A 51851-nucleotide genomic window follows, 5' to 3' on the forward strand; every position below is an offset into this window, starting at 1 on the left:
AGTAAGTGATATGGTTTAGTCGCCAAACAAAAACCATACACAAACGACCGTTTTCATGCCGAATCATACTTTCCTACCTTCATTCTGGGAAGGTTTTCAAATAATAAAGTCTCATCAGACAGCATCACTTATTACCCTGATTCTTAAACCNNGAGTATCAATGGCGTCATGTAAAAGAGACCATGTTGCTCGGTGTTCTTGTTGAACTTTCTGTTTAAACACGAAGAATTAAGTGTCGTAACTGCGGCATAAAAACAGAATCTCTATCTTGGTTAGAGCTTTAAGCTCGTATAACGGAGTGCCTAAAAAGATATATAGAACAAATGCTTACTGAAGATAAAAGCGGCTTTCCCCGGAAAGCCGCGATGAACCATAAAAAAGGCTTAGAAATTTATAAGCCTTTTTAAAGAATGGATAGTCACCATGTTTAAAATGAGTATGTAACACCAACGCGTGTTTTCAACTGACGTTCATTCTCTTCCGCTGAGCCGTAATCTGATGTCCAAAATTCAACATAAGGTCTTAGGTTATCGAATTTATAGCCGATTTTTACACCTAAATCCCATTCCCAATCTTCACCATTCGCTTTGACTTGATCTTCGTAGCTTTTGACGTAGTTCGCCTCATAACTTAATTGAAGGTTTTTTAAATCTTCGTCTTGGAATTTATAAGCGCCAGTCAATGTAAATTTACCTTGCTGAACAGTCTCACCAGCTAATGCTATTTTGTCGCCGTTAACTTTTGTGAGAGAACTGCTTGAACTGTCTGTGTAGTTTTGGAATTCATGACGGTAACGAAGAGCCGTTGTTAGACCGAAGTCAGCTTTATACCCAACACGAAACTGTGGTTTAAATGTTGTTTTTTCATCGCCGAACGTAATAGGCATACCTGGCTGCAAATACCACTTTTCATCTAACGCATAACGAACACCCCAATCAAACTCAGAATCTCCGCGTTCCAATTGGTTATATATATCGCCTTCTGCATTTGGAGCGAACTTTTGTTCAACGCTAAAATATAGCTTTGTCTCGTCTGCTATTTTCGTACTTCCGCCAATTTTAATACGATGCGCGTATTTATCGTCTTCATGCTTATGTTCTGCACGGTAATCAAGAGTTGCGCCAGTCGCTGTGCCTGCAAGAAGAGTTGTAGCAACAATTGCAGCAATTTTTGTAACAGAGTTCATACCTTTGTCTCACTATTATTTTTTATTTTGGATACATCCAATATACCCATGGCTCACAATTTAACACTATAAATGGTATTAAATTAATGTATGACAAATATGGTATTTATTACCGCTTAGTATTTCTGTGATATCTATCAAGAAGTTCTGAATAATGGAGTGAATATATAGTTAAATGTAATGAATGTCCCAGTTTTGCGCCTATTTATTAGGTTGAGCATGACTCGCTTCTCATATTTATAATGCTTGAGAATATACGAAATTAAAAATGTTAAAATAAGACAAATATTCGATTTATCTTTGGGGTTTGGTGGTGATGGCAACCTTGGTTGTTACGAGTGGCTGCTTTATCCAAGAGATCTTGTTCGAAAAGATAAGAGCTGTATTTGAGTGTGTTTAACAAGCTGTTAACCCTAATTTTTGTGGTTGGACTATTTAAATTGAAGAAAATAGTTATTGCGAATCAGTGTTCAAAGTATTTTCTGTGCTGAGAGAACTTGGTACTTATTTAACAATAAAGGATGAGTCATGTTTAAGAAAAACATATTAGCAGTGGCGCTATTAGCGACTGTACCAATGGTTACTTTCGCAAATAACGGTGTTTCTTACCCCGTACCTGCCGATAAATTCGATATGCATAATTGGAAAATAACCATACCTTCAGATATTAATGAAGATGGTCGTGTTGATGAAATAGAAGGGGTAGCCATGATGAGCTACTCACATAGTGATTTCTTCCATCTTGATAAAGACGGCAACCTTGTATTTGAAGTGCAGAACCAAGCGATTACGACGAAAAACTCGAAGAATGCGCGTTCTGAATTACGACAAATGCCAAGAGGCGCAGATTTCTCTATCGATACGGCTGATAAAGGAAACCAGTGGGCACTGTCGAGTCACCCAGCGGCTAGTGAATACAGTGCTGTTGGCGGAACATTAGAAGCGACATTAAAAGTTAATCACGTCTCAGTTAACGCTAAGTTCCCAGAAAAGTACCCAGCTCACTCGGTGGTTGTTGGTCAGATTCACGCTAAAAAACATAATGAGCTAATCAAAGCTGGAACTGGTTACGGGCATGGTAATGAACCACTAAAGATCTTCTATAAGAAGTTTCCTGGCCAAGAAATGGGTTCAGTATTCTGGAACTATGAACGTAACCTAGAGAAAAAAGATCCTAACCGTGCCGATATAGCTTACCCTGTTTGGGGTAACACGTGGGAAAACCCTGCAGAGCCGGGTGAAGCGGGTATTGCTCTTGGTGAAGAGTTTAGTTACAAAGTGGAAGTGAAAGGCACCATGATGTACCTAACGTTTGAAACCGAGCGTCACGATACCGTTAAGTATGAAATCGACCTGAGTAAGGGCATCGATGAACTTGATTCACCAACGGGTTATGCTGAAGATGATTTTTACTACAAAGCGGGCGCATACGGCCAATGTAGCGTGAGCGATTCTCACCCTGTATGGGGACCTGGTTGTGGCGGTACTGGCGATTTCGCTATCGATAAAAAGAATGGCGATTACAACAGTGTGACTTTCTCAGCGCTTAAGTTGAACGGTAAATAGCACATAGCATAACCAATAGGCTAGCTAGACGCAGTCCTTAAGGAATATTTTCGAAGACCACTTAACCGAATGTTGAGTGGTCTTTTTGTTTTATATGAGTTTTAAGATGACCTTGGTATTAATGTGACCTTGGTATCAATGAGGGTGTGCTGAAGCCTACCAATGAATGGTACAGCTAAAACAATACAACCTTGTCAAAAGACAAGGTTGTATTCAGAACGCGTGGGAAGATTTTAGGACGGCAACTCGATACGGAGTTTAGTCATACATCAACTCTTTAGCTTTGTCGGCATCAAACTCTTTAAGAGACTTTCGAGCCAAATGACGGAATGGGAAAGCTTTAACGACTTCTTCGAATGGTTGGATAGCGAAAGCCCAAAAGATAGAACCGTCTAATCCAAAGATGATCAATGCACACAATGGAATTGAAATTACCCATTGACCAGTAAAGTTGATTTTGAAGACTGCGGTCGTTTTTCCTAGTGCTCTTAATACATTCCCATGAACCGTGTTGTAGCCACGGACAATCGGCAAGAAGATGTAGAGTGGGGCGATAACGGCCAATGCTTGATAGGTAGACTCATCCAAGTTCGGGTAAATGTCACCAATAACCAGACTTAATCCTGCGAACAAGATTGCACACACAAAAGAAATGACGACCGCAATATCAATACTGGTATCGACGTTTTTGACTAGGTCATCCATCTTTTTAGAGCCAATCGCTTGGCTGATAGTAATTGCGGAAGAGTGAGCCCAAGCAGTAATAAATTGAGAGACAGCCCTGATCCAAGGCATCACCAAAGTAATCGCAACATACGCGTTGATGTTAAGTTGCGAATACAGTAACTGATAAATCGTTGCGCCAATCAATAGCATGGTTACATTTGCTGCGACAGGGAATATCTCGATAAAGTGACGACGAACGTTTGTCATGAACTCAGATCGCTGGGCGTCTAATTTGAGTGAAATTGCTGAGCTCAAATACACGCAAAGAACCAGATACACAAGGCGAAGGGTGATAGCAATAACACTGCCTAGCGCGGCGCCTTGAACACCAATACCTTCGAAATTTGAAAAGCCGTGAATGAGTCCATAAGAAAGTACAGCGTTGATCGGCAATTCAATCAAATACCCTTTAAACGGTATCTTGGTTCTTCCTAATGCATTAAATAGGGCGATAATTACTTGCGTTAATGCTGTGAAAATGACGAGATACTTTGAGATATCAAGGTAGTGGCTGATTTCTAAGTAAAGGGCTTTATCGTCGGTTAAGGCTTGAATTAAAGGCTGTTCTAAAAAGGTGAGCAGAAACCAAAATATTGTCGCGATACCTAAGTTGATGAACAGACCTGCCCAAAACGCTTTGGATAATGAAGCGGTAATGCCAGAACCCACGGCGCGGCTTAATACTAGCTGAGTGCCGTTTGCCAGCGCCATTTGAATACCGAGTACAAAAGCAACCATAGTGGTCGCAATTCCCATGGCAGCCAAAGGTATTTCACCAAGAGGAGAGACAAGCAGTGTGTCGATCATCAACATCGACTGCATCAAGATACCGTTTAAGGCGAGGGGCCAGGCGAGAGAGAAATTTTTCCTTACGTACGATTGTGAAGACACAAACAACACCTTATGTGTATAACCGTAAGCTTTCTCTGAGGTGGCGGAGTAGAGCGTTTAAAGAAGAAAACACTACGGTAGTTGATGGTTAAAAAATGGGTGCTAAAACAAGACTGACTTGTGTCTTTGAAAAACAAGTCAGTTTGGTTAATCTCGGTTATGCGATGGCTAATTCAACCCTAGAGAGCTTTTGGTTCTCATCGTCTAGCAGGACTTGAGAAGCAATTCGAGCTTGCTTGGCATCGCCAGACATTATTGCGTCGTAAATCGCTTTGTGTTCTTCTAAACAGAAGCGACCGCCTTCAGCGGAGTGGTCGATAAACTGCTTGAAGATAGTCGACAGAATGTTCGCGAATGGAATGTAAAATTGATTACCTGTCGATAAGAAAATCGTTTGGTGAAACAGGTGATCGTTGGTCGTCCACTCTTCATAATCGAAGCTATTTGCTGCGATGGTCATTTTCTGGAAAAGAATCGAAAGCTCTTTGCGTTGCTCTACAGTTGCATTGGTTGCAGCGAGTGCACACGCTTCCGGGTCAATCGCTTTTCTTAAGCCTAAAAATTGAGACAAGAAGGGTTTAGTATCTTCTAAATCTTGGATCCAGTACAGCAATTGCGGGTCCAAGAAGTGCCACTGTGTTCTCGGTTTGATACGAGTGCCCACTTTTGGCTTCGACTCGATTAAACCTTTTGCCGAAAGTAGCTTAGTTGATTCTCGAAGGGCAGTTCTGCTCACTCCAAAGATTTCGCACAGCTCCATTTCGCTGGGTAACTTTTGATTTTCTTCTAACTCGCCTGACAAGATCTTGCGAGCAATTTGTCTCGCCACTTGAACATGAATTCGGCGGCTTGAATCTTCCACCAATGTAAATATTGACATTTAAACCACCTGAAATTGAAACTTTGAAAACACTAAAAGCCAGACGAATCTGGTGTTTAGTGTCAGTGTATACGTCGAATTTAGTGTGAGGTTTTCCCTCATCTACTCGGGTCTGTTAACCTTATATAGTGTGGCGAACTTAAATCGCTGAGTGAGCTTATATAAACCAGCTAACTAGGGCGTTATTTGTCCGCCGTTAACATCTAGGATTTGACCTGTGATGTAACCGCTGCAAGCGTGCGATGCAAAGAAAGCGAATGAAGGGGCAACTTCATCAATATGGCCAAAGCGTCCCATTGGAATGTTGTTAGCAATGGTCGCTTTCAAATCGTCGCTCTTGCCATCGTGAAATGCGGTGTCGATAGTGCCCGGTGAAACAATGTTGAAACGGATATTGTCTTGCGCGAACTCTTTCACCCAATTGCGGTGAATGTCGTGTAACCAAGCCTTAGACGCGGCATAGATGCCTGCACCAACACCACCGCCTTCGCGAGCGGCGATAGATCCTGTGCTAATCACACAAGATGTTTGCCCGGACTCAGCAGCAGAGGCGCGTAAGTGCGGGATAGAGAACTTGGTTGTCATCAGCGCAGAGCGAACATTAAGGTTCATTACGCGCTCATAAAACTCATCATCGATATTTTCTAGATTGGCGCGACCACCAAGGCCACCGGCGTTGTTAATCAACACGTCCATGCCACCAAAATGATCAGTGAACTCTTTGACTAACCTTTCGCACTCTAATGTGTCCATTAGGTTTGCAGGAAAAAAGGCAACATCGCCACCCAGTGCGGTAAGTTCAGATAGAACGTCATCGACTTTTGGGCTGAAAGCACGACTATTGATGCCGATTTTTGCGCCGTATTTTGCAAAGACACGTGCGGTAGCTAAACCCATACCAGCAGTAGAGCCAGTAATTAGAATGCGTTTGCCTTTTAAATCGTTAAACATCAGAGCCGCCTATATTGTAGATTATTCACGCCAATAAATCATACAATAACACTTGCTATATTCAAGGGTGTTTATCTAAAAACGGGTTATTACCGACATAAATAGTGAGAGTAAGGGTGGTTTTGTGAGTTCACGCATACATTGAAATAGTAAATGAGAACTATTTGTATGAATTAATAGGTTGAATTGGTTTTATAAACCTAAAGATGAGCAGGTTTGTGAAATATTGCTCCAACCTTTACTGGTAGTGACCTCACGTTATTCTGATGCTGTGTTGGTGAAGATATAAATCAGTGCTATAGTCCGAGTTAAATAATACATATCTAATCGGTAAGTAGACACATGGCTGGCTCTTTCAATTCTATTTCAGGCTCTAAGCGAAGCCTTCATGTGCAAGTTGCACGTGAAATCGCCCGTGGTATTTTGTCGGGCAATTTGCCTCAAGGTTCTATTATCCCTGGTGAGATGGCTCTGTGTGAGCAATTTGGTATCAGTAGAACAGCATTAAGAGAAGCGGTTAAGCTTCTGACTTCAAAAGGCCTATTAGAATCTCGTCCTAAGATCGGTACTCGCGTTGTTGACCGTGCATTCTGGAACTTCTTAGATCCACAATTGATCGAATGGATGGACGGTTTGGCCGATACAGACCAATTCTGTCATCAGTTTTTGGGTTTACGCCGCGCGATTGAACCAGAAGCGTGTGCTTTAGCTGCTCAGTTCGCGAGTGCAGAACAACGCATTGAGCTGTCTGGTATTTTCCAACAAATGGTAGAAATTTCTAGCGAAGAAACGCTTGATCAAGAGCGTTGGCTAGATATCGACATGAAGTTCCATAGCCTGATCTTCAATGCAACAGGTAACGACTTCTATCTTCCATTTGGTAACATCTTAACGACCATGTTTGTTAACTTTATTTCTCACTCTTCTGAAGAGGGAAGTACTTGTATTAACGAACACCGCCAGATTTATGAAGCAATCATGGCAGGTAATAGTGACAAAGCACGCCACGCGTCAGCAAGTCACCTGTTAGAAACAAACCACAGATTACCAGCCGCTAGTTAATTGTTTTCACTGTTATTTTAGCTTTGATCGTTTTGCATTATCGACGAGAGGGCATTCTCGTAAAACTAGGGTAGTCAAAGTTAAAATTACGGTTATTCAAAAGCTAATTTCAGCAGTGACCTCTAAAAAGCACGTTTGATACGTGCTTTTTTTGCATCCAAATTTGATGAAAACCTGACTGGTGTCCAATATTTAATCTATTATTTGCTGTTTCGTTAAAAGCACTAGTAACCAGTATTTTAAGTTATATAATAATACTAATTAAATTATTGTGAGTGTGATTATGCCTCAGTCTCTACTGCCAAATATTCTTCAATTCATAGGTCAAATCGACCCATTCGATAAGATCCCTAAACAAGCACTTCGCGAACTTGCCTCTAACGTGCAAATTACTTATCTCGGCAAGGGAGATGTGGTCGATTTGTGTGAGTCTGGGAAGGAAAAATCGCTCTATATCATTCGAACGGGCTCTATGGAGCAACGAAAATCGGATGGTGTGCTTCGTGCCCGTCTAGGCAGTGAAGATTTGTTTGGCTTTACGTTCTTAGATTCTGAAGTCAACGACGAAAAAGGCTATAGAGCTGTCGCAATCGAAAACACCTTACTTTATGTGATTCCACACTCGGCACTTCAAACGCTTTTCAAAGCCTTTCCAAGTTGCGCAGAACACTTTGCTTCACAGGCGCAGGTTCGCTTGAAGTCGGCACTGGATGTGGTCTGGTCGAATAAAGAGAAAGGCCTGTTCATTCGTAAAGTTGAGGAAGTGGCAAGCGGGCAGGTGGCAATTGTTAAGTCTGAGCAAACCATCCAGTCGGTTGCGGTTGAAATGCTTCATCAACGCTCACCGTGTGCCGTGATCTATGAAGGTGAAACCATTGTTGGTTTGATCACCGACCGAGACATGACTAAGCGAGTGATTGCCCACGGCGTGAGTACTGATAGCCTGATCTCAGAGGTAATGACGCACTCTCCACTTACTGTAAAACCGGATGATCTGGTGCTGCATGCGGCCTCTATCATGATGCAATTTAATATCCGTAACTTGCCCGTTGTGAAAGAGAATAAGGTCGTTGGTCTTCTTACTACGTCTCATTTGGTTCAAAACCACCGTGTTCAAGCGATATTCTTGATCGAGAAAATCAAATACGCGGGCAGCGTGAAAACCATGTCTTCGTTCACCTCAGAGCGACAAGCTATTTTTGAAGCGCTGGTGGAAGGTAAAGTGGCGCCTGAAACCGTCGGCAAGGTAATGACCATGATTATGGACGCCTACACCCGTCGATTGATTCAAATAGCGATTGATAAGTTAGGCCCACCACCGTGTGATTTCTCTTGGATCGTAGCCGGATCGCACGCACGTAATGAAGTGCACATGTTGTCGGACCAAGACAGCGCGATTGTTCTTGCTGACGATGCAACCGACAGTGACCGTATTTACTTCAAACACTTAGCGATGATGGTGACCAACGGCTTAGCAAGCTGTCACTACCCATTATGTCCAGGTAAATTCATGGCTGCGACGCCAAAATGGTGTCAGCCACTCAGTGTATGGAAGCACTACTACAAGAAGTGGGTGGCTAACCCAGAGTACGAACGCTTGCTTAATATCAGTGTGTTCCTAGAAATTCGTACTATCTACGGCAACAGTGAGTTTGAAGGTATTCTGCGCGATGAGCTGCATAGCAATATTCGCGGTAACCGTGAGTTTTTAAGCACGCTAGTGAAAGACGCGGTCAATACCAACCCGCCACTTGGCATCTTCAATAGCTTAGTGCTAGAGAAGTCAGGTGAGAATAAGAAAACGTTGAACGTGAAGAAGTACGCGATCAACTTGATTATCGACTTAGCGCGTATTTATGGCCTTGCTGTGGAGTGCGATTTGTCGGCGACTGACGAACGTTTCGCTGCTGCCAATGAAAAAGGCATGCTGAGCGACGATGCATTCAAGAACATTCTGGGTGCTTACCAGTTCATTCTCTCTTTCCGTTTTGGCCATCAACTTGAAGCGCTGAAGAACGGGGATGTGCCTGACAACAACATCAACCCAGATAGCTTTGGTAGCTTTGAGCGTAAACACTTGAAAGATGCCTTTAGGATCATTGCTGACCTTCAAGAAGCGGCGAAAATTCGTTTCGGAGCACGTTAATGAAGCTATGTTCAACTAATAAATGTTTAAAACGAATGCTAAACTATTTTCACCCGCTTGAACGAATTAAACGCAAGCGTAAGCAATATTTGGGTACGGTTAAGCTGCCAGAAGCGTTACATGATCTGGTAGAACAGCCTTGTCCTGAAATGACGGATTTGGCCAAAGACAGCGACTATATCGTGTTGGATCTCGAAACCACAGGCTTAGACAGCGAACAAGATCTTATCTTGTCTATGGGATGGGTCGATGTGGTGAAAGGACGAATCGATTTGGCTTCTGCCAAGCATATCTACCTGAACAATGATTCTCAGATTAACGCTGAAACTGCGGTGATTAACCACATCACACCACAGATGCTGGAAGAGGGCGCATCTATTCATGATGCGATGCTCGCTTTCTTCGAAGCAGCGAAAGGCAAGATTATCGTCGCGCACGCGTGTGTAGTCGAAGAGAAGTTCATTAGCCAATACCTTCTTCGCTGCTACGGTTTAAGAGCGATTCCTCTGCTTTGGCTTGATACCTTGTGTATTGAGAAAAGCATGGAGAAAGCGATCAGCAATCATGAAGAAGTCGATTTAACCTTGGCAGGGACTCGCGAAAGGTACGGGCTTCCTGAGTACAACAGCCACAATGCATTAGCCGATGCCGTTTCGACAGCGGAATTGTTTTTGGCTCAGCAGAAGCGAGTTGTGCCTAACGATAATGTGACCGTTGCCTTTCTCTATCGGATTAGTCACTAGGAAAAAGAGCTGCAAGTGCGCGGCTCTTATTTTACTGATTTTAAAGGAAAAAAAGCCAGCGATTAAGCTGGCTTTTGTTTAGGTCTTAGAAAATTAGGACAGTAATTATCTTAGATTATTCATGTAGCTATCGATTAGAAGCTGTAAGTTAGACCAACACGGCTACGCAGTTCACGAGTCGCTTTAGTTGATGAAGTGCTCACATCACCAAACTCTACATATGGTGCCCATTGACCCATAATATGGCGAATGCTTGCGTTCAACTCGTAGTTGGTATCGTCGTTGTCGTAGATGTCATAGCCATCCGCTTTGTAGTAGTTACCTTCTAGACCAAAGCGCCAGTTTTCCATTGAGTAGTTAACGTTTGCCGTTAGACGGTGACGACGTTGATTAGAAACGTTTTTATCAACCGTGATTGGAACACCGTCACTATCAACAATAACATCACCATTGTCATCGAATTGATACTCTGAGCTGCTAGTGTTCTGTCTCATATCGTAACGGTAACGAGCACTTAGGCTTAGACCATCAACGCTATCCACTTTGTATGTTGCACGAACTTGAGGCTTGTATGTAACGCCAGATTCACGACCTTCAATTGGCATACCGTAAGTCATTGTCCAGTTATCGTTTAGTACATGACGGTAGTTTAGACCAAGCTCCCAACCATTGTTCTTCAAATCTTCCATGAATTTACCGTCTTCTCCCTTGAATTTCGCTTCGATATCTACAAGGAAGTTGCCAATGCTATCGCCAAGTTTTACACGAGTAGCGTGTTGATCTGTATGACTCTTGTATTCGTGTCTCATATCGAAAGACGCAGCAGATACAGAGCCAGCAGCGAGTACAGATGCCACAGCAATCACGATTTTAGTTTTATTCATGGTATTAATTCCATATTTATAGGTTGAGTATTGGCCATAATTACAAGCCAAATAGAGTAGTTCTTGTCTTAAATGCATTTTGTTTTTGAAATTATTTCTTGGTTATTTCAAATTTATTTTGCATTTAAATAATACAAATATGGTAGCGATCCGAGGCGTGATGATCTGTGAACTTGATCGTGTTGTTAGGACAAAACCACTATTTACAAAGGGTTACAAAATCGAGTTGTTTTGTTAAGTTGATGTTTTTTAGTGATTTGTTTGGCTGTTGATAATGGTTTTGAAGAGTTTTGTTCATCAATAAATGTGCGCTACAGCAAAAAATTGAACCTTTAGATATCATTTTTATTTGTAATACATTATTATTTACTAACTTTCTTTAGCAACACATAACTTTGCTGTGTTGATTGCATGAACAGACGGTGTGAAGCCGAATAAGTAAGAGTGGTCTTGAAGCTAAATGGATTAAATCCACCGCTTTAAGAACATGAGACATTTACTTGAGGTGATTTAAAGCTCAATCAGAGAAGGTTTGAAATGTAGTAGGCAAGGTAGTGACATAGCCTGCTATATAAGTATGAACTTGATAGGAATGAACTGGGTTCGAATCGTTACCCGTTGTCCTCATCAGCGACAAAGAAGAAATCGTTGAAGTGCTTGCGAAAGCATTTTGATTATTGCTCCCAACTATTCTAATTATAACTTCTGCTTTCATCTAGAAAGGTAGGAGATGGTAGTCGAAGATCTACCCTTGCGCTCATGTTGATACAGGCAACATGAGCGTTTTTTTATTTTAAATTTGAGTAGAGAGTCGTGTGCGGCTCAATAAGCGTGTAAACCGCGGCTTAAGAATAGGCTTTTAGGTTGATGACAACACGCTCAAGTGAGTCTGTTACAGCATCAAAGCCACGAACATTCACGCTTAATCACATGAATGTTCGTTTCCCTTCTCTTCTCTTCTCTTCTCTTGTCTCTTAGTTGCAGACGTGTAGCTGCAAACTTTAACAGCAGGCGTTTAGTTATATCAAAGAGCTCCGTGAGAGCTGTTCTTGAGGCTTAGCTTTCTGTAGGCATCCACACCTGTTTAGAGGTGACTTTGTGATCTTTAAAGGTCAGTTCTTCAACTTTGTCACCGTTAGTATTCCAGCGAGTAAGTTTTCCGTTCGCGACTTCACCTTCATCAAACTTCGCTTGGCTGGCCTTATTACCGTTCGGGTAGTAGTCCGTTACCAATCCATCTTTTTGTCCGTCGCTGTATTCAGCTGTCAGGCTTTGTTCCCCATTGGGATACCAGCGAGAGGCGGTGCCTGATAATTCATTGTCTTTATAATTGAGTTCTGCTTTTTTCTGTCCGTTTGGATACCAGGTTTCAGCTTTGCCTTGCAGTTCACCTTTTACGTAATTCACTTTAGAAGCGACTTGGCCATTCGGATACCAGTTAGTTTCTAGCCCAAGTTCTAAGCCATCGGCAAACTGAGCTTGGGTCGCGACTTGGCCGTTATCGAACTTCTCTTCAAATTGACCAGTGAAAGGTTTTGAATGGTTTACTTGGTAAGCCACGCCTTTACGCATCTGTAAGTAGTCAACAGCATCTTCACGCGGTGTTGCTGCATAGCTCATAGAAGATACCGTACTAAGAGCAATTAAGATTGGAACGTATTTCTTCATAATGACACCTTTTTATTGGACGGGGAAAGTGTAACGGGTGTGTTAAAAGCATTTCACTTCCGTGTATCCCTGTCAGTATCTAATAGTGGTTTTCAAGTTTTCATTATTGGCTGCCTAATATAGGGAACTTTTAAAAGCAAATTATCGATCTTATTTGTACTACAAATATATTGGTTTAATTCATTTTTATAAATTATATCTAACGATATTTTTGCTGCTCTTCTTTAAGCTTTGATCGTCAAGAATAATAGTTTTTAACGATGAATCTTCGATTTTTAGAGACTTTGTTCATGTTTTTCGGGGTTTTGGTCGAAATTTAGTGCGGATAACTGCACTGACTTGAGGAATTGCGCTCCTAGGTGGTGCAACTTTGAACTCGATCACTTGTATGATTAATTGAGTGTCAGACTGTAAGATCATTGTCACGCATTTGGATTATTGTAGTACAAATATACTTGCCATTTATTTATAGTGACCTCAACAAAAAAACATAAATAAAAGGTCTAACGATGGAACTCAATACCCTGATAGTTGGCATCTACTTCCTATTCTTAATTGCGATAGGGTGGATGTTTCGAACGTTTACAAGTACGACAAGTGATTACTTCCGTGGGGGAGGTAATATGCTGTGGTGGATGGTAGGTGCAACCGCATTTATGACCCAGTTCAGTGCTTGGACATTTACTGGTGCAGCAGGTAAAGCCTTTACCGATGGCTTTGCCGTAGCGATTATCTTCATCGCGAACGCATTCGGTTACCTAATGAACTACCTTTACTTCGCTCCGAAGTTCCGTCAACTGCGTGTTGTGACGGTAATTGAAGCGATTCGTATGCGTTTTGGTAAGGTGAATGAGCAAGTATTTACTTGGTCTGGTATGCCAAACAGCGTTATCTCTGCAGGTATTTGGTTGAATGGTCTAGCAATCATCGCATCGGGTATCTTCGGCTTTGATATGACAACGACGATTGTCCTAACGGGTCTGGTTGTACTAGTAATGTCAGTAACAGGCGGCTCTTGGGCGGTAATCGCATCTGACTTTATGCAGATGGTTATCATCATGGCGGTAACGGTGACGTGTGCTGTGGTTGCGATTTACCACGGTGGCGGCGTTACGCAGATCGTTAACGACTTCCCAACGGATTCGTTCATTACGGGTGATAACCTGAACTACATGAGCATCTTCAGCATCTGGGCTGTGTTCATCTTCTTAAAGCAGTTCAGCATCACCAACAACATGCTTAACTCTTACCGCTACCTTGCTGCGAAAGATTCAAATAACGCACGTAAAGCAGCTCTACTTGCTTGTGTACTAATGACGCTTGGTCCAATCATCTGGTTCATGCCTTCTTGGTTCATGGCAGGTCAAGGTGTTGATTTAGCAGCAGCTTACCCAGAAGCTGGCAGCAAAGCCGCTGACTTCGCTTACCTTTACTTCGTTCAAGAATACATGCCTGCAGGTATGGTTGGCCTTCTGATTGCCGCTATGTTCGCAGCAACAATGTCTTCAATGGACTCAGGTCTAAACCGTAACTCAGGTATCTTCGTTAAGAACTTCTACGAGCCGATTCTTCGTCCTAAAGCGACAGAGAAAGAGCTAATGGTTGTTTCTAAACTAACGTCTACCTTCTTCGGTATCGCGATCATCTTGGTTGCTCTGTTCATCAACTCTCTTAAAGGTCTGAGCCTTTTCGACACCATGATGTACGTGGGCGCATTGATCGGCTTCCCAATGACAATTCCAGCATTCTGTGGCTTCTTCATCCGTAAAACACCGGATTGGGCAGGTTGGGGCACGCTAGTTGTAGGTGGTGTGGTTTCTTACTTCGTTGGTTTCGTTATCACTGCGGACATGATTCAAAACTGGTTCGGTCTAAATGAACTAACTGGCCGTGAGTGGGCTGACCTGAAAGTGGCTATCGGCCTTATCGGTCACATCATATTTACTGCTGGCTTCTTTGTTCTTTCAACACTGTTCTACAAGCCTCTTGCTGAGCACCGTGAGAAAGACGTAGACAAGTTCTTCAACAACCTAGCGACGCCACTAGTTGCTGAAAGTAATGAACAGAAGAAACTGGATAACAAGCAACGTCGTATGTTGGGTTCACTTATCGCGGTAGCGGGTGTGGGCGTAATGACTATGTTCGTACTGCCAAACCCAATGTGGGGACGCATGGTATTCGTTCTGTGTGGCTTGATTGTGTTCTCTGTTGGTCTGTTACTTGTTAAAGCAGTCGATGACAAAGTCGAGCAACAAGACGAAGTGACTCCAGCCGAAGGCTAATTTAATACGCATCCTAAATAACATCACGGCCACCTGAACGGGTGGTCGTCATTTTTATAATCCAAACTTTAATGTGAGATGTACGATGAACAAAAAACTATTATCGGTAAGCATTATTAGCGCGTTCACACTCGCTTTTGCAACAGGCTGTACAACACAAGAAAAAACAGCACCCGTAGTCAGTGTCGCTGAACAAGCTACGCCTGCTGTTAGCGAAATTGACCGTAGTCACCTATTGAGCAGTGACCGCTTAACAGAGGTAGATGGCGACACTTTAGCCGTTGCTTCGGAAGAGCAAGTGGCTGCGCTTAAAGCACAATTTGAAAACCTAAAAGATGGCGACGAAGTGGTTATCCCTGCCGGTAAATACGCGAACTTAGGTCAAGTGACGATCACGGCGAATGACATCACTATCAAGGCAGAGCAAGCAGGTTCTGCGTGGATCACGGGGTTGATTCAGTTTGAACTGAAAGGCGATGACATCACGCTTGATGGCTTGGTATTTACTGAAGGCGGCCCTAAAGAACGCTTTGGTGCAGTTCGTATGATGGGTAATGGCAATACGCTTCAAAACTCAACATTCTACTACTTCAACCACGATTACACGTACGAGCCAGACGAGCGTCGTTCTGAGTATCCAAAGTACCTTTGGGTATCTCTATGGGGTAAAGACGGCAAAGTCATCAACAACCGTTTCGAAGGTAAACAAAAACGCGGCACTTTGATTGGTGTACAAAAAGATGACACAGCTGACAACCACCTGATCGCAAATAACATCTTCATGGATCAAAAGCCTAACCAGTTCAACGAATTCGACATCAAAGAAGCGATTCGTTACAACGGCAACAGCTGGGAAGCGATCCGTATTGGTGATTCTAAATCTTCACAGTGGGATTCAAGTTCTAAGTTCGTGAACAACCTAATGATCGATATGGATGGTGAGCGTGAGCTTATCTCGATTAAGTCGGGCGACAACACGATCTCAGGCAACACGATCTTCCAAAGTGCAGCTCTTATTTCACTGCGCCACGGTAAAGGCAACACAGTTGAGAACAACATGATTCTTGGCAATGGAAAGCGCCTAACGGGCGGCATTCGTATCTACGATGAAGATCATGTGATTCGCAATAACTACATTGCCAACACTCGTGGTCGTGATGGTGTGATTGAAGGCAACGCTGACCTACGTGGCGGCATTGTTATTAACACGGGCATCATCGACGTAGCGAATGGTGAGCAGCTAGATCAATCGGTGAAAGGCAAAGAGCTTAATAAGCAGTGGACACCGAAAAACATCACGATCGAGAACAACTCGCTAGTTGATACTGAGTGGGGTATTGTTTACGGCAACCAAAGCCACCGTGTAAGTTTGTTTGACAACGCAGAAGTGGAAGGCATTTATGCGGGCGTTGATGTGGCTTTCAAACACAACGTGGTTGATAACTCGCAGTCACCTGAGTTTGTAAGTGTCCGTGCAACGCAAGACTTCCCATTAGTTGGCGCAACCTACACAGACGAAACTTACGTAGGTCAAGTAACGGATTCTGAACTGATCGAAGGCTACTCGGTTGAGCTACCAAAAGTCGTTGTAGAAAACGGCATGAACGCTTACCAAGGTGAAGGCGCAGACGTGTCTAAACTTGCGGTTGTGACAGCTGAAACAGCGGGTCCAGACTACGTGCTTGAGAATACGACTAAGTAATTTATTAGTTAATGGCTAATGGCTAATGGCTAATGGCTAAAGGTTAATGGCTTGAGCTACCAAATCAATTCACGATAGCTGTCCTGACCATAACACTTAAAAAGCCTCAACAGATAATGTCTGTTGAGGCTTTATCGATCTTAGGTCGTGATCATCTCAATCTTACGTCGAGACTACTGTGATTTATACTTATGCAGTAGATCCCAAGGGATATGACATAAGTGGTGATCTTCAGGGAAGTGACTTAAGTGATGCTGGTGGATGTCGTCGCTGGCAACATAATTGGTCAACGGCAACACCTCAACAGCGATACGGTCGGCATCATCTCTTGAAGAAATATAGTGCTTAGCTTCGGTTAAGTGTTCTGCATTAGTGCTGTATACACCTGTGCGGTATTTCTCTCCGACATCGACACCTTGTTTATTCAAGCTGTAAGGGTCGATAATCTCAAACAAGTGTTCCATCAAAATCGTGACTGACGTGATGTTTGGATCAAATTCAATTTGTACGCACTCCGCGTAGCCATTGTAATCGCTTTGTGTCGTTTTGTTCTCTGTTGGCTGGGCGCTTCCATTAGCACGGCCTGCTTCTGTGCTGATAACACCAGGAACGTACTTAATAAATTCTTGTACACCCCACAAGCAGCCGCCAGCTAAATAAATTTGTTCCATACTTCTCTTTGAGCTCTCTGTGTTTGTTGATGTTCGTTAGGTACCCGAATCAATACGATGATACCCGTACGTATAAAAAAGCGTCTATAAAAATGAGCGCGCAAATAAAAACAAGCGTTTAGGCATTGTAAACCTGTGCGACTGAACAAACATAAGTTTAATATGATTTGTGATTATATAAGTCAGTATTGCTTTGTCATCAACTCGAATCTCAACATCAAGTGAGCGTTACTCTAAACATGTTTGATCAAATAAAAGACTTCATTAATCCGAGCAAGAACCCAGACTTGACTCAGGCTCATGAATATCAGCGCAAGCATCTTCCTACATTGTGGCTGTTGGGCAAAACGGGGGCGGGCAAGTCATCGTTTATTCAAGCGGTCACGGGCGACTCTTCTGTAGAAGTGGGCAATGGTTTTGCGCCTTGTACCATGACGGCGATGTCGTATGAGTTTCCGCAAGACAAACCCGTGATGAGGTTTCTTGATACCAGAGGACTCAGCGAAGCGAATTACGATGCGAAAGAGGATTTGGAAGAGATTGGTCAGGCAGGTAATGCGTTAGTCGTTGTAATGAAAGCCGACGAACCTGAACAATCCGCTGTGCTTACGGCTCTAAAACAGATTAAGAAACAGAAGAAGATTAAACACTTGTTGCTGCTTCATACGGCGGTGTTGTCTTCCAGTGAACCAGATCGAGCAAGGCAAATTCAGTTCAACAGCAACCAAGTAGAGAAGGCTTGGGGTAAAGAGTTTGAATCGGTAGCGGTCGATTTCGAAACGGATGACAACGCTATGTCTAACAGCGAAGCGGTTTACAACTATGACATCTTGTTAGAAAAGCTGAGCAGTATTCTTCCGGTGATAGGAATGATGGTGCAAGACAAAGAACATTCCACGCAAGAAGAAGCCAACTTTGATCAAGTAGAAAACGAAGTGCTTTGGTATGCAGGAAGTGCCGCAGCGAGTGACCTGATTCCGGGTGTTGGTTTGGTGTCGGTACCTGCGATTCAAGCCAAAATGCTTCACAGCTTGGCCAATCAATATGGGGTCGAATGGAATAAGAGAGTCTTTAGTGAGTTGATAGGCACTCTGGGAAGCAGCTTTGCTTTGCAATACGGAATGAAGCTGGGCACTCGACAGTTGATAAAGCTGATTCCAGTTTATGGTCAAACGGTAGGTGCGGTGGCTGCAGCGGCAATGAGTTTCGGCACCTCTTATGGTTTAGGTCGCGCGGCTTGTTTTTACTTCTATCATAAGAACAAAGGTGAAGAAGTGTCTGAACAAGAGATGCAGAAGATCTACAAAGAATCTCTGAATAAAGGAAAGGCGGCGTCGGGTTATGAAGAAAATTAGAAACCTATTTCGATTACTGGCGGTGCTATCGAGCGGACGCTGGGGCATTGCCCTGATTTCGGCGATCTTCCCAAGCATTATCATGATGGGTTTTGGTGTCTTCTTGGCGATCAAATACGGTTATCTACTCGAAATGTCGATTGCCATTGCCGTGAGTACCTTGGTGTTCACCATTCCTTTATTCATTTCTAGCCGTTCTTCAAGCCGCTCTTCAAATAAAGAGTCTTTCTCGAATAAAGAGAGTGGCGGCCTTGGCGAGGATACTGCTGAAGCTGAATCACAGCATAAAAAAGCTGATATCAACGATGCATTGGTTAAGGCTTCGGCTGATTGGTCTCAAAAAGAACTGTCGATCTGGAATGATTCAAAACACCATGTACGCCAACAATTAATGGTCGACATAGAGTGGGGTAACCTAGACCAAACCGGTTTAGAGGTACTTGAATTTGTTGCGAAAAAGTTTGATAAGAAATCACTCGATTTTTCGATTCCTGAAGGGCTAAAGCTGTTCGAAGAGGTCAGCCGACGCTACAAATTGGTAGTGCGAGAGCATATCCCCGGCATTGAGTATCTCAAGGTTTCTTACATCAAAGCGGGCTACGAAGCCTACGATAAATACGGTGAGCTAGGACAGAAGATCTTCAAAGCGGCTATTTGGGGTAACCACCTTAAAAACTTGTATTTGAATCCACTCAAGGTGATTTCTGATTTAGGACGAGAACAAGCGACAGCAACGATGACAAGGGGTGTGGTTGATGACATGCAATACGCCGCCAAACAAGCCTTGTTAGATGAAGTTGCGGCGGTGGCGATTGACCTCTACAGCGGACGTTTCAGCATTGAAGATGAGGCACTTAAAGTGTCTGATGTTTCTGAACTCGACGAACAACGCTTTGCTCCAGAGCTAGAGCCTGTGCGAATCGTGCTGGTGGGACAAACCAGTTCGGGTAAATCTTCACTTATCAATGCACTCAAGCAAGAGTTGGTTGCAGAAGTGGATGTGCTGCCATCAACCGACACTTCAACGGTGTATAACGTGTTTGTCGACGACAATGATGTTCGAGTTGTTGATCTTCAAGGGCTTGATGGCAACTCTAAAACCGAAGCCTTAATGCTGAAAGAGATGACCCAAGCCGATGTGGTGCTATGGGTATTGAAAGCCAATCAGTCTGCGCGTGATTTGGATAAGCAATTGAAAGATAGATTTGATGCTTTCTATGACGATCCGAAGAACATCTCACGTAAGAAGCCGATTGTGGTGTCGGTTGTGAATCAGGTAGACAGATTAAAGCCTGTAGACGATTGGCAGCCACCGTATGACTTAGAGAATCCAACATCGACCAAAGCGAAGATCATTGCTCAAGCGCTCGAATACAATCATATATTGCTGCAAACCGATATCGTGTTACCGCTGGCGATTGCGCCAGAAAAGGTACAGTTTGGTTTAGATACTTTAAGGCAGACGTTGATAGAGCGTATCGCTGACGCAAATAACGTTCAGAGAAACCGCCAACGTTTAGAAGCCATGAAAAGAGGCTCGTCGGTTAAAGGCCAACTGAATAAAGCAGTCAAAGTGGGTAAGAAGGTGGCACCCAGCGTATTGAAAGCGGCGACACCAAAACTGGCTGAAATGGCCATCAAGCAAGCCGTGAAGAAGAAGTAAGTCATTCACTGCGAATACGGTTCTGGTGAGGTTTGAGCCTCATCAGAATTTATCTTTTCTAGATCGGCGAGTTTTGGATCTTGGATTTTTAAGCTCAGTAGCTCTCTAGAAGACAGCTTTTTAGAAAACAGCCATCTTCGCCCCTTATTAGAGATGTATTGAGTTTAAAAGAGATTCGATATTATTAAGTAACTCGCTGAACTAGTTTAATAGTATATAAACGGCTGTGATTCACAGTTTATATAACGATGCTATCGTATTTAATTATCATTCTAAATGTTGATCACATTTATACTTTTCTAAGCTGTATTTATAAAACAATTGCACTATATTTAAACTTCGGATCATCTTGATTTCAACGTAGGGATATATTGTGAACATGTATCTGAAATGGCAATCAACAACTTGGCTAACCTTGTTAGCTTGGTATACCTTAGATCACCAACTCTCGTTCCACCTTTCTTCAGAGTAGTACCCTCTAGGCGTCACGCGCCAGCAAAGCAGCGAGCTTTGTTTACCTATCAGCAGCTTTGATAACCTTTGAACGTATGAATGTCGCACTTATTATTCCGTGTAGGGTATTCGTTTTTTGTCGTTCTCGCTAATTATCTTAGCCTCTGTTTAGGTTTGATTAATAAGTCATTATTTAATTTGTTTATTTTCACTGTTAATTTTCTGTGTATCTTTATACGGAACTATTAATTTAATAGTGAGGACTCGTGACATCTAAAGAAAATACATTTCGACCTGATCGGAATGTATTGAAAGGTACTATTATGGAAAATTTCAAACATCTACCAGAACCGTTTCGTATTCGTGTTGTAGAACCAGTAAAAAGAACAACCTCTGCATATCGTGAGCAAGCCATTGTTGAAGCGGGCATGAACCCATTCTTACTGGATAGTGATGATGTGTTTATCGACTTACTGACAGACAGTGGTACAGGTTCTATTACTCAGCGTATGCAAGCCGCGATGTTAATGGGTGATGAAGCTTACAGTGGTAGCCGCAGTTACTACGCATTGTCGAATGCGGTGAAAGATATCTTTGGCTATGAGTTGACGATTCCAACACACCAAGGGCGCGGCGCAGAGCAGATCTACATTCCTGTTCTTATCAAGAAGCGTGAAATGGAAAAGGGACTCGATCGCAGCAAAATGGTCGCCTTGTCGAACTACTTCTTCGATACAACACAAGGTCACACCCAAGTGAATTGCTGTGTGGCGAAGAACGTTTATACCAAAGAAGCGTTCGATACATCAGTGAATGCGGACTTCAAAGGCAACTTCGATGTGGTGAAGCTGGAAGAAGCGATCTTAGAAGCGGGCGCGGCCAATGTTCCTTACATTGTGAGTACCATTACTTGTAACTCTGCTGGTGGACAGCCAGTGTCCATCGCCAATCTAAAAGCCGTTTATGAAATCGCTCAGAAGTACGATATTCCTGTGATCATGGACTCGGCACGCTACGCTGAAAATGCTTACTTCATTCAACAACGTGAAGCGGGTTATCAGGATTGGACAATCGAACAGATCACGCGTGAGTCTTACAAATACGCGGATGGTTTAGCTATGTCTGCCAAGAAAGATGCCATGGTACAAATGGGCGGCTTGTTGTGCTTTAAAGACGACGCTTTCATGGATGTGTACACAGAGTGTCGAACCTTGTGTGTCGTGCAAGAAGGCTTCCCAACCTATGGTGGTTTAGAAGGTGGCGCGATGGAGCGTTTGGCGGTTGGTCTGTATGACGGTATGCGCCAAGACTGGTTGGAGTACCGTATTGGTCAGGTTCAATACCTTGTTGATGGCTTAGAAGCGATGGGCATCGTGTGCCAGCAAGCAGGCGGTCATGCTGCGTTTGTGGATGCGGGTAAACTGCTTCCTCATATTCCAGCAGGTCAGTTCCCAGCACATGCTTTGGCGTGCGAACTCTATAAAGTCGCGGGTATCAGAGCGGTTGAGATTGGGTCTTTGCTGCAAGGACGCGACCCAGCAACAGGTGAACAACACCCATGTCCTGCTGAGTTGTTGCGCCTTACCATTCCTCGCGCGACCTACACACAAACACACATGGACTTCATTATCGAAGCATTCGAAAAAGTGAAAGAGAATGCAGGACAAGTGAAAGGGCTCGATTTTACCTACGAGCCGCCGGTGTTAAGACACTTCACTGCGCGCTTGAAAGAGGTAGAGACCAGCGAGAAACAAACAGAAAAAAAGAACGAACAAACGCTCGAAGAAGCATTTTAAAATAAAAACATAAGCGAATAGTCACTAGAACCCTAATCAAAGGCTCCCTCGGGAGCCTTTTCTTTTTTTGGATGGTAGGGGAGTTAGGCAGTTAAGCCTTTAAGTAGTTAACCCGTTAAAAGCTGAACTACGCTTGTTTGTTTTTCAGGGTAGATTTCAACATTTGGAATAACCACTGATTCAAAGGTGCGTCTTTTTGCGAGCGGCGGCAGCTCATCACATAGCTCACATCTATGGTTCATGTTCGATTGTTAAAGTTACTCCAACAAAAACACAGATACCAAACGAACAAAGAATTAGAAATACAACGAGGTGATGTATGAACAAGTTAATCGCACTTGGATTGATGGCTTTGTCTATGAACACGGCTTTCGCGGCTGACGGTACTTATGCGAGTACTCTCGATATGATGAGAAGCGAAGGCAATCAAGTAAAGGCTGAGCGTGTTGAATCTGATCCAGTGCTTGAAGGAAGAAATGACGCCGCTAATGGCGGAATAAAATTCCAAAAGAACGTTGATCAAGACCAAACGATCCAGCTTACAGGTCGTCGTGATTAACGTTAAAGATGTGCTTACCATTGTCATGAGAAATGCTGCGCCCTCGGGTGCAGCATTTTTCGTTATTGGGTTGTGGAGTATTTTATAAACTCTAGCGATCTAGCCTTGGCATGTTGTGTAACGTGTGGCATTTTGTTGTTCTCTAATTTAAGAACGCGACTCGGTGTTGGTTAAGCATTACAAACCAGTAAGCGAACGCTCGAAAGGACTAGGAATGACTCAAAAAGAAACGGGAATGATTCGTCATATTCTACTGATTAAGTTTAAAGAAAACGCTGAGGCTTCAGAGGTTCAAAAACTAAAGATGTTGTTTGAAGCGATGCCAAACAAGGTTGAAGGGGTCACTTCAGTCGAGTGGGGGCTAAATGACAGCCCTGAAAACAAGAATCAAGGTTATACCCACTCAGTGTTAATGACATTCGCCGATGAACAAGGCCGTCAGAATTATCTTCCGCACCCAGAGCATGATGCGCTGAAAGATGTGTTTCGTCCGCTTTTAGAAGACATCATTGTGTTTGATTACTCCCTGTAATTAGGTTCTGAGTAGGTCTCTTGTGTTTTACTTACCTTCGATAATGAAGAGTTAGGGCCTAGCGATTAAGCCCTAACTCAATAAGAAACGACTTACTCTGTTGGCGAAATAGTGACTGGTGCAAACGATGCGACAGCATTCCCGCCTGCGCCCCAGCGGTAGCGAGGCCAGAAGATAACTGTCTGATTGGGGTAGTACGTCTGTTTGTCGTAGTCCAGATAAGGCATCTCAACGAGGTCTATCTGTGGTTCTAAACGACCTTTATGTCATCTACTGTTTATGCTCATTTTTATTCCGTTAACCTGCCAATAGGCAGTAAAGTTAACGCAAAGCGTGAATAAGAATGGCATTACTTTTAAATAATGCCGTTGTGCCACGGTTAAGCTCTAGTCAATTTGATAGCCACTTCTGATTCCAGTTCACTTAATGGTCGAGGTTTACTGAAGTAATAACCTTGCAGCAGATCTATCCCCAGTCCGTTTAGGCGTTGGTTATGATCAGCAGTTTCCACCCCTTCAGCTACAACACGATAGCCCAAGCTTTTACCCATCATGATCATAGTGTTGACGAAGTCTAAGTTGGTCTGCCCTTGAGTTATGTCAGAGATAAATGAACGGTCGATCTTTACTTCACTTAGTGGAAGTTGCTTTAGTAGAGATAGAGAAGAGAATCCCGTGCCAAAATCGTCAAGAGAGATAGAAATTCCTACATCGTGTAGTTCTTTAAGTGAGTTTATGCATAACTCGTAATCGACAATTGCTGCTGACTCGGTTATCTCAATACAGAATAACGTCAAAGGAAGCTGGTATTGGCGAATAGTTCGAATGATTTCTTGAGCGAAGTGAGGCTGTATCAGCTGTTTTGCACTGATATTAATGGAAATATGGCTCATGGTTTGTAGCCATTCAGATCCTTCAACATCCTTACAAACTCGATGAATGATACATTCACCAAGCTTGCTGATTAGGCCAGCTGATTCAGCAACCTCGATAAACTGGTCAGGAGGGACATCCCCCAATGTTGGAGATTCCCATCTTGCTAGTGCTTCAACAGCAGTAATCTTTTCATCTTGCCCACAATATTGAGGTTGGTAGTGCACCTTTATTTCTTGTTGAGCGATGGCACGACTGAGTTGGTGCTCTATTTCGATTATGTTTTCCGTCTCTTTTGCCATTGACCTTTGAAAGTTGAGATAGCTTTGTCCTCCCAGCTTTTTAGCTTGATACATGGCAATGTCGGCCTGCTTAATTAATTCTTCGGCACTTACTCCATCATAAGGATACATAGCGATGCCTAGGCTTCCTTGGCTGATAATCTCAATATCATCAACGATCAATGGGTTTTGAACGGCATTTAAAATCTGCGTGGCGAGTGCGTTGATGTCTGCTTCGGAACTGACATTACACAAAAACAAGAATTCGTCACCTCCCAAACGTGCGACAAGGTGTTCACTTGATAGCACGTTCTGAATATGTTTGGTCACGTGGCAAAGAAGTGCATCACCGACGTGATGACCAAAAGAGTCGTTGATAATCTTAAAACGGTTAAGATCCATCAACATGACCGCGCGTTTTTGGTTAGGTCGATTCACAATGTGTTGCGCGATGCTTTCCATTATTTTCCGGCGATTAGCGATGCCAGTAAGCGCATCATAATACGCCATGTGTTGAATCTTTTCCGCATCTTCTCGCTCTTGAGTTACATCCGTCATTGAGCCAATGAAGCGCACAGCCTGCCCTTCTGCATTATGAACCGCTGAGCCATTGGCATGAACCCAGATATATCCGCGATGTTGCGTCTTCATCCTGAATTCACATTTGAACGGTACTTCTTCGTTTAAGTGGTTATGAATGGCGGATTCGAGAAGTTCTAAGTCTTCTGAGTGTATATATTGGAACAGATGGTCACATCCTAACTTACGATCAGAAAAGGTATCTTGACAGCCAATCATTTTGGTTAACCGACTGTTCCAGACAAGAGTATTGGTTAGTAAGTCCCAATCCCAGATACCATCGTTTGAGCTGTTAGATACTACTTTGAGCTGTTGCAACAACTGTTGGGAGTTCTTCTGACGATTGTTACTTGTATTGATAAGCTCGTCGCGCTCGATGAACAGTGCGAGCATATCTAAATAATTGTTGAATACCGATTGTGTACCGATATCTTGGTGATCTTGCAATGAATCAACAACAGCGACGAGCTTCCAGTGATCTTCTTGCCCTGAGTTGATAGGAAGAATGGAAGCAACGAAATGATCATAGCGTTCGAAAAATGGGAAATTGCGAATATCGTCTTGAATATCTGTTTGTTGCGGTAGGGTAGTTGGCTGAGTCATGCCTTTTTCTACCCATTTCCTAATAGTGTATTGCTCCGAATTACACTCAGCGAGACAGGCCCAGTCAAGATTGTTTCCGTAAAGGCTTTGAGCATCTCTAATTGAGTCAAAACCTCCTTGTGCTTGTGAATAGAAATTTTCGAATATCTCAGCGGGAGAACGCCCTTGCACATTTAAGAGGATTTGGCGAGTTGAGTTGATATCTTCTTTATGTTCGAGATCTGGGTTTGTGTTACCGCAAGACTGATGAACGATGAGCTTTTGCGGGACACTATTATTGGCATTATTAAAAGGCTTCCCAGAAATACGTTCCAACACGCGGTGAAATACTTGCGTCGCTAGAAGCTCAAGCTGTTGGTCTACTGTTGTTAACTTGGGATTGAATTGTTGACCGACGAAAATATTATCAATGCCTACGATGGCGACATCGTCAGGTACCGAGATATTGCTGTGAGACAGTTGCTCCATCATACCTACAGCATTGTGGTCAGTTGCGCAGATAACCGCAGTGCATTTGGATTTACGCTGTATAAATTCTATTGCGGCTTCTCGTCCCCCAGATAGAGAACAATTCGACACGCGGAAGAAATGGCGTTGGTTGAATGAGCCTTTATGATCAATCACCGTACGTTGATACGCTTTGAAGCGAGACCTGATATCATTAACAGTGAGATCGCCACAAAAGCCGATTTCTTCGTGTCCTTGACTTTGTAACCATTCATAGAGCTTAGTGACACCATCACTTTGCACACTATAATACTGCTCAACGGGCAGCGGCGCATAGCTTGCTCCAATAGAAATGACTGGAATGTTTGCGTTTATAGCTTCTTCGATCAACTTTACTGTCGCTGCATGGAGAACGACCACAAGGGCATCGAGATGATTAAAATATATAGGAAGTTTAAAATCTCTTCGCTCACCCGAGCGGATGAAGATCAGATTGACTTTATGGTTTTTCGCAAGCCTTCTAAGGGTTGCATTTAGCTCGCCCATGTAGAAGCCACTGAGCATAGGCAGCACAATGCCAACGGTAGGACGTTTTTTAGATGTAACAATAGTCATGTTATTAGCCGGTCGAAAGTTGTGTTGTGTAGAACTGTTTTCGGGGGAGAATAGATATCTTTTTATTATTTCTTCCATGCTCTACTAAGCGAGCTTGAAAATAAACTTACGGCAAAAGGAAATGCAAAACCACGCACAATCCGAGTAAGTCTAACTCATATATTTGAGAGGTTACTCAGAAGCGGTCCTCAATTTATGGACATGACTTAAGCGACTGATCTGTTCTGACAGTACCTAGAATAACCGGAACGGATTATGACTAGAAACGCAGAAACCACTCTCCTGAATTTAATTGCAACAATAAATGACATACAAACGTAGAGGTAGCGCACAAAATCGAAAAAGGGGATATCGCGATTACGTAATCATTGATCTAGCCGATAGTGAGATAGTGATAAGAGGTCGATAATTCGTTGTCGGATCTAAATTAGAACTTTAAATCTAATTTCTAAGTAGTTGTTATCTCAGGAAGAGTTTTTGTGCTATGCGCCCCTATATTAAATACATTATCCCTATTTTAATTCCTTTCATTATCCTCGTAATGCCGCTATCAGCGTTTCCATTTGAAGGCCTTACGATTATTCAACAACGCGTTATCGCGATCTTTTTATTAGCGGCATTGTGCTGGGTGTTCGAGCCCATCCCGATCTACGCGACGTCTGTTGTTATTATCGTTCTGCAATTATTGATGTTGTCGGATAAAGGGCTGATCTTTTTAAGGTTTGAGCATGGGGAAGAACATTTTGGTGAGCTGTTAAAATACAGCGATATCATGGCGACATTCGCTAGCCCAATCATCATGCTGTTTTTGGGTGGTTTCTTCTTAGCAATGGCCGCCACTAAATATCGATTAGACGTAAACTTAGCTCGCGTGTTGTTGAAGCCATTTGGACAAGACCCAAAGTTTGTGATGCTCGGCTTAATGTTGATCACTGGTATCTTTTCGATGTTTATGTCTAACACGGCAACAACGGCAATGATGCTCTCTATTTTAACGCCGGTACTGGCTGTGTTTGGTCCGAAAGACCCCGGTCGTGTAGCGTTTGCGCTTTGTATCCCGGTTGCCGCTAACATCGGTGGCATTGGTACTCCGATCGGTACCCCTCCGAACGCTATCGCACTTAAATATTTAGTTGGCGATAACCTCATTACGTTCGGTGAATGGATGGCATTTGGTGTGCCGTTTGTTGTGATTATGATGGCGTTAGCGTGGTTTTTAATAGGCTTTATGTACAAAGCTGACCAAAAGAAAATCGAGCTAAGCATCAAAGGTAAATTCCTTAAAACGCCTAAAGCCATTGCGGTGTACGTCACTTTTGCGCTGACCATCATTCTTTGGTTAATGGGTTCAAGCCATGGCATGAACTCTTACACCGTCGCTCTGATTCCTGTCGCTGTGTTCTCACTCACAGGGATCATCAATAAAGAAGACCTGAAGAAAATTTCTTGGGACGTATTGTGGCTTGTATCAGGTGGTATTGCGCTTGGTTTAGCGCTCGATAAAACTGGCTTAGCAAAGCTCGTGGTACACAGTATTCCGTTTGATAGCTACTCACCCTATGTGGTGTTGTTCGGAGCGGCGTTCTTGTGTTTGGTAATGGCAAACTTTATGTCTCATACCGCAACGGCTAACTTGTTAATGCCAATTATGGCGGCATTAGGTTCGTCTATGGCTTCACTCACGCCACTAGGCGGTGAGCTAACGTTAATTTTGGTTGTGACTTTTGCCGCTTCATTAGGTATGTCGCTGCCAATCAGTACGCCACCGAATGCGTTGGCTCATGCCACTGGTCATGTGCAAAGTAATCAAATGGCCAGAATCGGTATTATTTTGGGTGTGGTTGGTGTGCTACTGAGTTTTGTTATGGTGTGGGTGCTACATTCAATTGGTCACATAGGATAACGATACGTGTATCAACAAAAGCTAGAAGCACTGATCGAGCGCTATTTTAACCAAACAGAACGTCGGGTGACGTGCTGTGCCGGTAACACCATTATTGAACAATCAGCGTTAAACACTCGTTTATATTATGTGTTTAGTGGAGAACTGGAAGGGTTTTATACCGATGCGAATACACCGCAAGTGCGAGTATTTAGCGCGGGTAGTGGGGCTTTTATAGGCGTTCATAGCTTCTTTTCAGGTAATTGGACAGCATCTTCAACGGTTGTTGCTAAAACCGATGTTGAGTTAGCGTGGATCGATAAAGACACGCCTGCAGAAGATGAACGTAAATTTGGTCCTCTTACCGCACAGTTCACACCTGTAATTGTCAATGAGTTGTCGCGTCGTCAACGCCGCACAACACAAGAAGCGATAGCGAAACAAAAAGCGCTAGAGAAGTTACATACTGCTGAGCAAATGACGACCTTGGGTCAATTGGCTGCAGGGATTGCTCATGAGCTTAACAACGCTATTGGTGTCGTAAATAGTAAATCTGGTCGACTTGAAACGGTCATCATGGATCTGCTTGAAGAAGTGCATCCAGAAGCCAGTCAATTTTTCGATTTTGGGTTAATGCATGGTCAGAAAACGTCGTCGTCAGAAGCACGAACACGTGGGCGACAATTTGAAAGAAAATATGGTTTAGACAAAAACATTGCTCGCTCTCTTGCAAAGGCGATTCCAATTGATGCTTTATCTGCAACAGACGTTATTTCAAAACATTGGCTGAAAAACCCAGAAGAAGCGATTCGTTTTTGGCAGATGGGCTGTGATTTACATGATTTACGTTTGGCATCTAGACACACCGTCGGCATCGTAAAATCGGTTAAACAACTTGGCAGAGTTGATATCGACACCGAAGAAGCGGTTGATATTAACGACTCCATTAACCATGCCTTATCGTTGCTACAAAGTGAGTTACGTAGAGTGTCTGTGCGATTGAGCCCTGCGGATTTACCGTCTTTTAAAGGCTCGAAAACAGAGCTCGTTCAGATTTGGGTCAACATTGTAAAGAATGCTTGTGATGCAATGTCGAATTCAGACGATGCCGCAATAGAGATTCAAACCAGATTAAGTAAGAAAAGGATATTAGTTACGATCGCGAATAACGGCCCTGAGATAGACGAGGCGACTCGTAGAAAGGTATTTCAGCCCAACTTCACCACTAAAAAAGGTGGTTTATCGTTTGGATTGGGCTTGGGTTTATCAGTAGTTAAGCGGATTGTGGCAGGTTATGGCGGAAGTATTATTGTGAAAAGTGATGCTTCTAAAACGGTATTTAGAATCAAGTTACCAATAGAGGGTGAACATGGAGAAGCTTAATTTAATCTGTGTCGATGACCAGAGAGAAGTACTGAGCGCAGTGGTACAAGATTTAGAGCCGCTGGCGAGTTGGCTGAATATTGAAGATTGTGAATCAGCGCAAGAAGTGCTTGATCTCATTGATGAACTTGACGCAGAAGGCGAACACATTACCGTCATCGTGTCTGATCATGTGATGCCAGGGAAAACGGGGGTGGAGTTACTCACTGAAGTGTTCCATGACAGCCGCTTTCCGAATACAAAGAAAATTCTTCTTACGGGGCAGGCCACTCATACCGATACCATCAATGCGATTAATGCAGCAGGCATCGACCGTTACTTTGAAAAGCCTTGGCAAGCAAGCACATTGGTTGAGTGCATTCGTACTCTTGTCACTGAGTACATATTTGATCAAGGGCTTGATTACACGGACTATCAGAATGAGCTCGACCAGCAGGTTGTGTTGAGACGCTTGCGTTAGCCTCTTATGTTAGCGACTTACATTATTCACTAGTGTAAGTCGCTTGAAATTCTATGCACCGAAGGACGCTTTCTGAAGGGTTTTTCTTTGAAAGATGTAATCTTTCGCTGCTTATTTTACCTACCTCTTTTAGTCGTTCAGGTTTTGGTACTCAGTTATTAACACACTGGTTGCTGGCTTTAGTCTAAAACTCATACGCTACGCTACGCCAACGCCAACGCCAACGCCAACGCCAACGCCAACGGATGCATTGTGTTTTCTTCAGGAACGATTCCCTGAACATACAGCAGAGCTAAAATGTGTCGCAGAGTTCCCGTGTCGTTTGTTAGAAAAGTAAGTCGAAATTATTCAAAAGTGATTCCTAACGCGTGGGACGTGGAGTTCTAAGCCAAATCGGTACTTACAACGTAAAGGACTAGGTTTTTGACGTCTTACTGCGTAATAATGCATTCGCCCACAAGTGGGGGTTTATAGTCAGTAGGATTTTAAAATGAGTGAGATTGCTCGCTTTATATCTGGTGAAGCGCCGGACAAATTTGGTCGAAATATAGAACAGTTATTGGCTTACAATCATTTTTGGTTGGAGCATGACCATAAGTACATTCAAGTGTTCTTCCCAATAGATGAGGGGACTAAGTTTAATCAACATGCCCCGTTGGTTACTCAAGAAGATAAGGTGCTTTTTGCTAATTCAGAAGCGCTCCGCACAGCTCATCTACAAGTGCTTGACCTGATGCTTGAGTTTTGGGGTATGCAGCGAAACGGGAGTGAAATATCTTAATCGTTACTACTTAGCCCGGCTAATCACGTATGGTTAAAGAATCATGACCATAACCAGCTAAGGTTAATGCGAGCCATTCGCAGTTTGTACTTGTTGGGTAATGAAGAGGTTGCGGCTCGGTTATGTGACTTTTTAGTATCAGCGGCGACCGAGACAGGGTTGGTGTCGGATAAAACCGTTCAGTATTGGCGCAATGCCTTGGAAGGTTAGGGTTTTTCTGTGCAGAGCTTCCGGCACTGCTCATAATTGATTCTCAATGCGCGGTATTTTGTACGATGCCGCTTTCTCTATATTCAATATTTGAATGCAATTTGTGGAATATATCAAAGTTAATTAAACTGATGGTAAGTTATTACTTTTCATTATATTAGGGTTCTTTTCTTAAGGTCAGCGGATTAGGAAGAGGCTAATGAAAAAGGGATTTGTGATAGCGATATCAATCGGCTTTGTTGTCTTCTTCCTTGTTGGTCGTGAGCTTCAGTGGTTCGGGTCCAGTAATTCCGAGTCGTTTCCTAAACTTCCTGATAGTCCCCAATTTGTTCCTTCTATCGATTTCGACGGTGAGTGGCTAGGCCGCCGTATTAACACCACTGGCAATAATATGTGTGAACGCACAACCATCACCGGAACTATTCGTGAGGGTAAGGCTACTCTAAGGCTTACCTACAATGGAACACCGTTAGAGGGTTGGGTGACGGAAAACGGCGACTTACGTTTATATGCTAAACATCGCCAATGGGATTATCGTTTTTCCGCACGTGGCAGTGGCAGTAGATTTGACGGCCGATGGCACTTAACCAATGAGCCGTGCCAAGGAAGTTGGTTTCTAGAAAAGGTCGATGGCAAGTAGGGTTGTTACTACAAGACGCCGTTTAAAATTAACCAGCACAAGGTTCTTTTAGGAGAGATAAGTGATCAGATTAATCGCCGTGTTCATTGTGGCTTTCGGGCTAGGTGCATATGCGAGCTTACATGTTTTGACAGACTATGTTGTGAGCATTGAAGACAGTCATAAAGCTGCGGTGCGGCAAGGTTTTGAAACCTATAAATATGCAAATACAAAAGACCTTGCCCCATTAATTAAAACATCGAACTTGTTAGCTCGTTATAGTGCTTGTGAATTAGAGGGAGATGAAGGCGATGCGATTGCATTAGCCCTGTCTATTAACGCTATTTCCTTTGGGATGTTATCGAAGCAAGCGTCTGACCTCGATCAAGACACCTTTAGGACTGGTTTGATGATGTACGGAAAACTCAAAGACAACGAAAAAGCGTCTGGTCAGTTAACTGAAATACTTACTGCGTACTGTAAAGATAGTCTTCGCTATCTATACGACTGTGAAAAACTTTCTAATTTGTTAGGCGAAGAATGGGATACACAATGGAAGGAAGTGAAACCAGTATGTACCTAAAAATGATTCAACATATACGGCATTTTGCTATGCCGTATTCAGATGTGATTTGAAAACAAAGGACACAATATGGAAGTAAGGTTGGTCAAAGGTTCAGAGCCTAAGTTCGCTGAATCGATCACCAAAACGAATATGGCGAGTTACTATCAAGCTCGTGGAATCGCTTGGGGTCATAGCCAGTTTTTACGCAGCTGGGATGAGCTGGATAACTATGAAATTTATGTGGGGGATCGCCGTATTGGTGTTGTTCGCTTCAGTTACGCTAGTGGTACAACGTTTCTTAGGGACTTGCAGATATTAGCTGACCGTCAAGGTCAAGGTTTTGGCTCTAAGTGTCTCGATTTGGCTATTGAACATGCGAACAATCAAGCATCGGCTCAGTTAGTGTTGCGCGTGTTCAGTGAGAACCCCGCCATTAAGCTTTATCAATCAAAAGGTTTTACTCAGTTGTCTGAAGTGAAAGGGCTCGTTGAAATGGAGCTGCCTTTAGGGTCATCATTGAGAGAGTGTCATGGATAACCGTATCCAACTAAATTTTGTTAAATACTTATTTTCAGAGTTGCTGTTTATTGTTATTGCACTAGGTCTTGTCTATTGGATATCAGACGGTGATCGTTCATCGCTGCTAACCATAGGGCTGATAATTTGTGTTCCTCCATTAATAAAAATTCTAATGTTGTGGTGGAAGCTTCGCGATAGCTCGTTTGAAATCACGAACGGTCATGTACGTTTAAATGGCGTTGCTTGTGATGTGACTTTACAGCGTAGCTTTCTTCCGTTTGAAATTGGCTCATTCATCAAGCTTTCATACACGAAAGGTGCAATGCAGAAACACAATATTTACCTTTCTAAAGGCGCAATGAGCAAAGAAGAATGGAGCCGTATGTTAGCGTGTCGAACTAGGTCGCCATAAAGAAGCGACATCGCTGTTACTTGAGCTTTTAGTTTCCACGACGAATAGCGATGCGATTAAAGAGTACCAACGAGCGATCTCTTTATATGCTCAAGACCTAGATAAAACCTGGTAAGCAGCGCGTAAAGCTCATTAACTCACATAACAAAAAGCCTAAGCATCAATATGATACTTAGGCTTAAAGGCATAGTTTTTGTTCTTTAGGAAAGCGTTACGCTGAAAGCTCTTTACGAACGATCTCTGCGCCAGCACTTAGCGCATTAAGCTTCGCTGAGGCTATCTCGCGAGGTAGGGGAGCCATGCCGCAGTTGGTGCAAGGGTAGAGCTTGTCGGCATCAACGTACTTAAGTGTTTCACGTAGAGTGCTAGCCACTTCTTCCGGTGTTTCAATCGAATCGGTTGCAACATCAATCGCACCGACCATTACTTTCTTGCCTCGTACGAGCTCAAGCAGCTCAAGAGGTACATGAGAGTTGTGACACTCTAAAGAGATAATGTCGATATTCGATTGCTGCAGCTTAGGGAAGACTTCTTCGTATTGGCGCCACTCGGTGCCTAATGTCTTTTTCCAATCCGTATTCGCTTTAATGCCGTAGCCATAACAAATATGGACTGCTGTTTCGCACTTAAGCCCTTCAATGGCTCTTTCCAAACAAGCGATGCCCCAATTGTTCACTTCATCAAAAAACACGTTAAACGCAGGTTCATCGAACTGAATAATATCCACGCCTGCCGCTTCTAGCTCTTTCGCTTCTTCGTTGAGGATCTTTGCAAATTCCCACGCCAGTTTTTCACGGCTTTGGTAATGCGCATCGTAAAGTGTATCAATCATGGTCATAGGCCCCGGCAGAGCCCATTTGATCGGTTGGTCGGTTTGCTGACGTAAGAACTTCGCATCTTCAACAAACACAGATTTCTGACGAGAAACTGGGCCTACAACCGTCGGTACACTCGCATCGTAACGGTCGCGGATTTTAACGGTTTCACGCTTTTCAAAATCAACGCCATTCAGGTGTTCAATGAAGGTCGTTACAAAGTGTTGACGTGTTTGTTCGCCGTCACTCACAATATCAATGCCTGCTTGCTGTTGCTCGTGCAGAGAGACACGCAGCGCATCTTGTTTGCCGTCTGTGAGTTCATCGCCTTGAAGTTTCCATGGCGACCAAAGCGTCTCTGGTTGTGCAAGCCAAGACGGTTTCGGCAAGCTGCCCGCTGTTGAAGTCGGTAATAGTGTTTTCATAATAATATTGCCTATCCTTGGGTGGTTTGAGAGCGCAATAGACGATTAAAGTGCGTAATTTGCCGACCAGTTCTCTAGAACTGATTGGTATGGCTTAATGAACTTCTCTTCTGCGAATTTACCTTGTTCAACAGCTAGCTGGCTTCGTTCTTCACGGTCGTACACAATTTGAGTCAGCGAGTGATCCAAGTTTTTCAAGTTTGGTTGGTAACAGTTGCCCGCAACCGCGTTCGCGTTGTAAATCTCAGGTCGGTAGATTTTCTGGAACGTACCCATTGTGCTGATGGTGCTGATAAGCTCTAGGTTCGAGTAGTCGTTCAGTAGATCACCAAAGAAATAGAAAGCCAAAGGTGCAACACTGTTTGGCGGCATGAAATAACGAACCTGTAAGCCCATCTTCTTGAAATATTGCTCAGTTAAAGAAGACTCATTCGGTTGGTATTCAAAACCTAATACTGGGTGTTGGTTTTCAGTGCGGTAATAGGTTTTATTATCTGACACGCTTAAGCAAATAACAGGTGGCTTATTAAAGTTCTTTTTGTAAGCGTCAGAGTTAACGAAATATTTAAAAAGCTTGCCGTGTAAATCACCAAAATCTTCTGGAATGCTGAATTTATCTTGGCCTTTATTATGATCCAATAGACGTACGCTAAAGTCATAATCTCGAACATAAGAAGAGAAGTTATTTCCGATAATGCCTTCAATACGCTCGTTGGTTTTACGGTCTACAATATTGGTTTTTAGCACTTCAATTGAAGGGAATGCTTCGCCGTTGCTTTCAATATCCATATCAACAGAAATGATTTCAAGCTCAACAGAGTAGCGGTCGCCCTTAGGGTTATCCCAGTGCGCTAACGCGTTGAAACTGTTATCGATCATCTGTAGTGCATTGCGTAAGTTCGCTTGACGGCTGTCACCGCGAGCCAGGTTAGCAAAGTTGGTAGTGATACGCGTGCTGTCTGCAGGCTGGTAGTTTTCGTCGAGGCTAATGCTCTTAATCGTAAAATTAAATTCTTTATTCATGCTGATTTGGTATCCCAATTTTTTTCTGATTCTCTCGGTCTTTAGTATTAAAACGGCTTTTATTTTTTGCTTGTGACCGGATTAAGAATAGAAGGCTATGCTGTCTGAAATTAATGCTTAGTAGAATTAATGTCGTATAAAGTCCCGCTTAAGGTTTTTATACGTTGATAGGTTGACCATTAACAATGGTATTACTTCACATTCAACATGAGGAATATTCATGATCTATTCTGTTTGAATATTTTAGTCGGTGTCAGTTATATTAATTAGCTTGATGGAAATATAACCGCATTAATAGTGTGTTATTTAAGACGATTAATTTAATTAAGAGATGGATGAAATGAGTGAATTGCTGCTGTTGATTTTCTACTGTGCGTTACTGGGCAGTGGTGTTGGGTTTCTAGCCGGTTTGTTAGGTATTGGCGGAGGGCTGATCATTGTTCCTGTGTTAAGCAGCATTTTACTGTATTTAGAAGTTCTACCATCCGACCAAGTTGTTGTCGCGGCGATTGCTACCTCGTTGGCATCGATACTGTTCACTTCAACATCTTCTGCACTCGCTCACCACAAGAATGGCAAAGTGCCTTGGGATCTGGCGCCTTGGATCATGCTCGGTGTTGCTCTGGGTGCATTGGTTAGTGGTTTTATGGCGGCGTTTTTACCGGAAAAAGTCGTTCGTATTGTGTTTGCTGTGAGTGTGGTTCTTATTGCGATCAAGATGTTCTTAAGCAGCAAAAATGATGCGCCTAAGGAACGAAAACTGCCGAACAAAGGTGTGCTCACTGTGCTGACAACCATTACGGGTGGCTTATCTGCCATGATAGGTATTGGTGGCGGAGCATTGCTGGTTCCGCTATTAACGTTCTTCTCTGTCGATATGAAAAAGGCCATCGGTTGTGCCTCGGCTTGTGGCATTGTGATCGCGTTGTTTGGCTCGATAGGTTACATCAGTTCAGGCAGCAGCCACTTTGCTCTATCAGATGGCTTTGCTGGCTTTGTTTATCTGCCTGCGCTGTTGGGTATTGTGTGCACGTCTTGGTTTACGGCTCCGTTAGGCGCAAAAGCCACCAACCATTTACCGGTTCCAACGATTAAGAAAATCTTCTCAGTACTGCTGGTGGTTATCGCAGCAAGCATGGTTGCTCGTTAATAAAAGATCGTTCAAGTGTGAATATACAGAACAAAAACGAATAAATTGATCAACCACCAATAATTAGAAAAGGGCAGTTTCATAACTGCTCTTTTTTTGTTGTGCGCCGAGCATGGCGTTGATCTAGGAGGTGAAAGTCCTCTACGGGCTCAGTCGAGCGAGAACCGTTAGCCTATGCAAGGGTGTTCACCGTGAGGTGAAATCTGAAGGAAGCAAATGGCAAAACTTGGTTGTGACGAACAGAAATCTGATAGTAGGTCATTACAACTTGGGCAACCTAGCAATAGATAGAATAGCCCGATGCCTCGACGGGAAGTGTGTAGTGATAAATCAGGCACGGCCAAGGGAAAGAGCAACGTCTTACCTCGGGAGATCTTATTACTTGTCTCGATAGAGACTAATACAGCAGCGATGCGGTATGACGAGCAATAAGAAGTCAGCAGAAGGCATAGTACCTTAAGGAAGTACAACTTAAGGGAAGGCCCGAACTGAATATATCAAGAAGCAGTCACTAGACACTCAATCATGTGGGGTCATAGCAAGATGAAAACCATCTCTACGTCCCAATGGGCGATACAGCAAGTAAAGCTCATGGTGATGAAGAATGACAAGCATGATTGGCGTAAACAGGAGGACGAGTCTTGGTGATCTCAACGTCGTTGATGGAGCAAATCTGCTCTTCAACCAACTTGAATCAAGCTCTACGAAGAGTGAAGAAGAACAAAGGATGTGCAGGTGTCGACAAACTCGACATAGATGCGACTATCTCAACACTTCAACACTTCAACAGGCTTCAAATGGGCAAGCGCTTCGCCAGAGTCTTCTGGAAGGAAGCTACAAACCTCAACCGGTACTTGGTGTAGAAATCCCTAAACCTAGTGGTGGCGTAAGGCAACTAGGTATCCCAACCGTGCTTGATAGAGTTGTCCAACAGGCAATGACCTCAGTACTGTCAGATATCTATGACCCCAAGTTCTCCAATAGCAGTTACGGATTTAGACCAAACCGCAGTGCGCACCAGGCATTAACGGCAGCCAGTCATTACATCCGAGAAGGTCGAGGTTATGTTGTAGATATCGACCTAGCGAAATACTTCGACACAGTGAATCACGATAGACTGATGTACAGACTGTCACAGGACATCAGTGATAAACGAGTGTTGAAGCTCATCAGGTCATATCTACAGGCAGGCATAATGCGAAACGGGATGGTTGAACAGAGACAAAGAGGGACACCACAGGGTGGACCATTATCCCCGTTGCTATCCAATATCGTATTAGATGAACTGGATAAAGAGTTAGAGCGCAGAGGGCATAAGTTCTGTCGATATGCAGACGACTGCCAAATCTACGTTCATAGTGAAGAAGCCGCTTATCGAGTTAAAGAGTCGATAACGGAGTTCTTGGAGCAAAAGCTGAAGCTCACGGTAAATCGAGAGAAAAGTGGTGCGACAAGAGTGACAGAGCGGACTTACTTAAGCCACCGCTTCGGGATAGATGGAACAATCCATCTATCGAAGGCAGCACAAACTCAAATGAAGAAGCGAGTGCGGCAGATAACGAAGCGAAACCGAGGGCGAGAGTTGCAAGCAGTCATAGCGGAATTAACTCAATACCTAAGAGGTTGGCAACACTACTTCAAACTCGCCATACGGAAAAGCAGCTTGCAGCGCTTAGACGAATGGATACGGCGACGGCTACGATGTTACCGCTTAAAACAACGCAAACGCAGATACGGCATAGCGACATGGTTACAACAACAAGGTGTAACGGAGCGCAATGCGTGGAAGGTAGCGATGTCAGATAAAGGGTGGTGGCACTTGGCCTTAACGCCGCAGTTAAATCACGCCATGCCAATAAAATGGTTCGAGGAGTTGGGCCTGTACTCATTGCGAGATGGGTATGAGTCACTGAAAATATATTCGGAACCGCCGTATGCGACCCACGCTTGTACGGTGGTGTGAGAGGACGGAGGCCGTGAGGCCTCCTCCTACTCGATTATCGGTCTATGCTTATACAGCTATGTACATGAGTATATTGATAAAACCGTTTAGTTATGAACAGTTCACCGCTATAGCTAAATGTATTTTGTTTGATTCAACGGAATGCTATCAATGAGTGATTTATGGATCCTTTAACGCAGGGCGTGTTAGGCGCTTCTTTGTCACAATCGGCCAGCAAAAAACAACATTTGGTTGTTGCTGGGGTATTAGGGCTGCTCTCCGGGTTAGCACCAGATTTGGATGCACTGATTAAGTCTCAAAGTGACCCTTTGTTGGCTTTGGAATTTCATCGACAATTTACCCATTCACTCTTCTTTATTCCCATTGGCAGTTTGATCTGCGCTTTGGTTCTGCATCACCTGATTGCAAAAAAACGTGGGCTTTCTTTCAAACAAAGTTGGCTGTTTTGTGCTCTGGGCTATGGTACTCATGCACTGTTAGACGCTTGTACCACCTATGGCACGCAGTTACTTTGGCCTTTCACCAACGCGCGTTTTTCTTGGAATACCATATCAATCATCGATCCTGTTTATACGCTTCCCATTCTAGTGTTGCTTGTGTTTGCGACGTTAAAACGAGCGCCTTGGCTAGCGCGTGTTGCGTTTACTTGGGCGCTAATTTATCCAACATTAGGGATGATTCAGCGAGACAGGGCAGAGGCGATTGGGTGGCAATTAGCGCAAGAAAGGCAACACACACCGATTCGATTAGAGGCAAAACCAAGCTTTGCGAATATCTTGGTTTGGAAAGTGGTGTACGAAACAGAGGCTCATTACCATGTAGACGCAGTGCGGGTTGGCACATCGGTAAACGTATATCCCGGAGAGTCGATTACGAAACTGAATGTTGGCAGGGATTTGCCTTGGCTTGACCCGGACTCTCAACAAGCCAAAGACATTGAACGTTTCCGCTGGTTTTCAAATGGTTATATCGCTCAGGACCCAACAGACGAGCTGCGTATTATCGATGTCCGATATTCAATTGTACCAAATCAAATGAAAGCACTATGGAGCATCAAGCTATCAAAAGCAGTTGATGCAAACGCGCATGTAAAATACGAAACTCATAGAGACAACACGCCAGAATCGAGACAGACCTTTTTCGATATGCTCACTGGTGATAAATGAGCTAGTTTTAAACTGATCTGCACCGTCAATACTGGATGCTACGTTAAGCGACTTTCCATACGTTTAGTTATCTCTGAATTGTTAATTTAGGGGAAGCTATAGCTCATTTATGCCCCATTCCGTATATGGAATCCACGTATTTACAAAGTGATTTTGGCAATAAAAGTTAAGATGCGGTCGTATATTCGGCTTCTTATTGAAGGAGCTACCCTCTAGCCTTTGATGTTTTGCGCACCTACTGTCCTTATCGCGCTAGCAGCTTTTTACAGCATGACAGAATGGCCAGGTTCTCAGTAGGTTGGTCTTACCTTTTATGCATCATCATTTTGTAAAATTTAAAAATTTGGTAGTGATTAATGAGTGAGTAATACTGGTTTATATTCAGTCTCATACCGAAGCATTGCCCACGCAGTACGTACCACTTTGTTAGCCAGTGCAATGCGGGCCTTCTTGAAGCCGATACGATCTATGATGCTCCTCAACCAAGCGTCCTTCTGAGTCTTCGGTTTTTCGGGTAGTCGCCCAACGTATGACATTGCGCCAAGATAAAGAAGCGAGCGTAGCTCCTTCACACCACCGCATTTATCGATCCCAATCATAAAAACTTTGCCTCCTGAACTGTGCTGTTTAGGTGTAAGACCAACAAATGCTGAAGCTTGTCTTCCATTCTTGAACTGCTTTCCATCACCAAGAGTTGTATAGAGCATCGCAGCAGTTGTTTCACCAACCCCTTCAATGCCCATTAATCGTTGGCACGGCTCTATCTGACGGGTTAAAGCATTTTTCTCTTTTTCGAATGCGATGAGTTTTGCTTTAAGTTCTTTATATTGCTCCCAAAGCATCGACAGAACGGATACGACATTGGAGGGTATTAGTGTATCGCCATCAAGCACGGTTTGAACCGACGCTTTTAAGCCTTTTTCACCTCTAGGGTTTGCTATCCCGTAGCCCAAAATTGTCCCTCTAATGTGAAGAGCTAGGGAAACAACACTACGAGATAAGAATCTACGGCTAGTTTCTAAAGAATGCATAGCTTGTTGTTCCAATGACTTTGGACGACTGTACTTGATACCAATTTGTATAGCGGCGTTAGCGATGGCGAGAGCATCATTATGATCCGTTTTATGACCTTCTAGGTATCCTTTCACCTTCTTAGGGTTAATGATTCGGACTTCATGCCCAAGTTTTTCTGCTAATTGCCCCCAGTAATGGCAACCGCAACAACCTTCCATGGCGACAATCGAAGGCTTAGCCTTTGCCAAGAACTCTTTCATCTTCTGGCGACTCAGAGGTTTATTGGACATTAGCTCACCATGAATGCTGATATGGCAGGCTTGAAGAACATTTTTTGCTAAGTCGATAGCGATAACATTTTTAGTCAACATATTGGAACCCTCGGTTTTTTCTCACACTCCTAAGTCTAGATTGCTAAGGAGGGAGTGGATTCCATACATCACGTTAGTGTTTTTACTCATAGCTATCTTGTTAAAGAAAGTTTGTCCTATAAATAGTAATCTGAATAGTCGATTCGAACATTCTACAAGTTTACTCAAAACGTCCACAGGTTAACGGGGAGATTTCCGTCTTTTTGCGACTAGAGTGAACTTATAGTCACTGGATTTAAAGTAGTTGCGACTATATTCGAATACAGTGTCATCGTGTAGGTAGCTGCGAGTGCGCTTCTCAATGATCGGGTCGGCAGGACTGATGCCTAGCAACTCAGCAACATCGTTAGCCGGGAGGATGGGCACGATTTCCTGCTCACTTCTATCTATCACCAGTTTTTTCTGCTTCTCGATATAATCGTATTTCGAGCCTTGCATCACTTGATAGGTTAGATCCGGGAACATGTCGACTGGCATCCATGTCTCTTCAACGGTGATTGGGTTGTCATCGACAAAACGAACGCGTTTTACGTAAAAAATTCGAGCGCCTTCGTTGATGTCTAAGTGCTCTGCTAGTGTTAACGAGGCAGATTGAATTTCAAAGGCAATTACATCGCTATGAGTTATCCCACCTAAATGAGCCCATTTTTCCGCAAAGCTACTTTGTTGGTAGATATCGTAGTTAACCTTATTCTCTTTAACGTAGGTGCCACTACCCTGAATGCTCTCTAGCTCTTCATTTTCGATCAGAAGTTTAAGCGCCTGACGAACGGTTACTCGGCTGGCAGAAAACTCTTCGCACAGTTGAGCTTCTGTTGGCAGCGCCTCACCTACCTTGTAAATCTTACTGCTGATTTTTTCTCGAATGGCGTCAGCTATTTTGCGATACAGGGGCAGTCTTGCCATGTAAACCTCGAAAACAATACAAAAGAGATAGGTGACAACGACTTGTGATCACCTCTAGAGGCTTAATGATACGAATTAAAGCACTGAATACAAGAAATGGTTGTTGAGTGAGTGAGCTGATAATACAAAAAAACTCCAAGCGGGGGAGGCTTGGAGTTTTGGAGCATACTAAGTGAGGGTGAGTTAAGCTTTCGTTTCAGCTAACTTCTTTTCTTTTTGGTTTCCTATTACTTTTAATCCGATGGTTAGTGCCATTGACACTGCAATACCGATGACGAAGTAAGTCAGCCAAGCAACAGGGTTACCGATGACAGGTAGCATGAACACTGCGCCGCCAGCTACGGTACCAATAGTAATCTTAGAAGAAAGAATTAATGCAGCCGCTACACCACCACCAATCATATGAGCAGGGATGATACGCATTGGATCTTTTACAGCGTAAGGGATAGCACCTTCAGTGATACCACAGAAACCTAAGATAGCGGTTGAAGGGCCTGCCAAGCGATCTTCTTCATCGAAGAAACGTTTGAATACGACAGACATAATGCCTAATGACATACCAGGGATACATTTCGCAGCAGTAAAGGCAGCGTAAAAGATTGATGCATCACCAGCGAAGTCACCACTTGTACCAACACCGATACAGAATAGGTAAGCCGCTTTGTTTACCGGGCCGCCCATATCGAAACAAGCCATAGCACCGAGGATGAAACCAAGAATCAGTAGGTTGTTTGTGCCCATTGAGGTTAGCCAGTCAACCAAACCACTGTTAAGCATCGCGAAGAACTTACCAGGGCCCGCATACATAAAGATTAGTGTTGCGATACCCGCTAGTAGAGGTGTGATGATAATCATCTTCACTGACTCTAGTACTTTCGGTACTTTGATCTGGCGGACAAGCATAACAAATAACGCTGCTGCTGCACCGGCTACTAAGCCACCTAGGAAGCCGCCGGTCATGATAGAGATCTTACCGAATCCACCACCAACAGCGACGAAACCACCGACGAAACCAGGAGCTAGACCAGGTTTACCGACCATACCGTAAGCTGTAAATGCTGCAAGCACACAGATTAACAGTGGGTTAAATGCTTTTAACGTGCCGTAGTATAGGAAATGAATAATGCCTTGAAACGAAGACTCAAACTGCGCTTTGGCTTCTGGCTGTGCAATAGCTGCATAAACTTCTTTCTTAATTGCACCGATTTCACTGTTTGCTAACCCTTCAGCGGCGTTAATTATGCCAAGGTCTGCGTATGTTTTGCCCGTGTATTCAACCAGTATCGCTTCATCATAAAGGTGGGTGTAATCGTAGCCGAAGAATAGATTTAGAAGACCTACACAAAGACCACCGATTATAACAAGAGGAATGATGTGAGATACGCCTGAAAGAGCGCCCTTGTACCAAAGTTTCAAGAAACTAACGATCATATTGTCGTTGCTCTCTTCCTTCTCGGCAAACTTGTTGGTCGTCGTGGCTGCTTTCGCATTTGAGCCACCCGCTTTGACCTTCTCTTCGAGTGCATCAAGCATTTCATCAGCGGCTTTGATACCATCTTTAACCTTACCTTGCACAGACGTTAGCCCCTCGAAGCGCTCAGCTTCAATTACGCCTACGTCAACAGCGTAGATAATGCCATCGGCCTGCGCGATATCTTGTGCGGTTAGTTTTCCATCTAGTCCATTCGCACCTTGCTTCTCGACCTTTATTTCCCAACCGCGCGCGGCTGCTTTCTTTTCTAAATTTTTAGCCGCCATGTAGGTGTGCGCTACACCGGCTGTACATGCTGTAATCGCTAAGATTTTCATCTGATGTTCCTTTGCGTCGTCTCTCGTCATTTGAGCGACAAATAGGTCACTCAATGATTATATCCTTACTTAATTTGTTTTAATCATCTGTGATGATTCTCACAAGTTGTATTATTTGTATTTAATTTGTTTTTATTGTTCTAAGTATAAAAGTAATACAAAAAATGCACTATGACTATATACCATTGAAATATAATACTAAATAGCTACGAGGCGACATTAAGTAATAAAACCCTTATTTAAATAGAATAGCTTGTATTCGCCCTTTGGCGCTTAGAGGTGAGGGTAAATTTATAGTTGTTGGTCGTGAAATAGTTTCGGCTATATTCGAAGATGGTGTCATTTTCTAGGTATCCGCGAGTACGCTTTTCTATAACAGGTTCTGTAGGATTGACTCCAAGCAATGTCGCCACGTCACTTGGTGGAAGGACAGGCATGATTTCTTGCTCACTTCTATCTATCACCATCTTCTTTTGCTTTTCGATGTAGTCATATTTCTACCCTTGCATCACTTGGTAACTGAGGTCTGGGAACATAGTCGTTGGCATCCAAGTCTCTTCAACCGTAATGGCGGTCTCGTCCAGGAAACGTACTCTCTTGATGTAGAAAATGCGCTCGCCTTCATTGATATCCAAGTGTTCAGCCAGCGTTAATGAGGCGGCTTGTACCTCGAAAGATAAGACATCGCTGTGTGTTACTCCCTGCAAATGAGCCCATTTCTCAGCAAAGCTGCTCTGTTGGTAGATGTTGTAGTTTATTTTGCTCTCTTTTACATAGGTACCACTACCTTGAATACTTTCTAGCTCTTGTTGTTCGATTAGAAGTTTAAGCGCTTGGCGTATAGTTACGCGGCTGACAGAGAACTCTTCACGGAGTTGTGCTTCTGTCGGTAGTGCTTCACCAACCTTGTAAATACCGGTGCTAATCTTATCTCTAATGGCATCAGCGATTTGTCGGTACATGGGTAATCTTGTCGTCATATCCTAGCTAACCTCTTGCGTATTAACCTGTAGAACCACTCTAACAGGTCTTAGTGTGTGACCTTTGACTTGAATAATACGAATTCTACCCAGTTAAATAATGATAAAGAATACAAATATGGACCCTTAACTCCAATTTAATACATATCGTGATATTTGTGAGATCTGTATCATGGTTTATTTGTATTTGATTGGTATTATTGTTGTCACATAAACAGATAACCCAAAAGAACGTGAACACGGGGCTAAAACTATGAACCTTACAACGCTTACCAACTCATCACTGATTAATCTACAAACGACGTTCGAAAGTCGTGACGCTGCAATTGAAGCACTCGCTGAACAACTCGACCAACAAGGCAAACTGCACGACAAAGAAGAGTATTTAAAAGCTGTGTTTGCCCGTGAAGAGCATGGTGCAACGGCGCTAGGCGAAGGCCTTGCTGTTCCACATGGCAAAACCGACGCAGTGAAAGAAGCAGCATTTGCAGTCGCAACCCTAAAACAAGATTTGAAATGGCAGGGCATTGATGAAGAAGAGGATGTAAATCTGATCTTTCTAATTGCTATTCCTAATGCTGAAGCGGGCTCTACACACATGCAACTGCTGACCGAGCTGACAAGTACTTTGATTGATGATGAAGTTCGTGAAGCGGTACTTAGCGCGACAACTGTAGAACAAATTTTTGCACTTCTTAGCGATGAGGAAGAACAAATTGAACAGGCAGCCGAAGAATCTGCACCAGTAGTTGAAGAGAAGAAAGGGTTGTTTGGTTCTATTGCTTCAAAGTTATTTGGATAACTCAGCGTTTACTCAAAAGCCATTACTCATTTAAGTCGCACAGCACAGTCTTTACAGGTACAAAACAATGACTAAATCACGCGTTCATATTACCCCACACATGCACTGGGATCGCGAATGGTACTTCACCACTGAAGAGTCTCGTATTCTTCTGGTGAACAACATGGAAGAGATCATGCAACGTCTGGAGAGCGATCCAGAATACAAATACTATGTACTTGATGGTCAGACCGCTGTCCTTGAAGACTACTTTGCCATCAAGCCAGAAAATAAAGAGCGTGTACGTGACCTAGTTCAGGCGGGCAAACTTATTGTTGGCCCTTGGTACTCTCAAACTGACACTATGCAGGTTGGTGGTGAGTCAATCGTTCGTAACATGTTGTACGGCCTACGCGATTGTCTAGAGTTAGGTGAGCCAATGAAAATTGGTTACTTGCCAGACTCGTTCTCAATGAGCTCACAGTTGCCGATGATCTATAACGGATTTGATATCGATACAGCGATGTTCTGGCGTGGTTGCTCTGAGCGTCACGGTACCAACAAAACTGAGTTCTTATGGCAATCTAATGATGGTTCAGAAGTAGCTGCACAAGTACTGCCTCTTGGATATGCGATTGGTAAGTACCTACCTCAAGATGAAGAAGGGCTGCGTGCTCGCCTAGACAAATACTTCCCGGTGTTAGAAAAACCGTCAGTGACCAAAGATATCCTGCTGCCGAATGGTCACGATCAGATGCCAATCCAAAAAGACATCTTTGAGGTGATGGACAAGCTACGTGAGGTTTACCCAGAACGTGAGTTTGTGATGAGCCGCTTTGAAGAGGTGTTCGACCGCATCAAGCAAGAACGCGATCAATTAGACACAGTAAAAGGCGAGTTTAACGACGGCAAATACATGCGTGTGCACCGTACAATTTCGTCAACTCGTATGGATATCAAGCTGATCCACGCTCAGGTAGAGAATAAGATCGTCAACATCCTAGAACCTCTTGCTTCTATCGCTTGGTCACTAGGTTTTGAATATCACCATGGCTTGATTGAGAAAATGTGGAAAGAGAGCATGAAGAACCATGCCCATGACTCTATTGGCTGCTGCTGTTCAGACAAGGTGCATGCGGAGATCCTTAACCGTTACATCCTAGCCGACGATATGGCGAGCAATCTGATCACCTTTTACAAGCGTAAAATTGTTGACCACATGCCAGCGCGTGAAGGCTGCGACAAGCTAGCTTTCTTTAACCTATCGCCATACGAACGTGAAGAGGTGATCAACACCACCATCACTATTCGTGCAGAGCAGTTCAACATCTTCGATGATAACGGCAACTCAGTTGAGTACTTCATCCAAGATCAGCGAGTGATCGACCCAGGCAAGATTGACCGCCAGATTGTCCACTACGGTAACTATGACCCGTTTATTGAGTACGATATTCAGATTAAACAATCTGTACCTGCGATGGGCTTTGCTACCTTGCATATTCAAGGCAATGAACAAGGTGCTCAGAAGATTGCCGAGCAGAAAGATTACCTGCTAGAGAATGAGTTCTACACCATCAAAGTGAACGACAATGGCACCCTAACCATCTTGGACAAAGAAACCGAGATGACATACGACCAAGTGCTAAAAATTGAAGATGGTTCAGACGATGGCGATGAGTACGACTATTCGCCATCTCGCAAAGAGTGGCTGCTTTACTCAGATGAGTTTAAAGTCGAAACCGATATTAAACATGAAGGATTCCAATCGGTTGCTAGCATCAAACTGCGAATGGATGTACCAGCTAATCTGCAAGAGCGTGAAGAGCGCACAGGACAAAACGGCTATGTAGATGTCGATTGTCAAGTGGTACTTAAAGCCGGTTCACGCCGCATTGAAGTCCGTATGGAGCTAGATAATCAAGCAGACGATCATCGAGTACGTGTGCTTATCCCAACGCCATTTGTCTCTGAAAATGTGGTGGCAGATAACCAGTTTGGCCTTATCACTCGACCAACTAACGACCCTGCAATGGAAGTATGGGAGCAAGAAAGCTGGAAAGAAGCGCCAGTGCCTGTGTACCAGCTGATGAACTTTGCTGCGGTTGAAAACCAGACAGGTGGACTGGCATTGATGACCAATGGTCTGCGTGAGTTTGAATTCGTATCAAGCCAAGGCAATGAAGAACGCGATACCTTTGCTCTAACTCTACTGCGTGGGGTAGGAGTTCTAGGTAAAGAAGAGTTGTTGCTGCGTCCAGGACGTCCTTCAGGTATCAAGATCCCGACCCCAGACTCGCAAACTCGCGGCAAGTTGGTGTGTGAATTCAGCTTACTTGGTTTTGCTGGCAACCATATCGCGGCCAACGTTATGGCTAAAGCACGAGACTATGTAACGCCAATCGAGTGTTACAACAAGATCCCGTACAACGCAATGAAGCTAAACGTCGGTGAGCAAGACAAGCCGTTAACCTACTCGCTTCTTGCCAAAGAGCAGAAAGGAGCTGTTCTTAGTGTACTGAAGAAAGCGGAAGATGAAGATGCCTTAATTCTACGTGTCTACAACCCGGCTGAATCTGGACAGATTGAAGATGGTGTTACCTTCACTCAACCAGTGACTTCATGGCAAGAGACCAGCTTGGATGAGCGAGTACGTGATACCGAAGTCGCTAGCCAGAGCTTTGGTGCACTTAATGCGTGTCAGGCTAAATCATTCCAAGTGAAGTTTTAATCCTAGTTTTTAACCGTAGAAACCTCCGCTCTGATTCCAACTGGGCGGAGTTGGTGAACCGAGATGAAGATTGTAATTGCCCCCGATTCATTTAAAGAGTCTCTTAGTGCCAAGCAGGTATGCCAAAGCGTTGAAGCCGGTTTTGCACAAGTATTCCCAGAAGCGGAGTATGTGCATCTACCGCTGGCCGACGGCGGTGAGGGAACGGTCGATGTATTGATGCAAGGGTTAGATGGCATTGTGCAAACTACCCAAGTGATGAACCCACAAGGTGAGACCGTCGATGCACATTGGGCACTGCTTGATGACGGTAATACGGCATTGATAGAGATAGCTTCAGCATCGGGATTAGACCTAGTTTCGCCACAAGATCGCGATCCTGCCCTTGCAACTACCTATGGTACTGGTGAGTTGATCAAAGAGGCACTTGAGAAAGGTGTAAATAAAGTCCTGCTTGGTCTTGGAGGCAGCGCCACCAATGATGGTGGGGCTGGTATCGTCCAAGCATTGGGTGGCAAGTTGTTGGACGAGCAAGGCAATGAGATTGCCTTGGGTGGTACTGCTCTTTCTAACCTTTCTCGTATCGACTTAAGCAATATCCATCCTCGATGCCAACAGGTCGAGTTTGTGATCGCTTGTGATGTCAACAATCCATTAGTTGGTGAAAACGGCGCTAGCTATATCTTTGGTGCTCAAAAAGGGGCTTCCTCGGAACTGATTGATCAGCTTGATGACGCGTTGAATCATTTTGGAGAGGTCAGCAGCAATCTCACTGGAACAGATAACCGAACTACACTTGGCTTTGGCGCTGCTGGTGGCGCATCTCTTGGTTTATCACTGCTATTTGATATCCAAATCAAGCAAGGTATTGAGATGGTTTTAGACACCTTAAACGCAGACCAAGTGCTGCAGGGCACGGATCTGGTTATTACTGGCGAAGGCCAGATGGATAACCAAACCCTGCAAGGCAAGACCCCGTTTGGTATTGCTAAACGAGCCACGCTACAAGGTATTCCCGTGATTGGAATTGCAGGCTCATTGGGTAAAGAGATTGATGAACTCTACAACGTTGTCGATAGCACCTTTGGCACGGTTCGTTCACCACAACCACTAGAACAAGTTCTGACAGAGGCGGGCGATAATCTGACTCGCACGGCACGCAATATTGCCGCTACTTTGAAAGTCGGCGCACAGATTTTTGGAGAGAAGTAGTATGTCTCTATTTAAGCTTGATAACGTCATCCAAAACTATGCATGGGGTAGTAAAGACTCCATTCACAACCTATTTGGTATCAATAATCCAGAGCACAAGCCACAGGCAGAGATCTGGATGGGTGCTCACCCAAATGGCTGCTCTAGGCTCGATGGTACCGGAGAGCCTCTTGCTGAGGTAATTGAGCACAACAAGCAAGATATTCTTGGTGGCTACACCGCTGCACGTTTTGGGGAGTTGCCTTTCTTATTCAAAGTGCTTGCCGCAGAGATGCCACTCTCTATTCAGGTACACCCTAGTAAACATAAAGCGCAGCAAGGGTTTGAGCGAGAAAACCAACGAGGGATTCCGCTAGATGCCGCGCACAGAAACTATAAAGATTCCAACCATAAGCCTGAATTGGTTTACGCTTTAACCTTTTATAAAGCGATGAATGGATTTCGCCCAATTGCAGACATTATTACTTTGTTTAAAGAGGCCGACATTCCAAGTCTGGCGAAAGAAATTTCCGAGCTAGAAAAGCACGCAGATAGTGCAGCGCTAAAAGAGTTCTTTGCTGCGATTATGTCACTTGAAGGTGAACGTAAAAAGGTGGCACTGGCTGAACTTGGTGAGGCGCACAGACGTCCGGCTAAAACCATGATAGGGCGCGAGGCTCTGCAGTACAGTGCTGAGTTTAAGCGGCATTATCCTGGAGATATCGGCCTATTTTCTCCACTAATGCTTAATACTGTTGAATTAGCACCTGGCGAAGCAATGTTTTTGTACGCCGAAACCCCACATGCATATGTGCAGGGGACTGGTCTGGAGATAATGGCAAGTTCAGACAATGTTTTGCGCGCAGGGCTCACACCAAAACACATTGATGTAACTGAGTTAATAGATAACACCTCATTCGAACCGATTGAACCAGCGGAGATTCGGCTAAAACCAATATATAAAGAGAGTAATAAAGTGAGCTACCCGATCCCAGTTGATGACTTCTGCTTTGAAGTAATGACAGTCGAGATTACCAGCCAAGCACAGTTTGTTCGTAGCGCAGAAATACTGTTTTGTATTGAAGGTGAAGTTGCAATTTCAAGTCAAAATAATCACGTTGTGTTGAGAGCTGGTGAATCAGTATTCGTTAGCAGTAACTCAGTGAAATACGATTATCAAGGGCATGGGAGGATAGCCCGAGCATTCAATTAATTTTCATATGCTTGGAACCTTGATGTGGCCAAAGTAGACACTACTAATTAAACGGCTCCTGCAAACAATACTGAGTAATTGGCTGCCCGACGTGCTTTTTGTCTATTTTAAGACAAATCTCATTTAACTTACTTAAACTAATCCATTGCTCACTAAATTAGCAAATCGCGTAGCACACTTTTGTCCAGAAACTTCTCACGCACCATTTCGTAACTCAGAAATGCCCAGAACCTTCTTAAGGCTCAGAGATTCTGTGCGGAAAGGGATTAAAGTGAGTAACCGTGTATCGGGGGTCTTAGCCTGCATGGCTATTGCAGCACCGTTGGAAATACCTAACTGATGCCGTTGAAGAGGCTTTGTTGCGTAATTCAA

At 43.6% G+C, this 51851-nt stretch carries 36 protein-coding genes and 7 pseudogenes; 27 read left to right on the forward strand and 16 right to left on the reverse strand.

Features of this window, described 5'->3' with window-relative positions; genetic code table 11:
• Positions 1–55: 55 nt before the first annotated feature.
• Positions 56–281: pseudogene (locus AB4307_RS22040) on the forward strand (ISL3 family transposase); the annotation flags it as partial.
• Between the two features lie 146 nt (positions 282–427).
• Here AB4307_RS22040 and AB4307_RS09345 read toward each other — a convergent pair.
• Positions 428–1186 (reverse strand): oligogalacturonate-specific porin KdgM family protein, encoded by a 759-nt coding sequence (locus tag AB4307_RS09345; protein ID WP_114633649.1) that lies wholly within the window; start codon positions 1184–1186, stop codon positions 428–430.
• Positions 1187–1714: 528 nt separating this feature from the next.
• Here AB4307_RS09345 and AB4307_RS09350 point away from each other — a divergent pair.
• A complete protein-coding gene (locus AB4307_RS09350) occupies positions 1715–2752 on the forward strand; it encodes a polysaccharide lyase family 7 protein (RefSeq protein WP_017069957.1) in 1038 nt (345 codons plus the stop codon).
• 258 nt (positions 2753–3010) lie between these two features.
• Here the strand turns inward: AB4307_RS09350 and AB4307_RS09355 are convergent, their stop codons facing one another.
• The 3 genes from AB4307_RS09355 to AB4307_RS09365 all read right to left on the reverse strand — a co-directional run bounded on the left by AB4307_RS09355 (position 3011) and on the right by AB4307_RS09365 (position 6200).
• Positions 3011–4378 carry an MATE family efflux transporter gene (locus tag AB4307_RS09355; RefSeq protein ID WP_372125180.1) on the reverse strand — a complete coding sequence of 456 codons (1368 nt, stop codon included), beginning with the start codon at positions 4376–4378 and terminating at the stop codon, positions 3011–3013.
• 148 nt (positions 4379–4526) lie between these two features.
• A complete protein-coding gene (locus AB4307_RS09360) occupies positions 4527–5249 on the reverse strand; it encodes a FadR/GntR family transcriptional regulator (RefSeq protein WP_017063624.1) in 723 nt (240 codons plus the stop codon).
• 174 nt (positions 5250–5423) lie between these two features.
• Positions 5424–6200: an SDR family NAD(P)-dependent oxidoreductase gene (locus tag AB4307_RS09365; protein ID WP_017072470.1), complete on the reverse strand. Its 777-nt coding sequence runs from the start codon at positions 6198–6200 to the stop codon at positions 5424–5426.
• Positions 6201–6542: 342 nt separating this feature from the next.
• Between AB4307_RS09365 and AB4307_RS09370 the strand changes: the two genes are divergently transcribed.
• The 3 genes from AB4307_RS09370 to AB4307_RS09380 all read left to right on the forward strand — a co-directional run bounded on the left by AB4307_RS09370 (position 6543) and on the right by AB4307_RS09380 (position 10151).
• Positions 6543–7262: a FadR/GntR family transcriptional regulator gene (locus AB4307_RS09370; RefSeq protein WP_017072471.1), complete on the forward strand. Its 720-nt coding sequence runs from the start codon at positions 6543–6545 to the stop codon at positions 7260–7262.
• 283 nt (positions 7263–7545) lie between these two features.
• On the forward strand, positions 7546–9408 hold the full coding sequence (locus AB4307_RS09375) for a DUF294 nucleotidyltransferase-like domain-containing protein (RefSeq protein ID WP_017069961.1): 1863 nt from the start codon (positions 7546–7548) through the stop codon (positions 9406–9408).
• Positions 9408–10151 (forward strand): 3'-5' exonuclease, encoded by a 744-nt coding sequence (locus tag AB4307_RS09380; protein ID WP_102394492.1) that lies wholly within the window; start codon positions 9408–9410, stop codon positions 10149–10151. The genes AB4307_RS09375 and AB4307_RS09380 overlap by 1 nt, the downstream gene beginning before the upstream one ends.
• Before the next feature lie 134 nt (positions 10152–10285).
• Here the strand turns inward: AB4307_RS09380 and AB4307_RS09385 are convergent, their stop codons facing one another.
• Both AB4307_RS09385 and AB4307_RS09390 read right to left on the reverse strand, forming a co-directional pair.
• On the reverse strand, positions 10286–11035 hold the full coding sequence (locus tag AB4307_RS09385; RefSeq protein ID WP_048616477.1) for an oligogalacturonate-specific porin KdgM family protein: 750 nt from the start codon (positions 11033–11035) through the stop codon (positions 10286–10288).
• Positions 11036–12091: 1056 nt separating this feature from the next.
• Positions 12092–12703: a toxin-antitoxin system YwqK family antitoxin gene (locus AB4307_RS09390; protein WP_017061462.1), complete on the reverse strand. Its 612-nt coding sequence runs from the start codon at positions 12701–12703 to the stop codon at positions 12092–12094.
• 509 nt (positions 12704–13212) lie between these two features.
• Here AB4307_RS09390 and AB4307_RS09395 point away from each other — a divergent pair.
• Positions 13213–14985 carry a sodium:solute symporter family transporter gene (locus AB4307_RS09395; RefSeq protein ID WP_017061461.1) on the forward strand — a complete coding sequence of 591 codons (1773 nt, stop codon included), beginning with the start codon at positions 13213–13215 and terminating at the stop codon, positions 14983–14985.
• An 85-nt stretch (positions 14986–15070) separates the two neighbouring features.
• Positions 15071–16687, forward strand: coding sequence for a polysaccharide lyase 6 family protein (locus AB4307_RS09400; RefSeq protein WP_372131689.1), 1617 nt, complete (start codon positions 15071–15073; stop codon positions 16685–16687).
• Positions 16688–16860: 173 nt separating this feature from the next.
• Here the strand turns inward: AB4307_RS09400 and AB4307_RS09405 are convergent, their stop codons facing one another.
• Positions 16861–17358, reverse strand: a complete 498-nt coding sequence (locus AB4307_RS09405) for a peptide-methionine (S)-S-oxide reductase (protein WP_372131691.1) — start codon at positions 17356–17358, stop codon at positions 16861–16863.
• Positions 17359–17597: 239 nt separating this feature from the next.
• Here AB4307_RS09405 and AB4307_RS09410 point away from each other — a divergent pair, with 239 nt between their 5' ends.
• The 3 genes from AB4307_RS09410 to tnaA all read left to right on the forward strand — a co-directional run bounded on the left by AB4307_RS09410 (position 17598) and on the right by tnaA (position 22625).
• Positions 17598–18713, forward strand: a complete 1116-nt coding sequence (locus AB4307_RS09410) for a YcjF family protein (protein WP_372131693.1) — start codon at positions 17598–17600, stop codon at positions 18711–18713.
• A complete protein-coding gene (locus tag AB4307_RS09415; RefSeq protein WP_372131695.1) occupies positions 18700–20376 on the forward strand; it encodes a GTPase family protein in 1677 nt (558 codons plus the stop codon). The genes AB4307_RS09410 and AB4307_RS09415 overlap by 14 nt, the downstream gene beginning before the upstream one ends.
• Before the next feature lie 776 nt (positions 20377–21152).
• Positions 21153–22625 (forward strand): tryptophanase, encoded by a 1473-nt coding sequence (gene tnaA / locus AB4307_RS09420; RefSeq protein WP_371721980.1) that lies wholly within the window; start codon positions 21153–21155, stop codon positions 22623–22625.
• Positions 22626–22752: 127 nt separating this feature from the next.
• On the opposite strand, the pseudogene AB4307_RS09425 reads toward tnaA, so the two are convergent.
• Positions 22753–22863 (reverse strand): annotated as a pseudogene (locus AB4307_RS09425) (LysR family transcriptional regulator); the annotation flags it as partial.
• Between the two features lie 81 nt (positions 22864–22944).
• Between AB4307_RS09425 and AB4307_RS09430 the strand changes: the two are divergent.
• Together AB4307_RS09430 and AB4307_RS09435 are read left to right on the forward strand one after the other, a co-directional pair.
• Positions 22945–23184, forward strand: coding sequence for a VPA0252 family protein (locus AB4307_RS09430; RefSeq protein WP_017069969.1), 240 nt, complete (start codon positions 22945–22947; stop codon positions 23182–23184).
• 214 nt (positions 23185–23398) lie between these two features.
• On the forward strand, positions 23399–23716 hold the full coding sequence (locus AB4307_RS09435) for a Dabb family protein (protein WP_372131697.1): 318 nt from the start codon (positions 23399–23401) through the stop codon (positions 23714–23716).
• Positions 23717–23862: 146 nt separating this feature from the next.
• Here the strand turns inward: AB4307_RS09435 and AB4307_RS09440 are convergent.
• Both AB4307_RS09440 and AB4307_RS09445 read right to left on the reverse strand, forming a co-directional pair.
• Positions 23863–23973, reverse strand: a pseudogene (locus AB4307_RS09440) (DUF3103 family protein); the annotation flags it as partial.
• 122 nt (positions 23974–24095) lie between these two features.
• Positions 24096–27113 carry an EAL domain-containing protein gene (locus AB4307_RS09445; protein WP_017069971.1) on the reverse strand — a complete coding sequence of 1006 codons (3018 nt, stop codon included), beginning with the start codon at positions 27111–27113 and terminating at the stop codon, positions 24096–24098.
• Between the two features lie 484 nt (positions 27114–27597).
• Between AB4307_RS09445 and AB4307_RS09450 the strand changes: the two genes are divergently transcribed.
• The 8 genes and pseudogenes from AB4307_RS09450 (at position 27598) to AB4307_RS09485 (ending at position 33944) form a co-directional block, all read left to right on the forward strand.
• Entirely contained in the window at positions 27598–29016 is a 1419-nt protein-coding gene (locus tag AB4307_RS09450) for an SLC13 family permease (protein ID WP_102332139.1), read from the forward strand.
• Positions 29017–29022: 6 nt separating this feature from the next.
• Positions 29023–30378, forward strand: coding sequence for an ATP-binding protein (locus AB4307_RS09455; RefSeq protein WP_372131699.1), 1356 nt, complete (start codon positions 29023–29025; stop codon positions 30376–30378).
• Entirely contained in the window at positions 30365–30838 is a 474-nt protein-coding gene (locus tag AB4307_RS09460) for a response regulator (RefSeq protein ID WP_017062404.1), read from the forward strand. Before AB4307_RS09455 ends, AB4307_RS09460 begins: the two co-directional genes overlap by 14 nt.
• A 490-nt stretch (positions 30839–31328) precedes the next feature.
• Positions 31329–31829 (forward strand): annotated as a pseudogene (locus AB4307_RS09465) (opioid growth factor receptor-related protein).
• A gap of 199 nt (positions 31830–32028) precedes the next feature.
• Positions 32029–32469 (forward strand): hypothetical protein, encoded by a 441-nt coding sequence (locus AB4307_RS09470; protein WP_372131701.1) that lies wholly within the window; start codon positions 32029–32031, stop codon positions 32467–32469.
• Positions 32470–32530: 61 nt separating this feature from the next.
• Positions 32531–33031: a hypothetical protein gene (locus AB4307_RS09475; protein ID WP_017064207.1), complete on the forward strand. Its 501-nt coding sequence runs from the start codon at positions 32531–32533 to the stop codon at positions 33029–33031.
• Between the two features lie 69 nt (positions 33032–33100).
• Positions 33101–33550 (forward strand): GNAT family N-acetyltransferase, encoded by a 450-nt coding sequence (locus AB4307_RS09480; protein WP_372131703.1) that lies wholly within the window; start codon positions 33101–33103, stop codon positions 33548–33550.
• Positions 33543–33944: a hypothetical protein gene (locus AB4307_RS09485; RefSeq protein WP_017062409.1), complete on the forward strand. Its 402-nt coding sequence runs from the start codon at positions 33543–33545 to the stop codon at positions 33942–33944. The genes AB4307_RS09480 and AB4307_RS09485 overlap by 8 nt, the downstream gene beginning before the upstream one ends.
• A 211-nt stretch (positions 33945–34155) precedes the next feature.
• Here AB4307_RS09485 and AB4307_RS09490 read toward each other — a convergent pair whose 3' ends face one another.
• Both AB4307_RS09490 and AB4307_RS09495 read right to left on the reverse strand, forming a co-directional pair.
• Positions 34156–35184 (reverse strand): methionine synthase, encoded by a 1029-nt coding sequence (locus AB4307_RS09490; RefSeq protein ID WP_017062410.1) that lies wholly within the window; start codon positions 35182–35184, stop codon positions 34156–34158.
• A gap of 45 nt (positions 35185–35229) precedes the next feature.
• A complete protein-coding gene (locus AB4307_RS09495; protein WP_029405689.1) occupies positions 35230–36207 on the reverse strand; it encodes a DUF1852 domain-containing protein in 978 nt (325 codons plus the stop codon).
• Between the two features lie 340 nt (positions 36208–36547).
• On the opposite strand from AB4307_RS09495, the gene AB4307_RS09500 reads away from it, so the two are divergent.
• The 3 genes and pseudogenes from AB4307_RS09500 to AB4307_RS09510 all read left to right on the forward strand — a co-directional run bounded on the left by AB4307_RS09500 (position 36548) and on the right by AB4307_RS09510 (position 40486).
• Positions 36548–37357 (forward strand): sulfite exporter TauE/SafE family protein, encoded by an 810-nt coding sequence (locus AB4307_RS09500; protein ID WP_372131705.1) that lies wholly within the window; start codon positions 36548–36550, stop codon positions 37355–37357.
• 662 nt (positions 37358–38019) lie between these two features.
• Positions 38020–39320, forward strand: a pseudogene (gene ltrA, locus AB4307_RS09505) (group II intron reverse transcriptase/maturase).
• A 161-nt stretch (positions 39321–39481) separates the two neighbouring features.
• Positions 39482–40486, forward strand: a complete 1005-nt coding sequence (locus AB4307_RS09510) for a metal-dependent hydrolase (RefSeq protein ID WP_372123180.1) — start codon at positions 39482–39484, stop codon at positions 40484–40486.
• A gap of 353 nt (positions 40487–40839) precedes the next feature.
• Here AB4307_RS09510 and AB4307_RS09515 read toward each other — a convergent pair whose 3' ends face one another.
• From AB4307_RS09515 to AB4307_RS09530, 4 genes and pseudogenes are all read right to left on the reverse strand, one after another.
• Positions 40840–41871 (reverse strand): IS110 family RNA-guided transposase, encoded by a 1032-nt coding sequence (locus tag AB4307_RS09515; protein ID WP_372131707.1) that lies wholly within the window; start codon positions 41869–41871, stop codon positions 40840–40842.
• A gap of 180 nt (positions 41872–42051) precedes the next feature.
• Entirely contained in the window at positions 42052–42777 is a 726-nt protein-coding gene (locus tag AB4307_RS09520; RefSeq protein ID WP_102321452.1) for a GntR family transcriptional regulator, read from the reverse strand.
• 183 nt (positions 42778–42960) lie between these two features.
• Complete coding sequence (locus AB4307_RS09525) at positions 42961–44586, reverse strand: PTS fructose transporter subunit IIC (protein WP_198594332.1); 1626 nt, start codon at positions 44584–44586, stop codon at positions 42961–42963.
• A 239-nt stretch (positions 44587–44825) separates the two neighbouring features.
• A pseudogene (locus tag AB4307_RS09530) lies at positions 44826–45548 on the reverse strand (GntR family transcriptional regulator).
• A gap of 271 nt (positions 45549–45819) precedes the next feature.
• Here AB4307_RS09530 and AB4307_RS09535 point away from each other — a divergent pair.
• The 4 genes and pseudogenes from AB4307_RS09535 to manA all read left to right on the forward strand — a co-directional run.
• Positions 45820–46317 (forward strand): annotated as a pseudogene (locus tag AB4307_RS09535) (PTS sugar transporter subunit IIA); the annotation flags it as partial.
• Positions 46318–46435: 118 nt separating this feature from the next.
• Positions 46436–49075: a mannosylglycerate hydrolase gene (gene mngB / locus AB4307_RS09540; RefSeq protein ID WP_136974899.1), complete on the forward strand. Its 2640-nt coding sequence runs from the start codon at positions 46436–46438 to the stop codon at positions 49073–49075.
• A 63-nt stretch (positions 49076–49138) separates the two neighbouring features.
• Positions 49139–50287: a glycerate kinase gene (locus AB4307_RS09545; RefSeq protein WP_372121910.1), complete on the forward strand. Its 1149-nt coding sequence runs from the start codon at positions 49139–49141 to the stop codon at positions 50285–50287.
• Between the two features lies 1 nt (position 50288).
• Positions 50289–51479, forward strand: a complete 1191-nt coding sequence (gene manA / locus AB4307_RS09550) for a mannose-6-phosphate isomerase, class I (RefSeq protein ID WP_102321457.1) — start codon at positions 50289–50291, stop codon at positions 51477–51479.
• Positions 51480–51851 lie beyond the last annotated feature (372 nt).

Source organism: Vibrio sp. 10N.261.52.C2 (assembly GCF_041471425.1).
Lineage (GTDB): Bacteria > Pseudomonadota > Gammaproteobacteria > Enterobacterales > Vibrionaceae > Vibrio > Vibrio crassostreae_C.

Excerpts from the sequence above, each read along its gene's own strand:
- AB4307_RS09345 (WP_114633649.1), bottom strand. The coding sequence starts at position 1,186 with ATGAACTCTGTTACAAAAATTGCTGCAATTGTTGCTACAACTCTTCTT.
- AB4307_RS09350 (WP_017069957.1), top strand. The coding sequence starts at position 1,715 with ATGTTTAAGAAAAACATATTAGCAGTGGCGCTATTAGCGACTGTACCA.
- AB4307_RS09360 (WP_017063624.1), bottom strand. The coding sequence starts at position 5,249 with ATGTCAATATTTACATTGGTGGAAGATTCAAGCCGCCGAATTCATGTT.
- AB4307_RS09365 (WP_017072470.1), bottom strand. The coding sequence starts at position 6,200 with ATGTTTAACGATTTAAAAGGCAAACGCATTCTAATTACTGGCTCTACT.
- AB4307_RS09370 (WP_017072471.1), top strand. The coding sequence starts at position 6,543 with ATGGCTGGCTCTTTCAATTCTATTTCAGGCTCTAAGCGAAGCCTTCAT.
- AB4307_RS09375 (WP_017069961.1), top strand. The coding sequence starts at position 7,546 with ATGCCTCAGTCTCTACTGCCAAATATTCTTCAATTCATAGGTCAAATC.
- AB4307_RS09380 (WP_102394492.1), top strand. The coding sequence starts at position 9,408 with ATGAAGCTATGTTCAACTAATAAATGTTTAAAACGAATGCTAAACTAT.
- AB4307_RS09385 (WP_048616477.1), bottom strand. The coding sequence starts at position 11,035 with ATGAATAAAACTAAAATCGTGATTGCTGTGGCATCTGTACTCGCTGCT.
- AB4307_RS09390 (WP_017061462.1), bottom strand. The coding sequence starts at position 12,703 with ATGAAGAAATACGTTCCAATCTTAATTGCTCTTAGTACGGTATCTTCT.
- AB4307_RS09395 (WP_017061461.1), top strand. The coding sequence starts at position 13,213 with ATGGAACTCAATACCCTGATAGTTGGCATCTACTTCCTATTCTTAATT.
- AB4307_RS09400 (WP_372131689.1), top strand. The coding sequence starts at position 15,071 with ATGAACAAAAAACTATTATCGGTAAGCATTATTAGCGCGTTCACACTC.
- AB4307_RS09405 (WP_372131691.1), bottom strand. The coding sequence starts at position 17,358 with ATGGAACAAATTTATTTAGCTGGCGGCTGCTTGTGGGGTGTACAAGAA.
- AB4307_RS09410 (WP_372131693.1), top strand. The coding sequence starts at position 17,598 with ATGTTTGATCAAATAAAAGACTTCATTAATCCGAGCAAGAACCCAGAC.
- AB4307_RS09415 (WP_372131695.1), top strand. The coding sequence starts at position 18,700 with ATGAAGAAAATTAGAAACCTATTTCGATTACTGGCGGTGCTATCGAGC.
- tnaA (WP_371721980.1), top strand. The coding sequence starts at position 21,153 with ATGGAAAATTTCAAACATCTACCAGAACCGTTTCGTATTCGTGTTGTA.
- AB4307_RS09430 (WP_017069969.1), top strand. The coding sequence starts at position 22,945 with ATGAACAAGTTAATCGCACTTGGATTGATGGCTTTGTCTATGAACACG.
- AB4307_RS09435 (WP_372131697.1), top strand. The coding sequence starts at position 23,399 with ATGACTCAAAAAGAAACGGGAATGATTCGTCATATTCTACTGATTAAG.
- AB4307_RS09445 (WP_017069971.1), bottom strand. The coding sequence starts at position 27,113 with ATGACTATTGTTACATCTAAAAAACGTCCTACCGTTGGCATTGTGCTG.
- AB4307_RS09450 (WP_102332139.1), top strand. The coding sequence starts at position 27,598 with ATGCGCCCCTATATTAAATACATTATCCCTATTTTAATTCCTTTCATT.
- AB4307_RS09460 (WP_017062404.1), top strand. The coding sequence starts at position 30,365 with ATGGAGAAGCTTAATTTAATCTGTGTCGATGACCAGAGAGAAGTACTG.
- AB4307_RS09470 (WP_372131701.1), top strand. The coding sequence starts at position 32,029 with ATGAAAAAGGGATTTGTGATAGCGATATCAATCGGCTTTGTTGTCTTC.
- AB4307_RS09480 (WP_372131703.1), top strand. The coding sequence starts at position 33,101 with ATGGAAGTAAGGTTGGTCAAAGGTTCAGAGCCTAAGTTCGCTGAATCG.
- AB4307_RS09485 (WP_017062409.1), top strand. The coding sequence starts at position 33,543 with ATGGATAACCGTATCCAACTAAATTTTGTTAAATACTTATTTTCAGAG.
- AB4307_RS09490 (WP_017062410.1), bottom strand. The coding sequence starts at position 35,184 with ATGAAAACACTATTACCGACTTCAACAGCGGGCAGCTTGCCGAAACCG.
- AB4307_RS09495 (WP_029405689.1), bottom strand. The coding sequence starts at position 36,207 with ATGAATAAAGAATTTAATTTTACGATTAAGAGCATTAGCCTCGACGAA.
- AB4307_RS09500 (WP_372131705.1), top strand. The coding sequence starts at position 36,548 with ATGAGTGAATTGCTGCTGTTGATTTTCTACTGTGCGTTACTGGGCAGT.
- AB4307_RS09510 (WP_372123180.1), top strand. The coding sequence starts at position 39,482 with ATGGATCCTTTAACGCAGGGCGTGTTAGGCGCTTCTTTGTCACAATCG.
- AB4307_RS09515 (WP_372131707.1), bottom strand. The coding sequence starts at position 41,871 with ATGTTGACTAAAAATGTTATCGCTATCGACTTAGCAAAAAATGTTCTT.
- AB4307_RS09520 (WP_102321452.1), bottom strand. The coding sequence starts at position 42,777 with ATGGCAAGACTGCCCCTGTATCGCAAAATAGCTGACGCCATTCGAGAA.
- AB4307_RS09525 (WP_198594332.1), bottom strand. The coding sequence starts at position 44,586 with ATGAAAATCTTAGCGATTACAGCATGTACAGCCGGTGTAGCGCACACC.
- mngB (WP_136974899.1), top strand. The coding sequence starts at position 46,436 with ATGACTAAATCACGCGTTCATATTACCCCACACATGCACTGGGATCGC.
- AB4307_RS09545 (WP_372121910.1), top strand. The coding sequence starts at position 49,139 with ATGAAGATTGTAATTGCCCCCGATTCATTTAAAGAGTCTCTTAGTGCC.
- manA (WP_102321457.1), top strand. The coding sequence starts at position 50,289 with ATGTCTCTATTTAAGCTTGATAACGTCATCCAAAACTATGCATGGGGT.